Origin of the sequence: [Acidovorax] ebreus TPSY, from assembly GCF_000022305.1 — a bacterium.
GTDB lineage: Bacteria > Pseudomonadota > Gammaproteobacteria > Burkholderiales > Burkholderiaceae_C > Diaphorobacter > Diaphorobacter nitroreducens.
This window is the reverse complement of record NC_011992.1, coordinates 1-54,876: the sequence shown is the minus strand read 5'-3', so window position 1 is coordinate 54,876 and position 54,876 is coordinate 1. Positions and strand designations below refer to the sequence as shown.

The window sequence follows — 54,876 nt, the reverse complement described above, 5'->3', positions numbered from 1 at the left end:
GCACGCCCGGCACGGCGAACGCCAGACTCACGAGCCAGCGGCCCGGCGCCATCTCCGCGCGGGCCTTCGCGGCCACACGGGCCATGCTCTCGGGCCGCTGGAACACGTACACAAGGTCGTAACCGCCCCAGTCCGTGGCCCAGATATCGCCGCGCCGCACGCGCGCCCAGGGGCAGCGCAGCCGGCATAGCAGCGCCAAGGGTCCGCTCCACTCCAGCCCGTGCAGCCGCGCCTGCGGATAGGCCGCGCGCAGGGCCTTGAGGCCATCGCCCAGGCCACAGCCGGCGTCCAGCACGGGCGCACCCGCGGACAGCGGCACGGCGTCCTGCAGGCCGTGCAGCGCACCCGGCGGGGTGGGAAACAGCGGCGCATCACGCCAGGCGTTGAGCGGATACACCAGCAGCAGCAGCGCCAGCGGCAGCAGCCAGCCCCAGGCCGGTAGCGCCACCGCGCCGCCCAGTGCCGCCGACAAGGGAAAGCCCAGCGCGATCAGGCCGCGGCGCCACCAGCCCTGCGCCAGCAGGCTGCCCGCCACACCCACGGCGCAGGCCAGCCCGAGCGCCGCCAGCGGGGCCACGCTGCCACGCAAGCCCGCGAACAGCAGCCACGCCGCCGCCCACACCAGCACCGCCGGCAGCGGCCAGGGCAGGACGATGCGCCGCGGCGGCGGCGCGTGCAGATGATGGAGTCGGCGGGGCCGGCGCGGCATGGGCACGGGCCGCAACGATGCGGCGTCAGCCGCCCCGCAGGCGCTCGATGAGGCCGTTGAGCGCCTCCAGCGAGCCAAACTGGATGGCCAGCTCGCCCATCTCCTCAACCCGGCTGCCGCGCTTGACGCGCTTCTTGACGCGCACCTCGACCTCGGCCATGAGCAGGTCGGACAACTCTTCCTCCACGCGCTTGAGGTCGCGCGACTTGTCCTTCTTGGGCTTTTGCGGCGTGAGGGCGAACTCCGCACCCAGCTTCTTGACGAGGCTCTCGGCCTCGCGCACCGACAGCTTCTTCGCCGCGATCTGGTTGCCCGCGGTGATCTGCGCCGCGCGCTCCAGCGACAGCAACGCGCGCGCGTGGCCCATGTCGATGTCGCCGGCCATGAGCATGGTCTGCACCGGCTCGGCCAGGTTCAAAAGGCGCAGCAGGTTGCTCGCCGCGCTGCGCGAGCGCCCCACGGCCTGCGCCGCCAGTTCGTGGGTGAGGCCGAACTCGCGGATCAGGCGCTGCAGGCCCTGGGCCTCTTCCAGCGGGTTGAGGTCTTCGCGCTGGATGTTCTCGATGAGCGCCATGGCCGCGGCCGCCTCGTTGGGCACGTCGCGCACCAGCACCGGCACCTCGGCCAGGCCCGCCAGGCGTGAGGCGCGAAAGCGGCGCTCGCCCGCGATGATTTCGTACAACGGCCCACTGGCGCTGAGGGCACCCATCGCTGCCGAAGCCCCCTGCGATGCACGCTCCTGGCGGCGCTGTTGCGCCTGTTCGTCGTCAAGGCGACGCACAAGGATCGGCTGCATGATGCCCTGGGCCTTGATGGATTCGGCCAGTTCGTACAGCGCGCCCTCGTCCATGCGCGTGCGCGGCTGGTAGATGCCGGGCACGAGACGGTCCAGGGCCAGCGTGCTCACCGGCCCGTCTGCCGCACCCGCTGCGTTGGCGCCGGCGGGCGCCTTGTCGGCCACCTTGGGGCCCAGCAGTGCTTCCAGGCCGCGTCCCAGGCCCTTGGGTTTCTTGGTGACCATGTGTCTTCAGTCCTTGTTCATCAATGCGCGCAGCAGTGCGTGCCCTTCGGGCCATTCGCCCAGGTCGGAATCGGCGTTGATATGGCCGCGGGGCCCGCAGTCCACGAAGCGTGCGCCCCACGCACCGGCCAGCGTCTGCGCACGCTCAAAGCTGCAGTAGGGATCGTCCTGGCTGCCCACCAGCACGGCCGGAAAGGGCAGCACCTGGCGTGCGATGGGCGCCCAGCCGGGGATCTGCGCGGCCAGGTCGGGCCGCTCCACATCGCCCGGCGCCACCAGCAGCGCACCGCGCACCTTGTGCGCGTAGCGGGTGTGCGCCGCCCACCACGCGGTGAGGATGCACCCCAGGCTGTGCGCGGCCAGCACCACCTCGCCCGGCGCATCGGCCACGACCTCTTCCAGCCGCGCGGACCAGTCGCCGCGCAACGGACGCATCCAGTCGTGCTGCTGCACGCGCTGGTAGCCATGCAGCCGCTCCCACTCGGTTTGCCAGTGGCCGGGGCCGGAGTTCTGCCAGCCGGGCAGGAGGAGGATCTGCGAGGGGTTCATGCGGCGTTACTATTATTTATATAGCTTATAGCGCTTATCCAATAAGCCTTGGAGGCTATTTTGACCGGTAAGACCTTGGCCAGGCATCACATGCGCTTCACGCGCTCCACCATCTCGCGCGCGAACTCCACGAAAGCCTGGCTGCCCTTGGCCGCGGGATCGAACACCACGCCGGGCAAACCGTAGCTGGGCGCCTCGGCCAGGCGCACGTTGCGCGGGATCACGGTGTCGAACACCTTGTCGCCGAAGTGGTCCTTGAGCTGCTCGCTCACCTGGCTTTGCAGCGTGATGCGCGGGTCGAACATCACGCGCAGCAGGCCGATGATCTGCAGGTCGGGGTTCAGGTTGGCATGCACCTGCTTGATGGTGTTCACCAGATCGGTCAGGCCCTCCAGCGCGAAGTACTCGCACTGCATCGGCACGATGACGCCGTGGGCGCTGCACAGGCCGTTCAGGGTGAGCATGGACAGGGAGGGCGGGCAGTCGATGAGCACGAAATCGTAGTCGGAGTCCACCGCCGCCAGGGCGGCTTTCAGGCGGCGTTCGCGCTGCTCCAGCGGCACCAGTTCCACCTCTGCCCCGGCGAGTTCGCGGTTGGCGCCCAGCACGCGGTAGCCGCACTGCTCCGACAGCACGGCGGCCTCCGGCACCGAGGCCGACTCCAGCAGCACGTCGTACACCGACAGCTCCAGCGCGCGCTTGTCCACGCCCGAGCCCATGGTGGCATTGCCCTGCGGGTCCAGGTCCACGAGCAGCACGCGCTGGCCGATCTTGGCCAGGCCCGCGGCCAGATTGACGGAAGTGGTGGTCTTGCCGACCCCACCCTTTTGGTTGGCAATGCAGAAGATCTTGGCCATGCGGGGCAATTCGCGATTACTTGGAAATGGCCAGCTTGACGCCGAAGCCGATGAGGAACACGCCCGCCGTTTTCTCCAACACGCGCGCCACCGTGGGGTTGGCGCGCATGCGCTCGGCCAGGAAGTGCGTGAGCAGCACCACAACCAGGCTGTACAGGAAGGTGAGCGTGGCGATGGTGGCGGCCATGGCGGCGAAGGTGACCAACCCGCGGTGCGTGGCCGGGTTCACGAACAGCGGGAAGAAGGCCATGTAGAACACGATGGCCTTGGGGTTGAGCAGCGTGATGACCGCCCCCTGGCGGAAGTAGTGGCGCGGCGCGATGTTCAGCACCGGCGCATCCCCCGGCTTGGCGGTGAGCATCTTGTAGCCCATCCAGCCCAGGTAGACGGCGCCTAGCCATTGCACGGCATGGAATGCCGCCGGATACGCGGCCAGCAGGCCCGCCACGCCGGCCACCGCCATCCACATGAGCACCTGGTCGGCGGCGATCACGCCCATGCAGGCGGCCATGCCGGCGCGCACACCGCCCTTGCCGGTGGAAGTGATGAGCGCCAGATTGCCCGGCCCCGGGATGGCGAGGAACAACACGATGGCGGCGACGAATGCGCCGTAGTCTGCAATGCCGAACATGGGAGCGCCTTGCGAAGCGGGAGGGGGCTTGAGTTTACGCGACGGGGCGCAGCCAGAGGATGCAGCGTTCGGCCTGCAGGCCCGGCACAGTGAGTTGTTCCACGTGAAACACGCTTACGTCCGCCGGTAGCGCGGCAATCTCGTCGTGCGGGTGCTTTCCCTTCATGGCCAGCCACACGCCGTGCGGTGCCAGCGCCTGGCGCGACCAGGCGGTGAAGTCCGCCAGCGCGGCAAAGGCGCGGCAACTGACCACATCGAACGGACCGGCCAGCGTTTCCACGCGCGCATGGATGCCATGTAGGTTGGACAGACCGAGGGTGCCCGCCGCCTGCTGGATGAATGCTGCTTTCTTGGCTACGGTGTCCACGCAACTCACATCCACTTCCGGGCAACAAATGGCGAACACCACGCCAGGCAGTCCCCCGCCTGATCCCACATCCAGCAGCCGCGCGCCCAGGTGGATTGCACCGCCCTGCCCCCTCCGCGCGACATGGCGGCGCAGCGGCGGGACGGCAGCCAGGCTGTCCAGCAGGTGGTGCGTGAGCATTTCCTGCGGATCGCGCACCGCCGTGAGGTTGTAGACCTTGTTCCACTTTTGCAGCAGCGCCAGGAAGTCCAATAGCTGTGTGATTTGCGCTTCCGACAGATCCAACCCCAAGGCGTTGGCGCCCTCACGCAAGGCGTGCTCAAGGCTTGTGTTCGACACCACGCTCATGCGACCGTCTCCACCCCATCCGCCGGCTGCGGGGCAAACCCCTTGAAACCGCCCTTCTTCAAGTGGACCATCAGCAGCGAGATCGCCGCCGGTGTCACCCCGGAAATACGCGACGCCTGGCCCAACGTCTCCGGCCGGTGCTTCTGCAGTTTTTGCCGCACCTCAATCGACAAGGCCGCCACTTGCATGTAGTCCAGATCTTCGGGCAGGCGCAGCTTTTCGAAGTGCGCGGCGCGCTGCACCTCGTCCCGTTGGCGCTCGATATAGCCCGCGTACTTGGCGGCAATCTCGACCTGCTCGATCACGGGCGCACTCAGCTCGCCCAACGTTTCACGTGAAACAGCCTCGCTCGCATACTTGCCGCCATCCATGGTCGTCAGTGCGTCATACCCCACGTCCGGACGGCGCAACAGGTCGAAGAGGTTGTATTCATGTTCGATGGCTTTACCCAGCACGCGCTCGGCCTCCACCGTGGGCAGGTTGCGCGGGTTCACCCATGTCGATTTCAAACGCTCTGTTTCACGTGAAACCGCATCGCGCTTGCGGCTGAAAGCGTCCCAGCGCGCATCGTCCACCAAACCCATGCGACGCCCCGCATCGGTCAGGCGCATGTCGGCGTTGTCCTCGCGCAGCTGCAGGCGGAACTCGGCGCGGCTGGTGAACATGCGGTAGGGCTCGGTCACGCCCTTGGTGATCAGATCGTCCACCAACACGCCCAGATAGGCCTCGTCGCGCGCGGGCACCCAGGCACGCTCCCCTCGGCATTGCAGCGCGGCGTTGATACCGGCGAACAGGCCCTGCGCCGCCGCCTCCTCGTACCCTGTGGTGCCATTGATTTGGCCCGCGAAGAACAGGCCCTGGATCTGCCGCGTCTCGAAACTGCTCTTGAGCGAACGCGGGTCGAAGTAGTCGTACTCGATGGCGTAGCCCGGCCGCAGAATGTGCGCGTTCTCCAGGCCGCGCATCGAGCGCACCAGGTCGTACTGGATATCGAACGGCAGGCTGGTGCTGATGCCGTTGGGGTAGAACTCGTGCGTGGTCAGCCCTTCCGGCTCCAGAAAGATCTGATGGCTTTCCTTGTCGGCAAAGCGGTTGATCTTGTCCTCCACGCTGGGGCAGTAGCGCGGGCCCACGCCCTCGATCTTGCCGGTGAACATGGGACTGCGGTCAAAGCCGCTGCGGATGATCTCGTGCGTGCGCGCGTTGGTGTGCGTGATCCAGCAGGGCACCTGGCGCGGGTGCATGGCCGCATTGCCCATGAAGCTGAACACAGGCACAGCACCCTCGTTCACACCGCCGGGCATGCCGTCGCCGGGCTGCTCCTCACACTGGCTGAAGTCGATGCTGCGCCCGTCGATGCGCGGCGGCGTGCCGGTCTTCAAGCGTCCCTGGGGCAACTGCAGCTCCTTCAGGCGTGCCGACAGGCTTACGGCCGGAGGATCCCCCGCGCGGCCGGCCGCGTAGTTGTTCAGACCCACATGGATCTTGCCGTCCAAGAAGGTGCCCGCCGTCAGCACCACCGCGCGACTGCGAAAGCGGATGCCCACCTGCGTGACGGCGCCCACCACGCGGTCGCCCTCCACCATCAGGTCGTCCACCGCCTGCTGGAACAACCACAGGTTGGGTTGGTTCTCCAGCATGCGGCGGATGGCCGCCTTGTAGAGGATGCGGTCGGCCTGCGCACGCGTGGCGCGCACGGCCGGGCCCTTGCTGCTGTTGAGGATGCGGAACTGGATGCCCGCCTCATCGGTCGCCAGCGCCATGGCGCCGCCCAGCGCGTCCACCTCCTTCACCAGGTGGCCCTTGCCAATGCCGCCGATGCTGGGGTTGCAACTCATCTGCCCCAGCGTCTCGATGTTGTGCGTGAGCAGCAGCGTGCGGCTGCCCATGCGCGCGGCGGCCAGCGCGGCCTCGGTGCCGGCATGGCCTCCGCCAACGACGATGACATCGAAATCCTGGGGGTACAACATGGTGGGGTGCTCCGGGCCCGCTGCGGCCCTGTCAAACGGTGAACAAGCCCGGCTTTCACGGCGCCGGTACCGCCCCCACCCTCGCGCCTGCGCTGCCGGCCCGGCGGGGAACCCGTGATTTTCCCATCTTTGCCACCCGGATGCGCGGCGGGGTTTGTTTCACGTGAAACCGCGCAGGAAAAGTGTGCCCAGCCTGTGCTCCAATCCCGCGCATGAAGTTCCTCGTGTTCGCGGGCAGCACCCGCACCCAATCATTCAACCGCCGCCTGGCCGCCGTGGCCGCACACATGGCGCGCGACGCCGGCGCCGAGGTCACGCTGCTGGAGCTGGCCGACTTCGACATCCCCCTCTACAACGCCGACCTGGAGACCGCGGGCACCCCGGCCGACGTGATCCGGCTGAAGGAAGTGCTGGACGCCCACCCCGCCTGGGTGATCTGTTCGCCCGAGTACAACGGCAGCTACACCGGCCTGCTCAAGAACACCATCGACTGGGCCTCCAGCCCCGTGGCCGGACACGCGGAATGGAGTGACGGCACACGCCCGTTCGCGGGCAAGGTGGTGGGCATGCTCAGCGCGTCCAACGGCGCACTGGGCGGCCTTCGGTCGCAAAGCCACCTGGCGCCGCTGCTGCTCAACCTGGAATGCTGGCTGGCGCCGCGCCACTTCGCGCTGCCGCGCGCGGCCAGTGCCTTCGACGCCCAGGGCCAGCTGGTCGACGCAAGCCAAGCCGCCCACGTGCGCGGCGTGGTGGAGCAGGTCCTGTGGGCTGCCGGGCGGCTGCACGGCACCGCGTGACAGAAGCAAAAACCGGTATCAGCGCATATCCAACAAGCGCTGACAGCTATGAATTAAATAGCGCCATGGATTGCCGCCCCGGCTGCGGCGCCTGCTGCACGGCGCCGTCGATCTCCTCGCCCATTCCCGGCATGCCGCACGGCAAGCCGGCCGGCATGCGCTGCGTGCAACTGGACGACGACGCACGCTGCCGCATCTTCGGCCGGCCCGAGCGCCCCGCGGTGTGTGCCTCACTGCGGCCCAGCCCCGCCATGTGCGGCGACAGCCGCGCGCACGCGATGCGCTGGCTGGCGTTGATGGAACAGGCCACGCAGCCGTCCACGCCCCGCTGAGGCCGCCTTGCCCCCAGGCGCAGCGCCGCGGGGAAACGCCCCCACAAAGGCCTTGGCATGGCAGACCCGCGCAGGTCGGCATAGCATGCGCTGCGGAGATTTTCTTCATCACTCCCTTGAAAGGACAAGACCGCATGAAGCTCTACTACTCCCCTGGCGCCTGCTCGCTCTCCCCGCACATCGTGCTGCACGAAACCGGCTTGGCCCACACCTCGGTGCTGGCCAGCACCAAGAGCCACAAGCTGCAGGACGGCACCGACTACTACACCATCAACCCCCTGGGCTACGTGCCGGTGCTGGAGCTGGACGACGGCACGCGCCTGCGCGAAGGCCCCGCCATCGTGCAGTACCTGGCCGACCAGGCGCCGCACAAGAACCTCGCCCCCGCCAACGGCACGCTGGCGCGCTACCGCCTGCAGGAGTGGCTGACCTTCATCGGCACCGAGATCCACAAGGGCTTCACCCCCCTGTTCAAGCCCACCACCCCCGCAGACTACAAGCCCCTGGTGCATGAGCAACTGCTCAGCCGCCTCAAGTGGGTGGACGGCGAACTGGCCCACAAGCCCTACCTCATGGGCGAGCACTTCAGCGTGGCCGACGCCTACTTGTTCACGGTGACCAACTGGGCCCCCGCCGTGAACCTGGACATTTCCGCACTGAAGAACCTGGCGGCCTACCGCGAACGCATCGCCGCCCGCCCCGCCGTGCAGGCCGCCATGAAGGCCGAGGGCCTGCTCAAGTAAGGCCCACATGGCCGCGCCCGGCATCTGCGGGGCGCGGCTTGTGCGCGCCGGCGCCTCACCGCAAAAATCCCCCACGCGCCGCACGCCCGGCGCCATCCAGGGCCGCCAGCCGGCCCCACCGCCGTACCCCTCCCTGTTTGACGTAGCACAGAACCCGTGGTTCTGCAGCGCCTGGGTGTACTGCACGCCTTGAGCGATACCGGTAACCTTTGATGCGTTCCGCACCTCCCGCGGTTCGCTTTGCAAGAAGGTACTGAAGTCGCATGCCCACTCTGTTCGATCCCATCCAGGCCGGTGACCTGCACCTGGCCAACCGTATCGCCATGGCGCCGCTGACGCGCAACCGCTCGCCCCGGGCCGTGCCGCGCGACATCACCGCCACCTACTACGCCCAGCGCGCCAGCGCCGGCCTGCTGATCACCGAGGGCACGGCCATCACCCACCAGGGCCAGGGCTATTCCGACGTGCCGGGCCTGTATGGCACCGAGCAGCTGGACGGCTGGAAGCGCGTTACCCAGGCCGTGCATGCACGTGGCGGCAAGATCGTCACCCAGCTGTGGCACGTGGGGCGCGTGTCGCACACTGCCCTGCAGCCGGAGGGCGGCGCACCCGTGGCGCCGTCGGCCGTGCGCGCGCAATCGCAGACCTACTTGGTGGACGCGGCCAGCGGCCAGGGCCAGTTCGTGCCCACGTCCGAGCCCCGCGCGCTGGCGGCCGAGGAACTGCCGGACATCGTGCATGCCTTCGCCGCCGCCGCGCGCAACGCGGTGCAGACGGCGGGCTTTGACGGCGTGGAGATCCACGGCGCCAACGGCTACCTGCTGGACCAGTTCCTCAAGGACGGCGCCAACCAGCGCAAGGACGACTACGGCGGCGGCATCGCCAACCGCGTGCGCCTGATGGTGGAGGTGACGCGCGCCGTGGTGGACGCCATCGGCGGGGGCCGCGTGGGCATTCGTCTCTCGCCCGTCACGCCCGCCAACGACATCCACGACAGCGACCCGCAGCCGCTGTTTGAACACCTGGCGCGCGAGTTGGCGCCGCTGGGCCTGGCCTTCATCCACGTGATCGAGGGCGCCACCGGCGGCCCGCGCGAGGTGGAGGGCCGCCCCTTCGACTACGCCGCGTTCAAGAACGCCTACCGCAGCGCGGGCGGGCGCGGCGCCTGGATGGTGAACAACGGCTACGACCGCGACATGGCCCAGGAGGCGCTGGCCAGCGGCCGCGCCGACATCGTGGCCTTTGGCCGCGCGTTCATCTCCAACCCCGACCTGGTGGAGCGCCTGCGGCGGGGCGCCCCGCTCAACGCCTGGGACCAAACCACGTTCTACGGCGGCGGCGAGCACGGCTACATCGACTACCCCGCGCTGGAGCAGGCCCCGGCCTGACGCAGGCGGCCCGCCAAGCATCACGCCCGGCGCCGGGCGTGATGCTTCATGGTTGGATATAAAAAAAGGCTCCAGCGCTGATGGGCAAAGCGCTGGCAGCTATCAAAACAAAAGCGGGTACACCCATGGACCCGCGGGCAGCAGGGAGACATGCATGGAGACACCGGCCGTCCTCGTCCTGGGCGCCGTCGTGGCGGGCTTCGTGCAAGGCCTGTCGGGCTTTGCGTTCAGCATGGTGGCCATGTCGTTCTGGGTCTGGGTGCTGGAGCCACACCTGGCGGCGGCGCTGGCGGTGTTCGGCTCGCTCACCGGCCAGGTGCTGGCTGCGGTGACCATGCGCCGCGGCTTCAATGCCGCCCTGCTGTGGCCGTTCATTCTGGGCGGTCTGGTGGGCGTGCCCGTGGGCGCCAGCCTGCTGCCCCACCTGAACGCCCACTGGTTCAAAGCCCTGCTGGGCACGCTGCTGGTGTGCTGGTGCCCCGCCATGCTGATGGCGCGCAGCCTGCCGCGGGTGCGTTGGGGCGGGCGCACGGCCGACGCCGTGGTGGGCCTGTGCGGCGGCGTGATGGGCGGCATTGGCGGCTTCACGGGCGTGCTGCCCACGCTGTGGTGCACGCTGCGCGGCCTGCCCAAGGACACCCAGCGCGCCGTGGTGCAGAACTTCAACCTGGCGATGCTGGCCGTGGCCATGGCCACCTATCTGGCCAAGGGTCTGGTCACGCGCGACATGCTGCCCGCCTTCGGCATCGTGGCTACGGCCGTGCTGGTGCCGGTGCTCCTGGGTACGCGGCTGTATATCGGCATCAGCGAGGTCCGCTTTCGCCAGATCGTGCTGGGCCTGCTCACGGTGTCGGGCGGTGCGCTGCTGGTGGCATCCGTGCCGCGCCTGCTGGCACCGGCATAAAAATCGGCTCCAACTCCCGCCCATTAAGCGCTAGCAGCTATTTATTAAATAGCAATCTGCCAACTTCCTTGCGCGCCATCACAGGCCGCACAACCAAGGGGCAAAAAAAACGCACCCGAAGGTGCGCAAGGAGGGTTTGTTGAAAACTGGCGGCGGCGCCCGGCCGCCGCGTGCGTCATGCAGCGCTCAAGCGGCGCTCAGGCGCGGCGTGTCGCCGCCCCGCAGCGCGGGGGCCGGCGCGCCGCTGCGCGTGAAGGCCGCGGGCGCGTGGCCGTCGTCGGCCAACTGGAACTGGCTCACCACCTGCGACAGGCGGGCGGCCTGCTCGCGCAGCGACTCGGCCGCCGCGGCGGACTCTTCCACCAGCGCGGCGTTCTGCTGCGTCATGCGGTCGATCTCGCCCACGGAGGCGTTGACCTCGCCGATGCCGCCCGCCTGCTCGGAGGCGGCGGAGTTGATCTCGCCAATGATGTCGGTCACGCGCTGCACGCTGGACACGATCTCCTGCATGGCCTTGCCGGCATCTTCCACGTGGCGCACGCCGCCGTCCACGGCCGTCACGCTGGAGCTGATCAGGCCCTTGATCTCGCTGGCTGCGGCCGCGCTGCGCTGCGCCAGGCTGCGCACCTCGCCCGCCACCACTGCAAAGCCGCGGCCCTGCTCGCCCGCGCGCGCCGCTTCCACGGCCGCGTTCAGCGCGAGGATGTTGGTCTGGAAGGCGATGGAGTCGATCAGGCCGATGATGTCGCCGATCTTGCGGCTGGAGGAGGAGATCTCGTGCATGCTGTTCACCGCCTGCTGCACCACCTGGCCACCGCGCGTGGCGATGCCCGAGGCCGAGGTGACGAGCTGGTTGGCCACCTGCGAGGACGACGCCGTCTGCTGCACCGTGGCGGTGAGCTGCGAGAGCGCGGCCACGGCTTCCTGTGCGTTGCTGGCGGTCTGCTCGGTGCGGCTGGACAGGTCCTGGTTGCCGGTGGCGATCTCCTGGCTGGCCGTGGCGATGTTGCTGCTCGCGTCGCGCACCTGCGCCACCATCGCGCCCAGGCCGGTTTGCATGTCCAGCAGCGCGCGCTGCAGGTCGGCCGCCTCGTCACGGCCTTCCACGTGGATGCGCTGAGACAGGTCGCCCCCGGCGATCGCCTGTGCCATCGCGCGGGCCACTTCCAGCGGGCGGCAGATGGACACCATGTTCAGCAGCGTGAGCGGCACCACCACCACCACAGTGATCAGCACCGCCAGGGCGAACAGCCACTTGGTCTGGTCGGTGACGCGGTCCTGGTGCGCAATGGCGCTGTCCACCTCGGCGGCCAGGCGCTTGTCCAGCGCGGCCACCTTCTCGGTGGCGATGTTGAACTGCTCCACCGCCTTGCCGCTCATGCGGTTGGCGATCGTGGCGGTGTCGTAGCCGCCGGCCTCCAGCTGGCGTGCCACGTGCGCAAACTGCTCGCGGTAGGCCACCAGGTGCTTGGCGACGTCCTTCGCCTCGGCCAGGTCCTCGCCCTGCCAGATCTGGCCCAGCGTGGCCGTGACCTTGCCCGCACGGTCCAGCGACGCCAGCCACCGGTCGTGCGCGGCGCGCACCGACTCGGGGCGCTCGTAGTGGATGATCATGTCCTTCTCATGCTGGCGGATCTCACCCATCTCGCTGCGCAGCTGGCCCATCAGCTTCACCGCGGCATGGGGCTGGCTGACGAAGTCCTGGGCCAGCCCGTGGATGCGGAACATGCCCAGCATGCCGGCACCGCCCAGCAGGCCCAACAGGCCCAGTACCACGCCAATGGCGCCGATCATTCGCAGGCGGATCGTGAAGAGCCGCATGAGCGCGTAAATATTCATCACCGTTTCCTTGTCGTGTGCAGCCCCCGGCGGGCCACCCTCCCATGATGTGCGTCACGCAATCCGTCACCCTGTCAGGCAATGGCTTGCGCGTGACTTACGAACGAAGCCGCGCGCCAATATGCAACAAAACGTTGCAGTTTGCCAGAGAAATAAGAATCCTTTTGTCTCGTTTATCCCGCAATCACCCCCGCCAACGCTTGAGCAACAACGCATTCGTCATCACGCTGACCGAACTCAGCGCCATCGCGGCCCCCGCGACCACGGGACTCAGGTAGCCCAGCGCCGCCAGCGGAATACCGGCCACGTTGTATGCAAAGGCCCAAAACAGGTTCTGGCGGATCTTGGCCACCGTGCGCCGCGAGATGTCCAGCGCCGCCGCCACCAGCTGCGGGTCGCCGCGCATCAACGTGATGCCCGCCGCGTGCATGGCCACGTCGGTACCGTTGCCCATGGCCATCCCCACATCGGCCGCGGCCAGCGCGGGCGCGTCGTTCACGCCGTCGCCCACCATGGCCACGACATGGCCTTGCGCCTTCAGCGCGTTCACCGCCGCCGCCTTGTCGCCGGGCAGCACCTCGGCCATCACTTCGCCGGCCTCCGGCTGCAGGCCCAGGCGGCGGGCCATGGCCTCGGCCGCGCCGCGGTTGTCGCCAGAGATCATCACGCAGCGCACGCCCTGGGTGCGCAGGTGCGCCAGTGCCTCGCGTGCGCCGGGCTTGGGCTCGTCGCCAAAGGCCAGCAGCGCGCGCAAGACATAGTGCGCCCCCGCGCTCGGCACTATCGTGTCCTCGCTGCCCCCCAAGGGAGCGCTCGCGGCTTCGGGCGGCCGTGCGCCGCTCGGATCCTGCGCGACCCGCTCGGCCACCGCGGACACGGTGGCGCCTTCGGCCTGCAGCGTGGCCGCACGATCGGCCAGCGGGCCCAGGTCCACGCCCAGCTCCTGCATCCAGCGCAGGCTGCCGACCAGGTAACTCCGTGCTGCCACCTCGCCCTCGGTGCCGCGGCCGGGCACGGCGCGCACTCCGTCGGGCGCAGGAGCAGGCAGGCCACGCTCCTGGGCGGCGCTCACCACGGCGCGTGCGAGCGGGTGCTCACTGCCGCTCTGCACCGCGGCCACAGCCGACAGCAGTGCCGCCTCATCCACCCCTGGTTCCACGTGAAACGCCGTCAGGCGCGGGCGGCCCACGGTCAGCGTACCGGTCTTGTCAAAGGCCACGGTCTGCACGCGGTGGGCGGTTTCCAGCGCCTCGGCATCCTTGATGAGGATGCCGTGCCTGGCCGCCACGCCGGTGCCCGCCATGATGGCCGCCGGCGTGGCCAGTCCCAGCGCACAGGGGCAAGCGATGACCAGCACCGCCACTGCATGGATCAGCGCGGCCTCCACGCCCGCGCCCGTCCACAGCCAGCCCAGCAGCGTGACGATGGCAATCGCCAGCACCACCGGCACGAAGACCGCCGACACCTTGTCCACCAGCCGCTGGATGGGCGCCTTGGCCGCCTGCGCATCCTCCACCAGGCGGATGATGCGCGCGAGCACCGTCTCGCTTCCCACGGCCGTCACCTGCATCACGATGCGCCCATCGCCATTGATCGAGCCGCCGGTGAGCGCCCCGCCTTCCGGGCCATCGGCGCTGCGCGCCACGGGCAGCGGCTCGCCGGTCAGCATGGATTCGTCCACCTGCGTGTGCCCTTCCACCACCGTGCCGTCCACGGGGATGCGCTCGCCCGGGCGCACCACCAGCCGGTCACCGGCCATCACCTCGGCAATCGGCACGTCCACCTCGCCGTCCCGGCCCAGCAGGTGGGCCACCTCGGGGCGCAGCGCGTGCAGCGCGCGGATGGCGGCCGTGGTCTGGCGCTTGGCGCGCGCTTCCAGCCACTTGCCCAGCAGCACCAGCGTGATCACCACGGCCGATGCCTCGAAGTACAGGTGCGGCGTGTGCCCTGCGCCATGGGTGGATTCGGCCGTGGCCCACAGCCACAGCGACAGGCCGTAGCCCGCGCTGGTGCCGATGGCCACCAGCAGGTCCATGTTGCCCGTGAGCGCCTTGGCGGCATGCCAGCCCGCCTTGTAAAAGCGCGCGCCCAGAATGAACTGCACCGGTGTGGCCAGGATGAACTGCACCCACGCCGGCAGCATCCAGTGCAAGCCGAACAGATCGCCCAGCATGGGCAGCACCAGCGGCGCCGACAGCAGCAACCCCACGGCCACCGGCGTGAAGCCTGCCCAGGGCGACTGCGCGCCCTCCTCACCCGCTTCCTGCTCCTCCACGCTGCGTGGCTCGTAGCCGGCATTGCGCACGGCGCGGCGTGCCAGCGCCTCCATGCCTCCGCCGCTGGCGGCGTCGAACACGATGTGCGCGCGCTCGGTCGCCAGGTTCACCGTGGCGTCCTGCACGCCCGGCACCTTGCGCAGCGCACGTTCCACCCGGCCCACGCAGCTCGCGCAGGTCATGCCGGCAATGCCCAGGTCCAGCGTGCCCGCGGGGGCGTCGCCCGTTGCGGCAGGGGAAAGGGAAGCAGAAGTCATGAAAGCCACCTTGGAATCGATACAGGGCGCACCTTAAACCTTGACATGCTGGCAAGGTCAAGCGGCAGGCCGCGCGTGTCCCCGCTTGACTTTGACACCATGTCAGGCTTCATGATGCAGCTGTCGGCCACCCGCTGGCCCGCAACCCATCCACCGCCCTTTGATCGAGAGGACCATCATGCAATACACATTTCAAGTCCAGGGAATGACCTGCGGCCACTGCGAACGTGCCGTGGTGCACGCGGTGCGCCAGGTCGACACCGACGCACTCGTGAAGGTGGACCTGGCCACCGGCCAGGTCATCGTGGAGAGCGACAAGTCGCGCGAGGCGTTGGCCAACGCCATCCAGGAAGAAGGCTACAAGGTCGCCGCATGAGCACCGCGCCGCGGCGCCTCGCCCACCGCGTGCCCCGCGCCGTCGCTGGGCACGCGGCCGCGCTGGACTGGCCCGTGGCCATCGGCACCGCCGCCGAGCGCGCAGGCGTCTCGGCGCGCATGCTGCGCCACTACGAATCACTGGGCCTGCTGACCGGCGTGGCGCGCACCGACAGCGGCTACCGCCAGTACACCGAGGCCGATGTGCACACCCTGCGCTTCATCCGCCGCGCGCGCGACCTGGGCTTCTCGATGGAGGAGATCGCCACCCTGCTCGGCCTGTGGCAGGACAAGCAGCGCGCCAGCAGCCAGGTCAAACGCATCGCCCAGGCGCACATCGACAACCTGAGCGAGCGCATCGCCGCCATGCAGGCCATGCAGCGCAGCCTGCAGGCGCTGGTGCACTGCTGCCACGGGGACGACCGGCCGGACTGCCCGATCCTGGACGATCTGGCCATGGCCGGCATCCCGAATAGCGGCGCCGCCGACGTCGCTATTTAATTCATAGCTTCCAGCGCTTGTAGACAGGGCGGTGGAGGCCTAAAACACCCCAAACCAACCCGCCGGCCGGGCCACAATGGCCGCCTTGACACACCCTGCGGGAGGCATGCCATGGCACACCCTTTCAAGGTGGGCGACCACGTCAGCTGGAACTCCGAGGCCGGCCGCGTCAGCGGGCGCATCACCGCCGTCCACACCCGCGCGCTGCAGTGGAAGGGCTACACCCACCACGCCTGCGCCGAAGAGCCGCAGTACGAGATCCAGAGCGACAAGACCGACCATGTCGCGCTGCACAAGGGCAGCGCGCTGCACCGCCTGGCCCGCTGAGCGGCACACGCAATGGCCGCGCCGCCGCTCTACACCATCGGGCACTCCACGCTGACGGTGCAGGACTTCATCGCGCTGCTGCAGCGCGAAGGCGTGACACGGGTGATCGACGTGCGCGCCATCCCGCGCTCGCTGCGCCAGCCGCAATTCCACGAGGACCGGCTGCCCGGCGCGCTGGCCGCACAGGGCATCGCCTACACCCACATGCCGGCGCTGGGCGGGCGCCGCCCCCTGCAGCGCGGCGTGCCGCCCACCACCAACGGCTACTGGGACAACCGCAGCTTCCACAACTACGCCGACTACGCGCTGCAGCCCGCCTTTCGCGCCGCGCTGGCCGCGCTGCGCACGGCCGCGGCACGCGAGCCCTGCGCCATCATGTGCGCCGAGGCCGTGTGGTGGCGCTGCCACCGCCGCATCATCACCGACCACGTGCTGGCCGCCGGCGGCGCGGTGCGCCACATCCTGGGCGCGCGCACCGAGAGTGCGACACTCACCCCGGCCGCGCAGGTCCACCCGGACGGTACGGTCACCTATCCACCTCCAACCACCGTATCTGCCCCATGACCCACCGCGAAGTCTTCGTCGTCAGCACCGCCCGCACCGCCATCGGCACCTTCGGCGGCAGCCTGAAGGACGTGCCCAACACCCAGCTCGCCACCACCGCCGTGAAGGCCGCCATCGCGCGCGCCGGCATCGCGCCCGACGCCGTGGGCCATGTGGTGATGGGCAACGTGATCCCCACCGACACCAAGGACGCGTACCTGAGCCGCGTGGCGGCGATTGACGCCGGCTGCCCCATCGAGACGCCCGCCTTCAACGTCAACCGGCTGTGCGGCTCGGGCCTGCAGGCCATCATCAGCGCGGCGCAGGCCATTGGCTATGGCGACTGCGACGTGGCCGTGGGCGGTGGCTCGGAATCCATGAGCCGCGGCCCCTACTTCGACCAGGGCGCGCGCTGGGGCCAGCGCATGGGCGACAGCAAGAGCATCGACTACATGCTCGGCATCCTGCACGACCCCTGGCAGAAGATGCACATGGGCATCACCGCCGAGAACGTGGCCGAGCGCTACCAAATTTCGCGCGAGATGCAAGACCAACTCGCCCTGGCCAGCCAGCAGCGCGCCGCCGCCGCCATCGCCGCCGGCTACTTCAAGGAACAGATCGTTCCCGTGGAAATCGCCACGCGCAAGGGCACCGTGCTGTTCCAGGAAGACGAACATGTGCGCGCCGCCACCACGCTGGACGTGCTGGCCGGCATGAAGCCCGCGTTCAAGAAGGAAGGCGGCACGGTCACGGCCGGCAACGCCTCGGGCATCAACGACGGCGCGGCTGCCGTGGTGCTGGTGGCGGGCGACCGCCTGCAGGCGCTGAACGTGAAGCCCTTGGCGCGCCTGGTGGGCTATGCGCACGCCGGCGTGGACCCTGCCTACATGGGCATCGGCCCCGTGCCCGCCACGCAAAAGGTGCTGCAGCGCACCGGCCTGAAGGTGCAGGACATGGATGTGATCGAAGCCAACGAGGCCTTCGCCGCCCAGGCCTGCGCCGTGGTGCAGGAGCTGGGCCTGGACCCCGCCAAGGTCAACCCCAACGGCTCGGGCATTTCGCTGGGCCACCCCGTGGGTGCCACGGGCGCCATCATCACCACCAAGGCGATTGCCGAGCTGCACCGCACGGGCGGGCGCTACGCGCTAGTGACCATGTGCATCGGCGGCGGCCAAGGCATCGCGGCCATCTTCGAGCGGGTTTGAGTCGTTCAGGCCTTCAGCGCTTGTCCATCAAACGTTGCTAGCTCCTGATTGAGTAGCAACTAAACGATCCCGCACCTTCCTCACGGCCGATTAGAACGCCGCCTGCAGCTCTTGGGTGGATCCGACCCTAGGGCTGCATACCCGATTCCCGCGCTTTTCTGAACCGACGCGCGCAGGCTGCGCATCCACGGCAGTACGTCGGACATCATGAGGGGAAGGGTAGCGCGGCCACTACCGGGCCGATGAACCAGCGGGCACCCACCCACCAGCCACCCGGCGGGACCGGGTGGCTTTTTTTATGCCGCGGCTTCCGGCTTGTAGAACACCTCCACGCTGCCCTTGAGGGTGATGAGCAGCGGGCGGCCCTTGCGGTCCAGTGTCTTGCCGGCGGGCACCTTGATCCAGCCCTCGCTCACGCAGTACTCCTCCACGTCGACACGCTCCTTGCCGTTGAAGCGGATGCCGATGTCCGCCGCCTGCTGGAACACGGCCGCCACATGGTGCGGGCTGCGCGGGTCGATGGCCAGGCGGTCGGGCAAGGGGAGCAGGGCGGAGTCGGTCACAGGGAAAGGTCTCGGAAAGCAGTAAAGGGCCTGCATTGTCCCGCAATCCCGGGGCGGCTGTGGCCTGTATCGCGGTGCCACGGCTCCATCGCTCCTGAAAAAGGAGCTGCTAACGATGTGTCAGCCTTCGCTTGCGCCGTTTTTGTTCGGCAGTCTTCCCCGGAAGGGCGCCTTGTGGATAAGTCTGCGGAGCGTTCTGGCACAACTGGCCAGTTATGCACAGGTGCGGGGCGCATCTGGGGCTTGTCCCCATTTGCGGTACAGCAGGCGCGTGCGGCCGTCCCCATGCTTTGGCGCAGCGCAAGTGCTTGATCTGTCAAACAAAAATCGGCTTGCCCACAGGCCGGGCCGCCCTCTACTACTACGACTATTCTTTATAAGAACTACAAAGAACAACCCGTGGCAAACCGCAGCGCCGCACAAAACCCCTTTCTTGGCCCCGGATTGAGGAGGCTTCGGCGTAAAAAAAGCGCCTTGTCAGGCGCTTTTTGGGGAAAGAGGGAAGGTTGCGATCAGCGCAGCAGCGTGTAGCCCACACCGATCGCGGCCAGCAGCCCCACGGCATCGGCCACCAGCGCGCAGGCCAGTGCGTGGCGTGTGTGCTTCACGCCCACGCTGCCGAAGTACACGGCCAGCACGTAGAAGGTGGTCTCGGTGGAGCCCTGCACGATGGCGGCCAGGCGCCCCACGAAGGAATTCACACCGTGCGTCTGCAGCACGTCGATCATCAAACCCCGGGCGCCGGCGCCCGAGAGCACCTTCATCAGCCCCACGGGCAGGGCCGGCAGGAAGTCGGTGTTCCACCCCAGCGCCGCCACCCCCGCGCCGATGGCCGCCAGCAGCGCATCCATGCAGCCCGCGGCGCGGAACACGCCGATGGCCGCCAGGATGGCCACCAGGTACGGAATGATCTGCACCGCCACGCCAAAGCCCTCCTTGGCGCCGTCGATGAAGGCGTCGTACACGTTCACGCGGCGCCAGGCCCCAGCCAGCAGGAACAGCGCCACCACCCCCAGGATCACGCCCGCGCCCGTGGCTCCCGCAATCTGGGCGGCTTGCTCTGCGGGCAGTTGCGCCAGGCCCGCCACCGCCGCCGCCAGCACGCCGCCCACGGCCAGCAAAGGCAGCAGCAGGCGCGCGCGCCAGATCGGCAGGCGCTGAAAGAGCGCCACCGCCAGCACACCCGCCAGCAGCGAGGCGAAGGTGACCAGCAGCGTGGGCAGGAAGATGTCGGCGGCGTTGAAGCCCGCGCCCAGGCCCTGCTTCAGCGCCACGCTCTGGCGGATGGCGATGACGGACGTGGGGATCAGCGTCAGCCCCGCCGTATTCATCACCACGAACATGATCTGCGCGTTGCTGGCCGCGCCCGCCGGTTCGCGGTTGAGCGTCTGCAGTTCCTGCATGGCCTTGAGGCCCAGCGGCGTGGCCGCGTTGTCCAGCCCCAGCAGGTTGGCGCTGATGTTCATGGTCATCGCGCCCTGGGCGGGGTGGCCGGCGGGCACGGCGGGAAACAGCCGCGTGAGCAGCGGCCCGGCCAGGCGCGCCAGCAGCTCGACCATGCCCGCGCGCTCGCCCACGCGCATCAGGCCCAGCCACAGCGCCATGATGCCGGCCAGGCCCAGCGAGATCTCGAAGCCCGCGCGTGCGCCGTCGAACAGCGCCGTCAGCAGGGCCTGGAAGATGCCCGCTTCGCCCAGCAACCAGCGCACCACGGCGGTGGCGAACGCCACGATGAAAAACCCCGTCCAGACCCAGTTGAGTGCCATGGAACTCGATGGTAGCGGCTGGCCCCGTCCGTGCGCCGTGGCAGACTGCACCCCATGCCGCCCCCCACCCTGCTCGTTGCCGACGACCACCCGCTGTTCCGCGCGGCGCTGATCCAGGTGCTGCACGAGCGCTTTGCGCCGCTGCAGACGCTGGAGGCCGCCAGCGCTGCCACGCTGGGCCAGGCGCTGCAGGACCACCCCGAGGTGGAGCTGGTGCTGCTGGACCTGGCCATGCCCGGCGCGCGGGGCTTCTCGGCCCTGCTGCACGTGCGCGGGGAGTACCCGCAGGTGCCGGTGGTGGTGATCTCGTCGAACGACCACCCGCGCGTGATCCGCCGTGCGCAGCAGTTCGGCGCGGCGGGGTTCATCCCCAAGTCGGCCCCGGCCGAGGACATGGGCGCGGCCATTCGGGCCGTGCTGGACGGCGGCAGCTGGTTCCCGCCCATGGCGGCCGAGCGCTCCGAGGCCGACGCCGCGCTGGCCGCCAAGCTCGCGCAGCTCACGCCGCAGCAGTTCCGCGTGCTGCTGTGCCTGGCCGATGGCCTGCTCAACAAGCAGATCGCGCACGAGTTGGGCCTGGCCGAGAACACCGTCAAGGTGCACGTGACGGCCATCCTGAAAAAGCTGGAGTGCTACAGCCGCACCCAGGCCGCGGTGCTGGTGAAGAGCCTGGAGACGGAGCCAGAAGCCGCGCCCTGAGCGCAGTACCCTGCCGGCACAAGTTTCAAGCCCAATCGGCCTCTAGCGCTTGTCTGACAAGCGCAAGCAGCTACTGTTTCCGTAGCATCATCTGGCTGATGAGCGCGCGCAGTGCGGACGGGCGCACGGGCTTGAGCAGGTAGCCCCAGCCGCGCTCGGCCGCCTGGCGGCGCAGGGTGCTGCTGCGCTCGGCCGTCACCAGCACCACCGAGGGTGCCTGGCCCCACACGGTGCACAGCCGGTCGTACAGGTCGGGGCCGTGGAAGGGCCCCATGCGCACGTCCAGCAGCACCAGCTGTGGCGCGTTGCCGGGCGCGGCCAAGTCCAGGGCCGACTGCGGGCCGCCCGCCAAAGGCACTTCGCAGCCCCAGCGGCGCAGCAGCGCGCCGGTGGCCTCGCAACTGGGCGCGTCGTCATCGATGTACCAGGCCGTGGTGCCCTGCAGGGGCTGGTCGCCCTCGGGAGGGGCGGCTGCGCCCGCGGCGGCGGGGCGGGGTGCGGCGGCGGCATCGGCCAGCGGCACGCACACCCAGAACACGCTGCCGCGCCCCAGTTCCGAGCGCAGGCCGATCTCGTGCCCCAGCAGCTTGCCCAGGCGCTCGACGATGGCCAGCCCCAGGCCCGCACCACGGTCGCCGTCCTGGCTGTGGCCCTCGCCCAGGCGGCGGAACTCCTCGAAGATCTCGCGCTGCAGGCTCTCGGGAATGCCGGGGCCCTGGTCGTGCACCTCGATGCGCAGGTACCGGCCGCGGCGCCTGCAGCCGATCAGCACGCGCCCGCGGGGCGTGTAGCGGATGGCGTTGGACACCAGGTTCTGCAGGATGCGCCGCAGCAGCGCCTCGTCGCTGCGTACCGCGTAGCGCGTGCCCACGGTGCGCAGGCGCAGGCCCCGGCTGGCGGCGATGATGCCGAAGTTGTGCTGCATCACCTGCAGCAGCGGGCCGAGCGCGAAGTCGCGCACATGCACCTCCAACTGGCCCGATTCCATGCGCGAGATGTCCAGCAGGCTGTTGAGGATGCCGTCCTGCGCGGCCAGCGCGCCGTCGATGCTGTCGGCCACCTGGCGTCCGGCGGCGTCGTGCAGGTGGCCGCGCAGCAGCGAGGCGAACATGCGCGCGGCATTCAGCGGCTGCAGCAGGTCGTGCACCGCGGCGGCCACAAAGCGGGTCTTGTAGCGGTTGGCGGCCTCGGCCTCGCGCCGGGCGGCGTCCAGATCGCGCGTGCGTTCGGCAATGCGCAGCTCCAGCGCGTCGGCCAGCGAGCGCAGCTCGCGCGCGGCGTTCTTGTAGCTGGTGATGTCGGCGTAGCTGGTCACGAAGCCGCCGTCGGGCAGCGGGTTGCCGCGGATCTCCAGCACCGTGCCGTCGCTCTTGGCGCTCTCATGCAGGTGGGGCTTGCCGCTGCGCAGGTGCTGCAGGCGCCGCTGGATGGCGTCCTCGGTGGGCGTGGCGCCCAGCAGGCCGCGGCGCGCGTTGTGGCGGATCAGCGCCTCCACCGGCGTGCCCACGCGCATCAGCTCGGGCGGAAAGCGAAACAGCTCCACGTAACGCGAGTTCCACGCCACCAGGTTCAGGTCGCGGTCGATGACCACCACGCCCTGCGGCAGGTGCTGCAGGCTGCGCGACAGGCCGGTGTCGGCCTCGCGCGCGGCCTGCACGATGCCGTCCTGCGCGGTGCGCAGCTCCTGGGCATGCTGGCGCAGCACGGTCTCCAGCTCCTGGCGGCTGCGCTGGCGCAGCAGGGCCAGGCGCTGCCGCTGGCGCACGAACAGCACCAGCAGTGCCAGCGCCAGCCACAGGCCCGCGGCCGCGCCGGCCGCCCAGCGGCGGGCCTCGATGGCGCTGTCCGCGTGGTGCAGCAGGTGCAGTTGCCAGCCGGCGCCCGCCAGCTCCTGCGTGTGCCACAGCAGTGGGCCGGGCAAGGGGGGCTCCTGCGCACGTGCCAGCACCGTGCCTTCGTCCACCCGCCGCTCCACCTGCAGGCCCAGCGGCGCGAGCGGTTGGCCGGTGTACTGGCGCGTGGCTTCCAGCTCCTGGCGCGCCTGGGGCGTGAGGGGTGCCAGCAGCCGGTAGCGCCAGGCGTCGCGGCTGGCGAGGAAGACCACGCCGTGCGCGTCCGAGGCCAGCACCACGTCGGGGCTCTGGCGCCATTCGCGCTCCAGCTCGGTCAGCAGGATCTTGATGGCCACCAGGCCCAGCGTCTGCCCGTCATCACCGCGGATCGCCGTGGACAGGAAGTAGCCCGCCTCCCCCGTGGTCAGGCCGATGCCGTAGAACCGCCCGTGGCCCTGCGCCAGCGCCTGCTGCACATAGGGGCGGAAGTGGTAGTCCTCTCCCACGTTGTTGGGGGTGTCGCGCCAGTTGCTGGCGGCGATGGCGCGGCCCTGCAGGTTGATGAGCGTGAGCGTGGACGAATGGCTGGCGCCGTTGGCCTGCTCCAGCTTGCGGTTGAGCGCGTCCACCTCGGCGGGCGTGAGCGGGTGGGTCAGCGCGTCCCTCAGCTGCGCGTCCAGCGCCAGCACCTCCGGCAGGGTGCGAAAGCGGTCGATGCGCTGCTCCAGCGCCTGGCCGTACAGCGTGAGCTGGCGCCGCACCCCCTGGCTTTCGTCGTGCAGCGCACGGCGCTGCGCGTACTGGCTGGCCAGCAGCATGCACACGGCCATGCCCGCCAGCACGAACAGTGCGACAAGCGCGGTGATCAGCGGGCGGCGGCGGCGTAGCGGCATGGGCGGAGTGTCTCTGGGTTTGGTGTCCGTGGGCGGGACGGGCGCGGCGTCTAATACCAATAGGTTATCGGCGCGGCGGCGATGCAGGGGTACAACCGCGGACTTCCAAAGATGCGCGGCATTGCACGGCCCTGGCGCGTCTTTTTTTCGACCTCCGGAGACACGCCGCATGCATGCCATTTCCTCTGCCGCCCCCGCCCCGTCGGTGCGGCTTCCGTTCTATCGCCAACTGTATTTCCAGGTGGTGTTCGCCATCATCATCGGCGTGCTGCTGGGCCACTTCCAGCCGGAGTACGGCGCGGCGATGAAGCCGTTCGGCGATGCCTTCATCAAGCTCATCAAGATGATCATCGCGCCGGTGATCTTCCTGACCATCGTCACCGGCATCGCCAGCATGAGCCACCTGAGCGCCGTGGGCCGCGTGTTCGGCAAGGCCATGGCGTACTTCCTCACCTTCTCCACGCTGGCGCTGGTGGTGGGCCTGGTGGTGGCCAACGTGATGCAGCCCGGCACCGGCATGCACATCAACGTGGCCGAGCTGGACCAGACCGCCGTCAAGGGCTACGTGAGCAAGTCGCACGAGATGACTCTCACCGGCTTCGCGCTGGACATCATTCCCAAGACGCTGATCAGCCCATTCGTGGGCGACAACATCCTGCAGGTGCTGCTGGTGGCCGTGCTGTTCGGCGTGTCGCTGGCCATGGTGGGCGACGCCGGCAAGCCCATCCTGGACTTTCTGGACGGCCTGACCAAGCCCGTGTTCAAGCTGGTGAACATCGTCATGAAGGCCGCGCCCATCGGCGCCTTCGGCGCCATGGCGTTCACCATCGGCAAGTTCGGTCTGGGCTCGCTGGTGAACCTGGCCGAGCTGGTGCTCACCTTCTACATCACCTCGGCCGTGTTCGTGCTGGTGGTGCTGGGCGCGGTGGCACGGGCCTGCGGCTTCTCGGTGCTCAAGCTGATCCGCTACCTGAAGGCCGAGCTGCTGCTGGTGCTGGGCACCTCCTCGTCCGAGTCCGCCCTGCCCTCGCTGATGGAAAAGATGGAGAAGGCCGGCTGCAGCAAATCCGTGGTGGGCCTGGTGGTGCCCACGGGCTACTCGTTCAACCTGGACGGCACCAACATCTACATGACGCTGGCCGCGCTGTTCATCGCGCAGGCCACCGACACGCACCTCACGCTGGGCCACCAGATCGCGCTGCTGCTGGTGGCGATGCTGTCGTCCAAGGGCGCGGCCGGCGTGACCGGCGCGGGTTTCATCACCCTGGCCGCCACCCTGGCCGTGGTGCCCGAGGTGCCGGTGGCCGGCATGGCGCTGATCCTGGGCGTGGACCGCTTCATGAGCGAGTGCCGCTCGCTCACCAACTTCATCGGCAACGCCGTGGCCACGGTGGTGGTGTCGCGCTGGGAAAACGCGCTGGATGCCGACCGCCTGCACCGCGTGCTGGATGGTGAGGCCGAGTTCCTGCCCGAGCCCGAACGGGCGGTGGAACCCGTCGTGCTGGCCCGCCACCGGGCCTGATCCGGCAGCGGCCTTCAAGCCAGGCCCCAAAGCCCATGCACCGGCAACGGCGCGTGGGCTTTTTTTTCGTCAGAACGGCGCGTCGTCGTCGGGGCCGCTGGCCGCGGCATGCAAGGCCCCGGCGGTTGGTGCGGGGGCGGCAGCAGCGCCCCCCAGGCTCGTGCGCCCCTCGCCGCCCAGCGCCGCGATCAGGTCGGGAATCAACTGCGACAGCTCGCCCGTGGCGATCGCCACGTCGGCATCGAAGCCGCCCTCGTCCTGCGCCTGGCCCTCGAACACCGTGTCCAGGAACGCCACCTTCTTGAGCTGCAGCCCCTCGGTCAGCACGAAGCTCACGCGGTCGTCCCAGCTCATGGCGAGCTTGGTGGGCAGCTTGCCCGCCTCGATGTGGCCCTGCACTTCCTCGATGTCCAGCGGGTGGCGGGCATAGCGCACCACGGCCTTGGTCTCGTCGGGCGCCTTCAGCTCGCACTCGCGGTCGATGGAAAAGCCCGCCGGCGGCTCCTGCTCCTTGAGCCACAGCGCCATCGCCGCCTGAGGGCTGGTCTGCGTGTCCAGCAGCGCCAGCGACAGGCCGGGCAGGTGCTCCACCAGCAGGCTCACCACCTCGTCGGCACGGCCTTGGGCGCCCGTGTCCAGCACCAGCAAGTGCGCCTGTGGGTCGATCCACACCCAGGTGCCGCCCTGCTTGGTGAAGGCCATGGGCAGCAGGTCCAGCTTGGCCTCTTCCTTGAGCTCCTTGGTTTCCTTCTTGCCGGGCTTGCGGCCGGTCTGCTGCTCGATCTGCGCGGCCTTTTCCTTCACCTTGCGCGCCAGCACGGTGGCCGGGAGCATCTTGGCTTCCCATTGGAAGCGCAGCATCCAGTGGCCGCCCACGCTCTCGGCCAGCAGCCCATGGGCCTCGCCGCGCGGGGGCACCCAGCCGCTGGACTTTTCCTGCGTGGCGCCGCACTCCTGGAAGGGCGCCTTGGCCAGCGCTTCCTCCAGCTGGGTCAGCTCCACCTGCCACTCGGGGGCAATGCGGTACACGATCATGTTCTTGAACACGGGGAGATTCCTTTTGAAATGCCGGCCCCGCGCCAGGGCTGCACGACGGGCGGGGCGGTGAATGGTCCTGATTTGATAGCTGCCAGCGCTTATTGGATAAGCGCTGGAGGCACTTTTGGCATAAAACGACTGTAGCCGGCATGGTGGCGCATGCCGGGTGAATAGCAGAACTTTACACAGGCGCAGAATTCGCTCACGGGCGCGTTACACACGCGGCGCACACTGCTTTGCAAGCGCAGGGTGCAGTGTCCCCCATTCGGGTGGACCACCAGGCGCCCATCACTTCCTGTGTGAAGCAAGAAAGGAAACACCATGGCCCGTTTCAAGATCACCCAGCGCCTGGCTGCCACTGCCGTGGCGGCCGCTGTGCTCGCCGGCATGGCTGTGCCCACCCTGGCGCAACCCGGCCCCGGCCCAGCCGCCACCGAGCAAGGCGCATCCCAGGCGCAGCAGCGTCCGCGCCAGCGCGCCCTGACGCCCGAGCAGCGCGAGCAGTACTTGGCCCAGCGCGCCGAGGCATTCAAGCGCAAGCTGCAGCTCACGCCCGAGCAGGAGCCCGCATGGAACAGCTTCCTGCAGTCCATGAAGCCCGACGCCGACGCACGCAAGGCGCGGCTGGATTGGCAGGGCATGGACCAACTCACCACGCCCGAGCGCATCGACCGCATGCGCGCGCTGCGCTCCCAGCGCGCGGCCGAGATGGACCGCCGCGGCGACGCCGTCAAGGCCTTCTATGGCACGCTGACGCCGGCGCAGCAAAAGACCTTCGACGCCGAAGGCAAGCGCATGTACCGCCACTGGGGCGGCGACCACCCCATGGGCAAGCGCTGGGGCAAGGACGGTGCGCGGGGCGACTTCCGCGGTGACGGTCGCGGCATGCGCCACCAAGGCCCTGGCCCGGGCGCAGGCGCTGCTCCCGGCGCGCCGCTGACGCCGCAGTAAGCAGGCCCATGGCCGGGTGCGCATCCGCTGCGCCCGGCCGCGGGCTGCGGCTCCGGCCTACAGGGCGGCTGGGCAGTGGGGGGCTACAGTGGTTACATATTCAGGTAACAACAACACCTCGCAACCATGCCTACCATCGCTCGCCGAAGCGCCTTTTTCCGGCGCACCGCCCTTCTCTCCCCGGCGCCTTTTCTCGCGGCCGCCGCCGCGTGCCTCACGGCCCCACCGGCCCTGGCGCAGCCGTCAGAGGACCGGGCCTACGCCCCTTCGGTCTACGTGCAGGGCGAATGGGCGCGGCGCCAGACGGATGCCATCACCATCGGCGCCACCCTGCCCTGGGGCACCTGGCGCCGCCCGCTGTGGGGCGGCGAGCTGCGCGGCCATTGGGATGTTTCACTGAGCCGCTGGTCCTTTGACGGCATCGGCGGGCACAACAGCGCCGTGGTGGTGGGCGTGGCGCCCACGCTGCGCCTGCGCCCCGACGAAGGCCGTTCCCTCTGGTTCTGGGAGGCCGGCATCGGCGCCACCGTGGCCAGCCACCGCTACCGCGTGCAGGACCATGAGTTCAGCACCCGCTTCAACTTTGCCTCGCACCTGGGCCTGGGGCGCAATTTCGGCGCACAGCGCCAGCATGAGCTGATGTTGAGCGTGCAGCACGTGTCCAACGCCGGCATCAAGAGCCCCAACCCCGGGGAGAACTTCCTGCAACTGCGCTACGCGTTGCACTTCTGAGCGGCCTGTGGACAAGCCTGGGGATGCGGCGCTGGTCATCTGCGCCTTGTCCACAGCACCCGTCCCGCCGGCGCAGTTGTACCCATTTCAGGCCGGACTTGACCCGGTACCGGGACACAGACTTTGCAGTAGCGCAAGTACGCGCCGCCATTCAGAAAAAGCGGCTTGTCCACAAAATGGCGCGGGCTCTACTACTACCACTATGAAGTAATAGACACATTCATGAATAACCGGGGCGATGGCCGCGTGGGTCAGGCCGTCGGCCGGTGTGCTTCATTATTGATAGCTGTCAGCGCTTGCCCATCAAGCGCCAGCAGCCATTTTTCCTACAAGCCGGGTTATTTGGCCAAGCCAAGCTTTTCGATGATGACCTTTTCGGTCTTCATGGTGTCCAGCGCGTACTGCTTGTAGGTGGCGCTGTCCATGTAGTAGGTGTCCATGTCGAACTTCGCCAGGGACTCCTTGTAGTTGGGCATCTCCATGGCCTTCTTGAAGGCGTCGTGCAGCACCTGGGCGATCTTCGGGTCTGTGCCCTTGGGCACCACCAGGCCGAACGGCGAGGTCTGCACCAGGTTGATGCCCACTTCCTTGAGCGTGGGCACGTTGGGGAAGCGGGCCGAGCGCTTGTCCCCCCAGACCGACAGCACGCGCAGCTTGCCCTGCTCCACGTACGGCGCCCAGCCGGGCGTGTCGGCAATCGACATTACATGCCCGCCCAGCACGGCCTGCAGCGACTCGGAGTTGCCCTTGTAGGGGATGTGGTTCAGCGTCACGCCGGCCTGTAGGGCGATGTTCTCCATCGTCAGGTGCAACGTGGTCAGCGCACCGGGCGTGCCGTAGTTCAGCTTGCCGGGGTTGTCCTTGGCGTAGGCGATGTAGTCCTGCATGGACTTGATGGGCGAGTCCGCGGGCACCACCAGGCCGAAGGCGTAGCCCGCCAGGCCGATCACGTATTGCAGGTCGGTGGCCGGGTTCCAGTTGATCTTCTGCGTGTAGGGCAGGCGGAACACCGGCAGCGGCACCTGTGCGAGCGTGTAGCCGTCGGCCGGGGTGCTCTGCATCATCTGCGCGGGCAGCACGCCGCCGGCGCCGGGCTTGTTCTCGATGATCACGGGCTGGCCCAGGATCTTGGAGGCGTTCTCCGCCAGCACGCGGAATGGCACATCGGTCGAGCCGCCGGCGGTGAAGCCGATCAGCACCTTGATCGGGCGGCTGGGAAAGCGCTCGGGTTGCGCCAGCGCGGGGCCGGCCACGCAGCCGGCGGCCAGCAGCAGGGACAGGGTGCGGCGGTTGAGCAAAGCATGGGTCATGGAGGGAGTCCTTGGGTCAATGGCCTCCGGCGCTGCGATCAACCCGCTGTGCAGGCCGTGTGCTGTGGAGGCCTTCAGGTAGCGTGGTTTCTCTGTGCGAAATTCATGGAGGCACGGGAGAAGTGGCGTGATTTCAGTATCCCCCTGATGAAAAACCCTTCTCGCTAGGGAAATCCATGAGTCGGTGCAGAAAAGTTGCGATGAAATAATTCCGCTAAGAGAAATTTACCTGGAGAGTGGGAATGGCGCGCACACGGAACATCGACTTCGACGAAGGCGCTGACAGCCGGCGCTTCGTGACCGCGCTGGCCCGGGGGCTGGACGTGCTGGCGTGCTTCCAGGTGGACGAAAAATGGCTCACCAATGCCGAGATCGCCGCGCGCACCGGCCTGCCCAAGCCAACGGTGGTGCGCCTGGCCTACACGCTGTGCGTGCTGGGCTACCTGCGCCATTCGCGCGACAGCGGCAAGTACGCGCTGGGCGACAGCCTGGCGGCACTGGGCATCACCATGGTGTCCAACCTGCGGCTGCGGCGCATTGCACGGCCCTACATGCAGGACTTCGCGGACCGCTACGACATCTCGGTATCGCTGGGCATCCGCAACGGGCTGTCGGTGCTGTACGTGGAGAACTGCCGCTCGGGCACGCCGCTGTCGCTGGGGCTGGACCTGGGGGCGCGCCTTCCGGTGGCGGAGACGGCCATGGGCCACGCCTTGCTGGCCGTGATGGAGCCGCGCGAGCGCGAGCGGCTGCTGGCCGAGATCCGCCAGGCCGAGGGCGAGCGCTGGCCGCAGTTGCGCCAGGCCATCGAGACCGGGTGTGCCCACTGGCGGGCGCGTGGCTTCACGGTGGTGGTGCGCGACTGGCAGACGGACATCGCGGGCGTGGGCGCCGCCATCCGCCAGCCCGACGGCCGCGTGATCAGCTTCAACGCGGGCGGCTCGGCCAGCAAGTTCCCGCGCGCGCTGCTGGAGCAGGAGATCGGCCCGCAGTTCGCGCGCATGGTCAAGGGGCTGGAGCCGTTCGTGCGCAGCGAGGAAGCGTAAGCTATCGATTAAATAGCTGTTAGCGCTTGCTGGACAAGCGTTACAGGCCAATTGGGCTTAAAGAGGCGGCGTGCGGGCTGCGGCGATGTGGTCGTGCAGCAGTTGCTCCAGCAGATCCAGCGGCAGCGGCCGGCTGAAGAAGTAACCCTGGTACACCGCGCAGCCTGCGTGCGCCAGCCAGTCGCGCTGCGCGCTGGTCTCCACGCCCTCGGCGATCACCTCCAGGCCCAGGCTGGCGGCCAGGCCGATGATGGTGCGCACGATGGCCGCGTCGTTGGGGTCCGTGAGCAGGTCGCGCACGAAGCTCTGGTCGATCTTGAGCTGCCCGAGCGGCATGCGCTTGAGGTAGGCCAGTGACGAGTAGCCGGTGCCGAAGTCGTCCAGCGAAAAGCCCACGCCCAGCGCGCGCAGCGCCGCCATGGTGGCAATGGTGGCGGCCAAGTCTTCCACCAGCAGGCTCTCGGTCAGCTCCAGCTTGAGCTGGGCGGCCGGCGCGCCGGTGGCGGCCAGCACGCCCGCCACGTCGTCCACGAAACCCGCATCGCGGAACTGGCGCGAGCTCACGTTCACTGCCATGGTCAGCGGCGCCAGCGCCGGCACCCGCTGCCAATCGGCCAGCACCGAGCACGCCGTGTGCAGCACCCAGTGCCCCAGCGGCAGCACCAGGCCGGTCTCCTCGGCCAGCGGAATGAACCGCCCGGGCGACACCATGCCGCGCCGCGGGTGCGCCCAGCGCAGCAACGCCTCCACGCCCACGATCGCGCCCCGCGCATTGATCTGCGGCTGGTAGTGCAGCAGAAACTCTTTCTGCGCCAGCGCGTTGCGAAGATCCGCCTCGAGCGAGGCACGCTCGGCCACGGCATGCTGCATGCTCGGGTTGAAAAAGCGCAGCGTGTTGCGTCCCGCGGTCTTGGCCTGGTACATCGCCAGGTCGGCCTGCTTGAGCAGTTCGCCCACCGTGGTGGGCGCGTGGTTGAACAGTGCGATGCCGATGCTGGGCGTGCTGCGGTACTGGTACCCGGTGAGCGCATAGGGGGCGCTGAGCACGGCGAGGATCTTCTCGCCCACGGCGCCCGCCTGCTCCGCCAGCGTGTCGCTGTGCGCACTGAGCTGCTCCACCAGCACCACGAATTCGTCGCCACCCAGGCGCGCCACCGTGTCTGCGCTGCGCACGCAGGTGTTCAGCCGCTGCGCCACGATCTGCAGCAGCTCGTCCCCCTGGTCATGGCCCAGCGTGTCGTTGAGGGTCTTGAAGTTGTCCAGGTCGATGAACAGCAGCGCCCCGCCCTGCTCCAGGCGCTGCGCCTTGGCCAGGGCCTGGTCCACGCGGTCCAGCAGCTGCACGCGGTTGGGCAGGTGGGTGAGCGGGTCGAAGAAGGCCAGGCGCTGGATCTCGCGCTCCTGGTGCTTGCGCGTGCCGATGTCGGCGTTGATCGCGAGGACCGACTCGGGCTCGCCACGGTCGTTGCGCACCAGCGTCCAGCGGCCTTCGGCTTCCAGGGTGCGGCCCGCGCGGTCGCACTGCAGGATCTCGCCGCTCCACACGCCGTGCTGCATCACGTGCTGGGTGGCGCGCAGGAAGTCCTCCGGGTTCTGATACAGCAGCGTGGCGATGGAGCGGCCGAGGACCTCCTCGCGGGACCAGCCGTACATGCGCTCTGCGCCCTCGTTCCAGAACGTGATGCGGTGCTCCAGGTCGCGCACGATGATGGCGTCGCGCGCCTTGTCCAGCAGCGATGCTTGCTGGCGGATGCGCTGGTCGTCCGTCTGGCGCTGCAGTTCCGCGGCCGCGCGCGCGGCGAAGATCTGCAGCGTGTTGCTGACGAAGCGGCTGCGCTCCAGCGCCTGGCGGAACACCACGAAGATCATGCCGATGGGCGTGCCGTCGCTGGCCGTGAGCTGCTGGCCCACGTAGCTGCGCGCGCCGGTGCGCGCGAGCACCGGCGCGCGCGGGAACCGCTCGCGCGCACGGTCGCGGATGACCAGCGAGCGCTGGGTCAGCAGCCGCTCGCTCGGCGTGCCTTCCAGTACATATTCGGCATTGGGCTGGGTCACGCCATCGACCACGTGCGACAGCGCCACCGCCCGCCGCGCCTGCCCGGGGGCGGCCGGCAGGAAGCGGCCCACGCAGGCCACCTGGGCGCCCAGCGCCTCGGCCATGTGCTGCGCCAGATGGTCGAAGAACGCCGCGCCCACGCCGGCCGAGACGGCGGTGGCCACCTTGACCAACGTGGCCTGCAGGCGCTGCTGCTCCGCGCGGGCACGCAGGTTCTCGATGCCGAACGCGAGGTCGGCGGCCATGGCCTCCAGCAACTGCGTCTCCTGCACCCCCAGGTGCAGCACCTCGGGCGCATACAGGTACAGCAGGCCGAAGGTGCGCTCGGCGTTGCGCAGCGGCAGGCACACCACGGCGTGAAAGCCCAGCTGGGCCATGCGGTCCGCCAGGTGACTGAAAGCCGGGCTGTGGTGCACGTCGTGCACGATCACCGTGCGGCCGCTGCGCACGCACACGCCTGCCGGGCCGTTGCCGCCCGGCTCCTGCACCGACCAGCTCAGGTGCAGGTGTTCGGTGTAGTCATGGGCTTGGGCGACGCCCGCGTGCGCCACGGGCTCGATGCGCCTGTGCGCATCGTCGCGTGCCATGCCCACCCAGCCCATGCGGTAGCCGCCGATCTCCACGGCCACGCCGTGCAGTAGATCGGACTCGCTGGTGGCACGCACCAGTGTCTCGCTGCAAGCGCCGCGCATGCGCTTGGCCCGGTTGACGCGCGCCAGCTCGTCCTCGATACGGCAGCGCTCGGTCACGTCGCTGGCCAGCATCTGCCACGCCGGGCGCCCGCCGAAATCCGTGTCGCCCACGACGACTTCCACGTCCAGGGCGGCGCCGTCCTTGCGTGCGTGGCGCCACAGCCGTGGTGCGGACGCGGGAGACCCGGGTGCATGGGCCTCGCGGCGCAGCATGTCGAGTGCGCAGGTGGCCGCGTCCTGGTTCTCCGCGGACCAGAGCGCGCGCAACTCCATGCCCAGCAGCTCCTGCTCCGCATGGCCGTAGTGGCGGACCATGGCGTGGTTCACCGCCAGCAGACGCAGGCTGTCGCGGTCGCAGACCCACATGGGCTGCGGATGTTCGGCAAAGAGCGTGCGGTACTGCTGCTCGGACGCACGCAGCTGCGCGTCCACGCGCCGCAACTGCAACATGGCGCCCAGCGACTCGGCCAGGATGCGCAGGTGCAGCAGATGCTGCGCATCCAGCGCTGCGCCCTGGGGCACCCTCACCTGGAGCAGGCCCGCGAGCAGCGCGCCGCTGCCCAGCGGCATGCTGACCCGCCGGTGGGGAGGCTGCGCACTTCCCACATCCTGCGCGGGGGCGCCCGTGGCTGCCTGTAGGCCCGCGCGTGCGGCTTGCTCCATGCCCTGCCAGGATGCGCAGGCGTCCAGCGGCACGCGGGTGCCGATCGCCGGCAGGGGCGGCGCACCCACGCTGGCGCGCACGGCCAGCGCATCGTTTTCGCGCAACGCGATCATTGCCCCGACCGCGCCCGTGATCGCGCAGGCGGCTTGGGCGGCCTGCGCCAGGACGTGCTCCAGGGGCAGCTGCAGGTCTGTGATCAGTTGCTGGAGCTGCAGCAGGAGTGCATGCGCCGCTGCCTCGTCGTGCGCCTGAACCGCTGCGGCCGGGCCTCCTGCCTCGGCCGGGTGGGCTGACGGGGTTCCAGTGGAATCGCTGATAGGCATGGCGCGCTGCGTGTCATGCCCACGCGCGGCCGGGATGGCGCTGCGGGGAGGAGCGAGAGGCGGCCCGGGCCATGGCGCGCGTCAGGAGCCGCCCAGGCTGGCGCCGGCCAAGGGGCTCGGCGGTGGCGCGGCGGGGTGTTGGAAGAACATGGCGGACGCTTCTGGCCCAAAAGGCGGGCGGATGTGACTGATGGTACATGGGCGCCCTCCTTCTTTTCTGCCGCGACGGCGCCGGAGCGTGTCAGCCGCGCGTGCGGCGTTCGCGCACGGCCGCAGCCAACTGGTGCAGTACCGGCACGGTCTGTGCGAAGCTGATGCAAGCGTCGGTGACCGACACGCCGGGTGTGAGCGGCTGGCCGTCCACGATGTCCTGGCGGCCCTCCTGCAGGTGGCTCTCGATCATCACGCCGGTGATGCGTGCATCGCCCGCGGCGATCTGCTGGGCCACGTCCTGCGCCACGTCGATCTGGCGGCGGTGCTGCTTGCTGCTGTTGGCATGCGACAGGTCGATCATCACCTGCGGGCGCTGGCCGGCCTTCCCCAGCATCTCGCAGGCGGCCTGCACGTCGGCCGCGCCGTAGTTCGGGGCCTTGCCGCCGCGCAGGATCACATGGCAGTCGTGGTTGCCGCGCGTCTCGAAGATCGCCGCCTGCCCCATCTTGGTCATACCCATGAAGGCATGCGGTGCCTGCGCGGCCTGGATGGCGTCGGCCGCCACCTTCACGCCGCCATCCGTGCCGTTCTTGAAGCCCACGGGGCAGGACAGGCCGCTGGCCAGTTGCCGGTGGCTCTGGCTTTCGGTGGTGCGCGCGCCGATGGCGCCCCAGCTCACCAGGTCGCTGATGAACTGCGGCGACAGCAGGTCCAGGAACTCTGTGCCCACGGGCAGGCCCAGCGCCAGCACGTCCAGCAGCAATGCGCGGGCGCGCTCCAGGCCTTCGTTGATGGCGAAGCTGCCGTCCAGGTGCGGGTCGTTGATGTAGCCCTTCCAGCCCACGGTGGTGCGGGGCTTCTCGAAATACACGCGCATCACGATGAGCAGGTCCTGCGCCAACGCATCCGCCTGCTCCTTCAACAGGCGCGCGTACTCCATGGCCTGGTCATGGTCGTGGATGGAGCACGGCCCCACCACGACGATGAGGCGGTCGTCCTGCCCGTGCAGCACGCGCGAGATGGCCACGCGGCTGCTTTCCACCAGCGTCTGCGCCGCCTCGGGCGCGGGCTGCCATTCCTGCAGCAGCGCGGGCGTGATGAGCGGGCGCACGGCTTTGATGCGCAGGTCGTCGATGCGCGTGGTGTCGTGGGTGGTGAGCGGGGATGCGAGGCGTTCGGTCAGGGTCATGGTGCCCCGATTGTCGCGCTACCCGCGTGAGCGCCTGTCCGGGGAGTTCGGCGCCCTGCCCCGGCGGCAGGTGGCGGTGAAGGAAGGTAACACCGCCTGTGGCCGCCGCAAGTGGCGCCGTGGAAGTTCAGGGGCGCCGGAAGCTCGCGAACTGTTGCGACCAGTAGCGCGACTTCAGGTGGTCCAGGCGCACCGTGCCGCCGCTGGACGGCGCATGTACGAAGCGCCCCTCTCCCACATAAATGCCGGCATGCGTGGGCCGGCCGCGGCCGAACACCACCAGGTCGCCCGTGCGCAGCTCGTCCGCGTCGATGGATTGGCCGAAGCCGCTCAACTGGGCCACCGTGCGCGGCGGGGCCACGCCCGCGCGGCTGGTGTACACGTAGCCGATGAGGCCGCTGCAGTCAAAGCCGCTGTCGGGCGTATTGCCACCGTAGCGGTAGGGCGTGCCCACCAGTCCCAGGGCATGGATGGCGATGTCGCTCGACTGCTCGGGCGACAGGCGGGAATAGGCGGCGTTGCGCGAGGCAGAGGTGGGCGGCGTGGTGCCGCAGCCCACCACCAGCAGGCTGGCCGCGAGCGTCAGGACGGGAAGGGCAAAGGCGCGCATGGGGGTCAAGCGTAGCAGCCGCGGCGCGATGGCGCAGCCAACACCCCACGCCCGAACGCGCTTTCTCCTACTTTTGCAACGTTTTTTGGGGTCATTTTTTTGCACTTTTCTCCCGGCGCCTCGTCGTGGGTGCACGCGCGAAGGGTGCAGGGCGCGATTGCAGCGACTGAGCCGCGCAGTACAAAAATTTGTACTAGTACAAACAATACAATGTGTGCATGCCATCGTTGTCTGTAGAAGGAAGCAATGCCAAAGACATTGCGGCAAGCCTTGAATATGCCATGCGCCGCGGTGCTCTGCCAAGCGGCGCTGCCCTGCCCTCGGTGCGCCATCTGGCCGCAGAACTGGGGGTGAATCCCAACACCGTCGCCGCCGCCTATGCGCGGTTGCGCAGCGCGGGCCGCGTGGTCACTGCGGGGCGCCGCGGCACCCGCGTAGAGGGCGAGCCGCCCCGCCCTGCCCCTTCGTTCGCTCCGCCCGAGGGCCTGCGCGACCTGGCCTGCGGCCAGCCCGATCCTGCGCTGCTGCCGCGTCCCCGCGGCGCGGCCTGGGCCGCCGCGCTGGGGCAGCCGGCAGCGGTGCCGCATGCGCCGCAAGCGGTTGCGGAGGCGCTGCTGTCGCAGGCACGCCCCTGGCTGGAGAGCCAGGGCCTGCCTGGCGATGCCGTGGGGGTCTTCTCGGGTGCGCTGGATGCGATCGAGCGCGCCCTGCGCCAGCATGCGCGCCCCGGCGACCGCGTGGCGGTGGAAGACCCGGGCTGGCCACCGCTGCTGGCGCTGCTGCACAGCCTGCGCCTGCAGCCCGTACCCCTGGCCGTGGACGCGCAGGGGCTGTGCGTGCCGGCAGCGGGCGTGTTGGCGCAGTGCTGCGCCGTGGTGGTCACGCCGCGCGCGCACAACCCCACGGGCGTGGCCCTGGGTGCGGCCCGCTGGAAGGCGCTGCGCCGCCGATTGCGGGCCCATCCGCACACGCTGCTGATCCTGGATGACCATTGGGGCCTGCTGAGCCACGCCCCCCTGGCGATGGCCGGGGCCCTGCCGCCGCTGTGGCTGCATGTGCTAAGTGTGAGCAAGGCGTTGGGCGCAGACTGCCGCGTGGCCCTGGCCGCGGGCACGCCGGCGCTGGTGCAGGGCATGTGCGCACACCAGGCGCTTGGGCCGCGCTGGGTCAGCCACTGGTTGCAGGGGCTGGTGGCGCAGCTGTGGCGGCAGGCGGCGCAGGGGCGTGCGCGGGGCTCATGGCGCCATGCCGCGGCCCAGTACGCGGCCCGCCGCGCGGCGCTGGCGGACGCGCTGCGCGGCCACGGGGTGGCGGCGCCCTGGCTGGAAGGCGAGGGCCTGCACGCCTGGGTGCCCGTGCCCGACGAGGCCGCCGCGGTGCAGGCCCTGGCGGCCGCGGGCTGGGCGGTGCAGGCGGGCGCGCCGCTGCGGCTGCACAGCGGGCCGGGTGTGCGCATCAGCCTGGGCGCCGTGGGCGTGCGCGATATGGGCCGGCTGGCGCGCGACCTGGCAGGGGCGCTGCGGCCTGCGGTGCGGGCGGTGTTTTAACGAACGCGAGCGCGCCGCGAATACGGCAGCGCTCCCGTGCTGCACGCCGCCCGTGGGGGGAATGTTGTCAAAGTCCGCTTCTTGAAATCTCGCTTCTTGCGGAGGGAGGCGGTCCTTGGAACTGCCGCCACGTGGTCTGTGGTTGGCCTCTTTGCGGGCGACGAGCTAAGGGTTAAGGGCTACCTGTGGCGGGGCACGCCGCGGCTTGCGGCGCCCGCTCTCCGCTCCAGCAACGCGCGCTGGCAAGACAGACGCTCCTCGCGCAAAGTGCCCCCGCGCGGGTTGGGCGCGCCGTCAGTCCAGCGACAGCTCGCGGTGCTCGCCCAGCGGCTTGGGCTGCTCGCCGGTCAACGCGGCGGTGGCCAGTTGGTAGAGCTGGGAGAGCTTGCTGTCCTTCACGTCCCAGTATTCCGCATGCTCGATGCGGACGGCCAGCAGCACCAGATTGGGGTCTGTGGGACCGTCGGGGAACCAGGCCTTGGCCAGCGGCGTCCACAGTGCTTCCTTGCGCGCGGGGTCCTCGATGAAACCGGCCGTGCCCGACAGCGACACGTAGCAGTCTTCGCCCGGGTCGGCGTAGCTCAAATGCACCTGGCTGTCGGCCTGCAGGCGGCTGTGCAACTCGCTGCCGCGCGGGATGAAGAAGAACAGCTGGGACTGCGCATCGATGTCCTTGTTCAGCGTGGTCAGCGGGTGGGCATGCAGCCGGCCGTCGGCTGCGCGGTGGGCGAGCATGGCAAAGCGGATGTCCTTGATGCGGTTCCACAGCGTGGCGTGGGGGGAATCGTCGGGCATGGACATGGGAGAACCTCCGTGGGATGTAGGTGGACGCCACGGCGCGGTGCGTCACGCACGCGCCGGGACGGGCATGCAACGCACTGTAGGGTGCGCTCGGGGTGCGCGGCGTCGGCCCCGGTCACGCCTGGATGTGCGCGCAATCCGACGCGCGGTATGAATGGGAGAAGGATGAAAAATGCCCTGCCGCGCCCGCGGCAACGGCGCGGGCAGCTACCCCATTTGCAACGCCGTTGGCGGCTGTTCGGCTGGCGCGGCCTGGCGGTGGCGCTGCAGCAGCTTGCCGATGGCAGGGCGTGCGCAGCGCTGCAACTGCATCAGCAGCGCGTGGTCCGGCCAGGCCAGGCCGAAGCGTTGGCACAGGTCACGCTGCATACAGGCCAGCAGCGCGGCGGCCATTTCCGCATCGGCCAGCGCGCGGTGGGCGCGCCCGGCGCGCGGCAGGCCGAGGTGGTCCGTGAGGCGGCCCAGGCTGTGGCTGGGCGCATCGGGGTACACGCGGCGCGACAGCAGCACGGTGCAGGCGAACGGATGGGGCGCGGCGAGCCCGGCGTGCTGCATTTCCGCCTGCCAGAACTTGCGGTCGAATGCGGCGTTGTGGGCCACCATGGGCGCGTCGCCCACGAAGCGCGCGGCCTCGCGCATCACTGCGGCGGCATCGGGGGCGGCCTCCACCATGGCATTCGTGATGCCGGTGAGTTGCGTGATGAAGGGCGGAATCCGCACGCCCGTGCGCATCAGGCTCTGGTAGCGGTCCACCACGCGGCCGCCTTCCATGAGCACGATGGCCACCTCGGTGGCGCGTGCACCCTGGGCAGGCATCATGCCGGTGGTTTCGAAATCGATGACGGCGATGGGGGCGGACGGCATGCGGGACGGCAGGAAACCGGCCCCGCGCACCCCGTGCGATAGGCACGGGCCACCGGCACCGGTGCGTAATCGTAGTCGCCACGCACGAAGCGCCGCCGCCCCCAAAAGTGTGGGGTGTGGGGCCAAGCAGGCACCTGAAGGCCGGGCTCAGCCCGCGCCGCCCTGGTTCTTGCTGCCGCGGCGCGACTGCGCCTGGTTGCCGCTGCCCACCTGGTCCGTGCGGTCGCTGCGGCTGTCGGGCGTGCGACGCGCCTGGTTCAGGGCCGTGGGGGGCTGGTGCCCCTGCTGGTTGTGGTCGTTGGCCACCTTGTCGGTGGCGCCAGAGTTGTCGTTGGTGCGCTTCATGGCGGGCCTTTCAGAGATCGGTCCAGTCCACTCTAGGCAGCACGGCAGAGCGCGGGCGTCGGCGATGGGCCTGCCCGCCTGTGGGACGCGGCCCGACAGGCGATGCGGGAAGGGGTTAATGGTCCAATCGGGCTCCAGCGCTTATCCAGCAAGCGCCACCAGCTATATCCATAGGAGCAATCGGTCACCCTGCGGCCCGGCGCGCCAGCGTGAACGGCGGCAAGCCCTGCAGCAGCCGCTGGCCGTAGCCGGTGCGCACCAGGCGCTTGTCGTAGCAATACACGTGGGCGCGGTCTTCCTCGGTGCGGATGGCGCGACCCACCCACTGTGCCAGGCGGATGGCGGTGGCCGGCACCACCAGTTCGCTGAACGGGTCGCGCCCGGCCCCGCGCAGCCATTCGGCGCGGGCCTCGCCCACGGGGTCGTCGGGCGGGGCGAAGGGCAGCTTGGTGATGAAGAGCGATTCGCACAGCCTGCCGGGCAGGTCCAGCCCCTCGCCGAAGGATTGCATGCCGAAGATGATGGACGGCAGGCCCTCGGCCACGCGCTCGCGGTGGCGGGCCAGCAGCTGTGGGCGGGGCAGGGTGTTTTGCACCAGCACGGCGCTGCGCATGGCGGTGGGCAGCATGTCCACGGCCTGGCGCATTTGCTCGCGCGAGGTGAACAGCACCAGCGCGCCGGCCTCGACCAGGGCCAGGTCGGACAGCAGCGCGTCCACCATCTCGGCGGTGAAGGCCTGCGCATCGCGCGGCTCGGCGCGGGTCTCGGTGGCCACCAGCGTGCCCTGCAGCGCGTAGTCGAACGGGCTGGGCACGGCCAGCGTGGTCACGGCTTCGTCGCCGAACAGGCCCGATTCGCGCAGGAAGAAGTCGAACTGCCCGCAACTGGTGAGCGTGGCCGAGGTCAGCACCGCGCCGCGCACGGCGGACCACAGGTGGTTGCGCAACGTATTGCCCGGCAGCACGGGGCTGGCATGCGCGCGCACGACGATGAAGTCGCCCTCGACCTCCAGCGTGAACCACTTGGCGGCCGGCACCGCGCCCTCGGGCGCGTCCTGCAGCAGCAACTGGGCGGCCGCGTGCACGGCCTCCAGCCGCGGCGCCAGCACGCCGATCTGCGCATACAGCTGCGATAGGCGCCGCGCCTCGTCCGGCTTGTCGCGCATTTCGCTGCGCAGGGCCTTGGAAATGGCGCGCAGGGCGTTCAGGAAGCCCTCGGCGTGGTGCGCGGCCTGGCTGAAGGGCTCCACCAACGCTTCGGGCAGCACACCGCCGGCCACGCGGGCGCGCGTGGGCAGGCTGGATGCGAACTGGCGGCGCCCCGGCACGGGCGCACGCAGTTGCTCGCCATACACGTCCATCACCAGGCGCGCGGCATCCTGCAGCGCGGCGCGCAGGCGCGCGGCGTGGTTGGGAATGTCGGCAATTTCCTCGACCTCCACCAGCTGGCCGATGCGCAGCGCGCGGCTGGCCAGGCGGTCGATCCAGGTCAGGCGCGAGAGGTCGGCCTCGCAGGCGAACTGGTCGAGCGCGGTGGCGGGCAGGTGGTGGGCCTCGTCGATCACCAGCAGGCAGTTGTCCAGCTCGGGCAGCAGACGCGCGCCCAGGGACGACAGCAGCAGGTCGTGGTTGGCCACGATGACCTGCGCGGCCACGAGCTGCTTGCGCCGCTCGTAGTAGGTGCACTGGTTGAACACCGGGCAGTGCTTGCCGGTGCAGGAACTGGCCTCGGCCGCCACGGGACTCCAGGCCTCGGGCTCGGGCGGCGTAGCGAGCGTGTCGCGGTCGCCGTCCCATTCGCTGGTCGCCAGCGCGTCGGCCATGCTGGCGTAGAACTTCATGCGCGCCTCGGACTCGTGGCGCGGGCGCTTGCCGCGCTGCTCGGCCTCCTCGTCGGCGAACAGGTCGTCGTCGGGCAGGTCGCCGTCACCGCCCGGGCCGGCCGCGCCGCCGCCGGCCAGGCGCTCCAGCTTGAGCTTGCACACATAGCGCCCGCGTCCCTTGGCCAGCGCGAACTGGAAGGGTAGCTCCATGCGTGCGGCCAGGGCCGGCAGGTCCTTGTGCACCAGTTGCTCCTGCAGCGCCACGGTGGCGGTGGAGATCAGCACCCGCGTACCGCGCGCCAGCGCCATCGCGATCGCGGGCACGCTGTAGGCCAGCGACTTGCCCACGCCCGTGCCGGCCTGCACCACGGCAATCGCGCGCTGGGGCAGGGCATCGTCGTCCTCCAGCTTGCCCAGCTGCGCCTGGCTGAAGGTCTGGGCCACCTGCTCGGCCATGCGCCGCTGGCCCTCGCGCACGCGAAAGCCGGCCGTGGACTGGACCACCGCCTCGAACGATTGCAGGGCCTGGGCGGCCCACTCTGTGGAAGACATGGAAGGGGAGATCAGGCGCGGGGCCGGCTTTGCGGGGCGTGCCACTGTAAATGCATCCAGGCATGTTAGCCGAAGCGGGCTGGGCACTGCTGAGGGCCGGCTATACACCCCTGGCCGGGCACCCAGGCAATGCCTGGTCGCCCGTACGCCCAATGCTGATGCCGTCGTCCGCCCCCGGCCTACGCGGAACCGGACGGGGTCTGCCTAGCATGGGGCGATCTGCCTTGCAGGCAAACGAGAGGTTCCCCATGCCATCCCATCGCGATACCCCGTCCCCTTCCAATGCCCCGGGCGCCGCGCCGCCGTCGCCGGGCGAGCACACCGATGTCCACGAACAGGGCGTGGACCTGCAGACCCCGCCCCAGCAGGAACGCGCCGCCGCCACCCCCGCCGCGCCCAAGCTGCCGCACGAGCGGGACCAGTCCGTCACCATGACCGGCGGCGAGCGCCATCCCGAGGTCGAGCAGGCCCACCGCGACGTGGAACGCGGCCTGCAAGACACTGACCGTGGACCGCCCGCCGACCGTACCTATCGCAAGCTCAAGGACTCGGAATAGCTATTAAAAACGTAGCTGGTAGCGCTTGCTGGTAAAGCGCTAGCACCTGTTTTTATTGTTCATCCGTGAGGGCGCTGCACAGCTCCACGCGCAGCCGCCGCACCTGCGCACCCGTGTACGCCTGCAAATGCGCCGTGGCCTCTGCGGCCAGCGCATCGGGCGTCGGCGCGGTGAGCAGCAGTAACTCGGGCGCTCCGCCCGGTGTGACGGGTGCCGCCCACGTGCGGCGCCGCACCCTGACGCCCTCGCGCGCCAGCGCCCGTAGCACTGCCGTTTCGCACAGGGCCGCACCGGGCAGCAGGCGCAGCAGGTGCGGCGTCTTCACTGGGGCCATCGGCAGTACGGCGGGGTCGTCGCCCGCGCGGCGGTGGGTGCCCAGTGTGGGCACGCCAGGGCCCGTGGGCGTCGGGGAAGAAACAGCCGGCAGGCGCGCCAGGTCGATCAGGTCCGCCAGCACGGCGCTCGCCGTGGGCTCGCCGCCGGCGCCCGCGCCGCTGAAAAAGGCGCTGCCGGCTGCGTCGCCGCGCACCAGCAGCCCGTTGGTCGCGCCGTCCAGCAGCGCCAGCGGGTGCCGCGCGGGCACCAGGGCCGGGTGCACGCGCAGCTGGATGGCCATGCGGCCCTCGCACTCCTGCTGCTCGGCCACGGCCAGCAGCTTGACGGCGTAGCCCAGATGCGCGGCGGCGGCCACGTCGCCCCGCTGCAGGTCGCGGATGCCCTCGACGTGCACGGCGTCCAGCCGCACCGGCATGCCGAACGCGTTGGCGGCCAGCAGCGCCAGCTTGTGCGCGGCGTCGGTGCCGTCCACGTCGAAGGCCGGATCGGCCTCGGCATAGCCCAGTGCCTGGGCTTCGGTGAGCGCGGCGGCAAAGCCGAGGCCCGCCGCCTGCATGCGCGTGAGGATGTAGTTGCTGGTGCCGTTGAGCACGCCTGCCAGCGCGGTGATGCGGTTGGCCGCCAGCCCTTCGCGCAGCGCCTTGATCACGGGTACGCTGCCGGCCACGGCCGCTTCGTAGGCCAGCACCCGGCCATGGCGCGCGGCAGTCTGCGCCAGCGCCTCGCCGTGCGTGGCCAGCAGGGCCTTGTTGGCGGTCACCACATGCTTGCCATGCGCCAGCGCGGCCTGCACCCAGTCGCGTGCGGCGCCGGTGCCGCCGGCCAGCTCCAGCACCACGTCCACGCCGGGGTCGGCGGCCAGTTGCAGCGGGTCGGTCAGCAGGCGCACGCCGGGCGCGCCGTCCAGCGCCGTAGCGGCGCGCGCGGTGTTGCGCGCGGCGACCGCGACGATCTCGATGGCGCGCCCGGCGCGTGCGTTGATGAGGTCCCGGTTGCGCCGCAGCACCCGCCACACGCCGCTGCCCACGGTGCCGGTGCCGATCATGCCCACGCGCAGGGCAGGGGGCGGGGCCGGGGCGCGGCGCGCACTGGCGTGCACCTCGGGCGAGGGGCTGAACTGGGGTTCTACGAACATGTCTTTCTCCAAACACGGGCTGCAAAAGCCCACAAAAAAACCCAGCGGCCGGGGCTGGGTTTCGTTCGGAGGGGGAAGAAGACACCAGGGGGCCGCCGGTGCGGCCACCCTGCGCGTGCGCTAGGTCGCCGCGGTGGTCATGGTGGTAATCATTCGTGCGTTCACGCCCGATGCGCAGGCCCGCGCCGCGCCGGTGGCGGGGGTGCGTGGGTCAGAGCAAAGCAGTGTGAACAGCATGCGTGCAGTGTAGCGCAGGTGACGGTGCAGCGTTCTTTACTCTTGTTTTGATAGCTGCTAGCGCTTGATGGACAAGCGCTAGAGGCGGTTTTGGTTTGAATGCCTAGGGATAAGAATCAGCAGCCGACGGCCTGGCCGTCGCGCCGGTGGTCGGAGCCCGCGGCGTAGGCGAAGCCGGTGCCGGGCGTGGCCTCCAGCCGGCGGATGATCTGTGCGCTGCCGAATTCCAGGCTGCCGGGCGCGGCCACCTGCGGGTCGTGCCCCAGCGCGCGCAGGCCCTCGACCACGGCGGCGGGCACGGTGTGCTCCAGCGTCAGCGCGCCCGCGTCGTTGATGCGCCAGCGCGGCGCGTCGGAGCAGGCCTGGGGGTTCAGGCCCTCCACGGCCTCGCGCAGCACCATCTGCACATGGCCCTGGGCCTGCATGTTGCCGCCCATCACGCCAAAGGCCATGTGGGGCTGGCCGCCGCGCGTGACGAAGGCGGGAATGATGCTGTGCATGGGCCGCTTGCCGCCCGCCACCTGGTTGGGGTGGCCCGGCGTGGTGACGAAGCCCATGCCGCGGTTGTGCAGCGCGATGCCCGTGCCCGGCACCACCACGCCCGAGCCGAAGCCCTTGAAGTTGGACTGGATGAACGACACCATGCGCCCCTCGCTGTCGGCCGTGCACAGATACACCGTGCCGCCGCTGCCGGGCTGGCCGGCGGGGTACTGGCCGGCGCGCTGCGGGTCGATGAGCGCGGCGCGCTGGCGCAGGTAGGCCGGGTCCAGCAGCTGCGCGGAGGTGAGGCGCATGTGGTCCGGGTCGGCCACGTGGGCGTACAGGTCGGCAAAGGCCACGCGCATGGCCTCGATCTCCAGGTGCATGCGCGCGGCCGAGCCCGCTGCGGTGCTGCGGTAGGGCAGATGTTCCAGCAGGCCCAGCGCCATCAGCGCGGCGATGCCCTGGCCGTTGGGCGGGATCTCATGCACCGTGCGGTCGCCAAAGGGCACGCTGATGGACTGCACCCATTCCACGGCGTGCGCGGCCAGGTCCTCCAGCGCCAGGCCTGCGCCGTGCTGGCGCGCGTAGTCGGCCATGGCCTGCGCCAGCCGGCCGCGGTAGAACGACGCGCCGCGCGTGCGGGCGATGTCCGCCAGCGTGTCCGCCTGGTCGGCAAAGCGCCAGATCTCGCCCGCCTGCGGCGCGCGCCCGCCGGGCGTGAAGGCCTCGAAGCCCGGCTGGCCCTTGAGGTCGATGGCCGCCTGCGCCCACTGGCGCGCGATCACCGGGCTGACGGGAAAGCCGTCGCGCGCGTGGCGGATGGCGTCGGCGAACAGGTCTTCGAAGGGCAGGGCGCCAAAGCGCTCGGACAGCGCCACCCAGCCCGCCACGCCGCCGGGCGTGGTCACCGTGTCCCAGCCGATGCGCGGCATTTGCGGCAAGTGGGCAAAGCGCTCGGCCGACCAGGCGCGCGGCGCGCGGCCCGAGGCGTTCAGGCCGTGCAGCGCGGCGCCGTCCCACACCAGCGCGAAGGCGTCGCCGCCAATCCCGTTCATCACCGGCTCCACCACCGTGAGCGTGATGGCCGCGGCCAGGGCCGCGTCGATCGCATTGCCGCCGCGCGCAAACGCCGCCGCGCCGGCCTGCGCGGCCAGCGGCTGGGAGGTGGAGACCACGTTGCGCGCCAGCACGGGCTGGCGGCCGGAGGGGTAGGGGAGTTGCCAAGTCATGGAAGCCGATCTGGAAGGGGAAGGAATGCCGGGTCGATTGTGCCGCCGTGAAGGCGCCGCCCTACTGCGTGGAGTTACGCACCATGCGGATCGCATCGAACGGGCAGCGCAGCGCACACAGCGCGCAGCCGGTGCAGCCCGGCGCGTCATGCAGCACCGAGCGTTTGGGGCCGAAGCGCTCCGGTCCCTGCATCTGCAGCGACAGCACATGCGGCGGGCACACGCCCACGCACCAGCCGCAGCCGGTGCAGCGCTGCGGGTCGATCGCGGGCAGGGCCTTGCGCGGGGCGGTCATCGGCGCAGCATGCCACGGCGGGCGCTACAGTGCGGGGCTTATGGCTGAATCCGCTGCTTCCATCACCCGCCACCTGCGCATCCACGGCCTGGTGCAGGGCGTGTACTACCGCAAATCCATGACCGAAGCCGCGCGCCGCCTGGGCGTGCAGGGCTGGGTGCGCAACCGCCAGGACGGCACCGTGGAAGCGCTGGCCAGCGGCGCCGCGCCGGCCGTGCAGGCGTTGATCGACTGGGCCCACGAGGGTCCGCCCGCCGCGCGGGTGGAGCGTGTGGAGGTGGCGCAGGCGCCCGCCTGCGACGCCCAAGGGTTTGAGCAGCGCGAGACGGTTTAAGCCAAATCGGCCTCTAGCGCTTATCCAGCAAGCGCTTGCAGCTATGAAAACAGGAGCTTGCCGGCGGCGGCCGTTCCGACTGGGCGTCAGGCGAGCTGCCGCAGCAATTCCAGCGCGCCGGCCGGTGCCCGCTCCTTGGCGCCGTTGATGAAGTACACGAATACGTCGCGCGGCCGCTCGCCGCCGGCCCAGGCGCGCACACCGGCGGCCCATTGCGCGATGGCCTCGGGCGTGTAGCCGGTGGGAATACCGGCCTGGCTGCGCATCAGCCGCAGGTAGGCAAAGTCGGCCTCGGGGTCGGCCATGGCGGGGAATTTCTCGGAGTCCGTGCACACCGGCACGCAGCCGTAGCGGCGTGCCAGGGCGATGAAGGCCGGCGTGGCAAAGCTCTCGTGCCGCACGTCCAGCGCATGGCGCAGGCGGCGCCCATCCACTTCGCGCGGCAGCAGCGCCAGGAAGGCCTCGAAGTCCGCTTCCTCGAACCGCTTGCTGGGCATGAACTGCCAGACGATGGGGCCGAGCTTGCCCTGCAACTGCGCAATGCCGCTGCCCACGAAGCGCGCGATCGCATCACCCGCCGTGGCCAACACCCGGCGGTGCGTCACCAGCCGGTGGGCCTTGAGCGAGAACATGAAGCCGTCGGGCGTTTCGTCGTGCCACTTGGCGAAGGTGGCGGGCCGGAAGGTGCTGTAGAACGTGCCGTTGACCTCGATGGCGGTGAGCTGGCGGCTGGCGTAATGCAGTTCCTTGGCCTGCGCCAGGCCCGGCGGGTAGAAGCTGCCGCGCCAGGGCGCGAAGGTCCAGCCGCTGATGCCGACGCGGATGTGCGGGCGGCCGGTGGCGGTGTCCACGGCAGCGCCGCTCACTGCACCAGGGTGGCGCTGAGCGTGATCTCCGGCACCGCGGCCAGCGCCTTGGACAAGGGGCAGTTGGCCTTGGCGTCGGCGGCCAGCTTCTGGAAGGTGGCCTCGTCCATACCCGGCACCTTGGCCTTCAGCGTGAGCGCGATGCGGTCGATGAGAAAACCCTCGCCCTGCTGGGTCAGACGCACGCTGGCCGTGGTGTCGACGCGCTCGGTGGCGAAGCCGGCCTTGTCCGCCGCGAACGAGAAGGCCATCGTGAAGCAGGCGGCATGCGCCGCGCCCAGGATTTCCTCGGGATTGGTGCCCTTGCGGTCGTCGCCAAAGCGGCTGGCAAAGCCATAGGGGTACTTCTGCAGCGCTTCGGTCTCGGTGCTGATCTGGCCCTGGCCGGCCTTGCCGCCGCCTTCCCAGTGAACGCTGGCCTTCTTCTCGGACATGGGAACCTCCACAGTGTGCAAAGACGCCCATGACACCACGCCGCGTGCGTGGCGCAGGTGGGCGGCCGCTGGCTTGCGGCGTGGGCCGCGTCCTACAGCGTGGTGGTCAGCCGCGGCGCTGCCGCTCGCGCGCGCCGTAGGCGCAGTAGCCGGGCTTGGGGCTTTTCTTCTGCGGATGCAGGCGGCAGGTCTCGGGCCGCTGCTCGTACACCGTGCACAGGCGCGTGGCGGCGTCCAGGAACTGGCAATCGCCATTGGCGCGCCGCGCCAGGGTGAAGAGGGTGTTCTTGTGGTTGAAGTGGTCGATCAGCCGCGCCTTCTGCAGCCGTTTGGCGATGTGGCGGGGCTCTTCATGCTCGGCCTCGAACGCGTCCACCAGGCCCAGGCGCACCAGGTCGGACAGCTGCACCTCCAGCGGCATGGTGCAGCAGTTGGCCGCGCAGCTCTCGCACAGGCCCGCGCGGTAGCGGGTCCAGGTGTCGACGCGGTCGACGTCGACGATGGCGATGGGGGATCTCATGGCGCGGGCGTGCAGGGCTGCGGGGCCAGCGGCCGGGCCTGCGCTGCCAGCGCATGCAGCTCGTCGCCCGTGAGACGGTAGCGGATCCATTCGCTCTGCGGGCGCGCGCCCAGGCTGTCGTACAGCGCGATGGAGGGTGTGTTCCAGTCCAGCACGCTCCACTCGAAGCGCCCGCAGTCGTGGTCCACGGCGATGCGGGCCAGTTGCCGCAGCAGCGCCATGCCTGCGCCCTTGCCGCGGTGCTCTGGCGAGACGTACAGGTCTTCCAGGTACAGGCCGTGGCGGCCCTGCCAGGTGGAGTAGTTGAAGAAGTACACCGCGAAGCCCACGGCGGTGCCGCCGGCCTCGCAGATCAGGCCGTGCACCTTGGGGTTGGCGCAGAACAGCGTGCGGTGCACGTGCGCGGGCGTGGCCAGCGCCTCATGCTCCGCTTTTTCATAGATCGCCAGTTCCCGCACGAAGTGCAAGATCAGATCGGTGTCGTCAATGGTGGCGGGGCGGATGGTCAAGACGGTCATAACTGCCAACGGCTTTGGTGCAGCAGAAGTTCATTAAAAACGCAATGGTGTGGAGGGCTGCAACCGGTGCATTGCTGCCGGTTGCTTTTTGATAGCCATGACCTGCCATGCAGCGGTGGTGTTCTTCACGGTAGACAATAACAACTCAAGCGCTGAAATTCCTCAAAAAATGATCGATTGGGTCCCTGTAGTCTTCATTACGTTCAAGGTGCTCGTCTTCGGCACGTGCATGTTCTTTGCCATCAAATGGCATTACGACCAGGGGAACAAAGGAACGGACAAGCGCGCGCTGCTGCGCACGAGTGGCAAGGTCGTTGCCGTTTTCATGGCGGCGCTCTTGGCGGTGTTGCTCTTCACCTTCGGCCTTTCCAAGATGCTCGGTATGGACTTGCGCCTTCCGTGACGGCAACGACTGGCACGGCAGCCGGGATTGCCTTGCGGGGTGATCGATAAAAACGTTTTGTCTCCAGCGATGAAAAAGCCATGGATGTTGGTCCATGGCTTTTTCTCACTGACGGCGCCCCAATCGTCGGGGGATGGGCCCTTTACAGCAACGATCAGACGTCGATGTTGCCCGCGCGCAGCGCATTGGTCTCGATGAAGTCGCGGCGGGGCTCAACCTCGTCGCCCATCAGCATGGTGAACACGCGATCGGCCTCGATGGCGTCGTCGATCTGCACGCGCAAGAGGCGGCGCACCTCGGGGTCCATGGTGGTTTCCCACAGCTGCTCGGGGTTCATCTCGCCCAGGCCCTTGTAGCGCTGGCGGCTGGTGGTGCGCTCGGCTTCGCTGATCAGCCAGGCCATGGCCTGGCGGAAGTCGCCCACCTTTTCCTCCTTGGCCTTCTCGCCCTCGCCACGCGTGACCTTGGCACCTTCCTGGATCAGCCCGCGGAAGCTCTCGGCGGCCTGGGCCAGGGCGGCGTAGTCGTCGCCGGCCACGAAGTCCTGTGTGATCAGGCTGCTCTTGATGTTGCCATGGTGGTGGCGGCTGATGCGCAGGATGGGCTTGTCGGTGCGCGGGTCGATCTCGCCCGCCACATCGGCGGGCACGCCGTTGGTGTTGAGCTCGCGCAGCTTGGCCTGCAGCTGCACGGCACTGGCCTCGGCGTCCTGCAGGGTGTCCAGGTTGAAGACCACGCCGTCGGCCACGGCGCGCAGCGCCTCCGCATCCATGAAGGCGGACAGGCGCGCGATCACCTGCTCGGCATGCTGGTGCGTGCGCGCCAGCTGGGCCAGATCGTCGCCGGCCAGCGTGCGGGGCTGGTCGCCGCTGGTGGTGATGCTGGCGTGGTTCAGCGCCACGCGCAGCAGGAAGGTGTCCAGCGCCGCGGCGTCTTTCAGGTACAGCTCTTCCTTGCCGTTCTTCACCTTGTACAGCGGCGGTTGGGCGATGTAGATGTGACCGCGCTCCACCAGCTCGGGCATCTGGCGGTAGAAGAAGGTCAACAGCAGCGTGCGGATGTGGGCGCCGTCCACGTCCGCGTCGGTCATGATGATGATGCGGTGGTAACGCAGCTTGGCCACGTCGAAGTCGTCAGCGCCGCTCTTGCCCGATTCCACGGCGGCCTTGCCGATGCCGGTGCCCAGGGCGGTGATGAGGGTGACGATTTCGTTGCTGGACAGCAGCTTCTCGTAGCGCGCCTTCTCCACGTTCAGGATCTTGCCGCGCAGCGGCAGGATGGCCTGGAACTTGCGGTCGCGCCCCTGCTTGGCGGAGCCGCCGGCGGAGTCGCCCTCGACGATGTAGATCTCGCACAGCGCCGGGTCTTTTTCCTGGCAGTCGGCCAGCTTGCCGGGCAGGCCCATGCCGTCCAGCACGCCTTTGCGGCGTGTCATCTCGCGTGCCTTGCGCGCGGCCTCGCGGGCGCGCGCGGCCTCGACGATCTTGCCGCAGAGGATCTTCGCGTCGTTCGGTTTTTCTTCCAGATAGTCGGTGAGCGCCTTGGCGACGATGTCCTCGACCGGCGCGCGCACTTCGGAGCTGACCAGCTTGTCCTTGGTCTGGCTGCTGAACTTGGGCTCGGGCACCTTCACGCTCAGGACGCAGCACAGGCCTTCGCGCATGTCGTCGCCGCTGACCTCGACCTTGGCCTTCTTGGCCAGCTCGTTCTGCTCGATGTACTTGCCGATCACGCGCGTCATCGCCGCGCGCAGGCCGGTCAGGTGGGTGCCGCCGTCACGCTGCGGGATGTTGTTGGTGAAACAGAGGACCTGCTCGTTGTAGCCGTCGTTCCACTGCATGGCCACTTCGACGCCAATCTCGGTGCCGGGGATGCCGCCGTAGGTCTCGGCCGGGCGCGCGCCCGTGGCGTGGAAGGCCGTGGGGTGCAGCACCTTCTTGGTGCCGTTGATGAATTCCACAAAGCCCTTGACGCCACCGGCACCCGAGAAGTCATCTTCCTTGCCGGTGCGCTCGTCGATCAGGCGGATGCGCACGCCGTTGTTCAGGAAGGACAGTTCGCGCAGGCGCTTGGCCAGGATCTCGTAATGGAAGTCGCTGTTCTCCTTGAAGATCTCGGTGTCGGGCAGAAAGCGCACCTCAGTGCCGCGCTTTTCCGAGGGGCCGATGACCTTCATGGGCGAGACCTCGAAGCCATCCACGATCTCGATGAGACGGTTCTGCACCACGCCCTTGGAGAACTCCAGCTGGTGCGTCTGCCCGTCGCGGCGCACGGTCAGGCGCAGCTTCTTGGACAGCGCGTTCACGCAGGACACGCCCACGCCGTGCAGGCCGCCCGAGACCTTGTAGCTGTTCTGGTTGAACTTGCCGCCGGCGTGCAGCTCGGTCAGGGCGATCTCGGCGGCCGAGCGCTTGGGCTCGTGCTTGTCGTCCATCTTCACGCCGGTGGGAATGCCGCGGCCGTTGTCCACCACGCTGATGGAGTTGTCGGTGTGGATGGTGACGACGATGTCGTCGCAGTGGCCGGCCAGGGCCTCGTCGATGGAGTTGTCCACCACCTCGAAGACCAGGTGGTGCAGGCCGGTGCCGTCGGACGTATCGCCGATGTACATGCCCGGACGCTTGCGCACGGCCTCCAGGCCCTCCAGGATCTGGATGGCGCCCTCGCCGTAGCCGTCGCTGCCGGCGACCGATGCGACGGGCTGCTCGGCCGGGGCGGAAATGGGCTGTTCGGGGGCGGGCTGCGATTGCTCTGCGGTCATGAAAGGGCTGCCTTCGGTCCAGGCGCACCGGCACGGCGTGCCGGCGGCCTTATAGGAATCAAATGTGCCGCTAGCGCCCGTCCATCAAGCGCTAACAGCTATCAAAATAATAGTATGTCAGATGCGCATGGGCATCACGACGTACTTGAAGTGCTCGTTGTCGGGGATGGTCATCAACGCGGAGCTGTTGCCATCGGCCAGGTCGACCTTCACCATGTCCTGGCCCATGTTGGCCAGGGCGTCGATGAGGTAGCTGACGTTGAAGCCGATCTCGATGGCGTCACCGCCGTAGTCGATGTCCAGCTCGTCCACCGCCTCTTCCTGCTCGGCGTTGTTCGACGCCACACGCAGCAGGCCGGGTTCGATGTTCAGGCGCACGCCCTTGAACTTGTCGCTGGTCATGATGGCCGTGCGCTGCAGGCTGGCCAGCAGCGGGGCGCGGCCCAGGGTCACGCTGTTGTGGTGGTTCTTGGGAATCACGCGGTTGTAGTCGGGGAACTTGCCCTCCACCAGCTTGGTGACGAACTCCATGCCGCCGAAGCTGAACTTGGCCTGGTTGTTGGCGAACTGCATCTCGATGGCGCCGTCGGCGTCCGACAGCAGACGCTGCAACTCCAGCACGGTCTTGCGCGGCAAGATGACCTCCTGCTTGGGCACTTCCACGTCCAGCTGCGCGCTGGCGAACGCCAGCCGGTGGCCGTCGGTGGCGACCAGCGAGAGCGTAGTGCCCTCGGCCACGAACAGGATGCCGTTCAGGTAGTAGCGGATGTCCTGCACTGCCATGGCGAACGACACCTGCCCCAGCAGGCTCTTCAGGACCTTCTGCGGCACGCTGAAGGCGGGGCCGAAGCTGGCGGCCTCCTGCACCAGCGGGAAGTCCTCGGCCGGCAGCGTCTGCAGTGTGAAGCGGCTCTTGCCGCCCTTCAGGATCAGCTTGGACTGGTTGGACTCCAGGCTCACCGTCTGGTCGGCGGGCATGGTCTTCAGGATGTCGATGAGCTTGCGTGCACCCACCGTGGTGGTGAAGTCGCCCGTGTCGCCGCCCAGCTCGGCCGTGGTGCGGATCTGGATCTCCAGGTCGCTGGTGGTGAGCTGGATGGCATTGCCCGTCTTGCGCAGCAGCACATTGGCCAGGATGGGCAGCGTGTGGCGGCGCTCGACGATGCCGGCAACCGATTGCAGAACGGCGAGAACCTTGTCTTGTGTGGCCTTCAGGACAATCATGTCGTCAACCTTTGGTGGTTTTTGGGGATAGGTGCGCAGACGGCGGCATGGGCAGTGCCCCCTCCCGGGCCGTCCAACGCGCCATTTTGCCCGCGAACGGGCGTGCTTTTGCGGGGGGCGGTCCTTTTCGCTCCATGGGGTGCGTCAACCCTTCAGCGTCTGCTCGAGCACGTGCAGCTGCTGGTTGAGTTCGGTGAGCTGCTGGCGTTCGGCGCCAATCTTGCGCACCGCGTGGAGCACCGTGGTGTGGTCGCGCCCGCCGAACAGCTCGCCGATCTCGGGCAGGCTCTTTTGCGTGAGCTCCTTGGCCAGGTACATGGCGATCTGCCGCGGGCGGGCGATGCTGGCTGGACGCTTCTTGCTGTACATGTCCGCGACCTTGATCTTGTAATAGTCGGCCACGGTCTTCTGGATGTTTTCCACCGAGATCTGCCGGTTCTGTATCGACAGCAGGTCGCGCAGCGCTTCGCGCGCGAGTTGGATGGAAACTTCCTTCTGGTTGAAGCGGCTGTAGGCCAGGATCTTGCGCAGCGCGCCTTCGAGTTCGCGCACGTTGGAGCGCACATTCTTGGCCACGAAGAAGGCCACCTCTTCGGGCATCTCCGACCCTTCAGCGCGCGCCTTGTTGATCAGGATGGCCACGCGCATTTCCAGCTCGGGCGGCTCGATCGCCACCGTCAGCCCAGAGTCGAAGCGCGAGACCAGCCGCTCGTGGATGTTGGCCAGACCCTTGGGATAGGTGTCCGAAGTCATCACGATGTGGCTCTTCTTGGCCAGCAGCGCCTCGAAGGCGTTGAAAAATTCTTCCTGCGTGCGGTCCTTGTTGGCAAAGAATTGCACGTCGTCGATCAACAGCAGGTCGAGCGAGTGGTAACGCTCCTTGAAGTCGTCGAAGGTACGGCGCTGGTATGACTTGACCACATCCGAGACGAACTGCTCCGCATGGATGTAGAGAACCTTGGCGTCGGGACGGTCCTGCAGCAGCTTGTTGCCCACGGCATGCACCAGGTGGGTCTTGCCCAAGCCCACGCCGCCATAGATGAACAGCGGGTTGTACAGGTGGCCGGGCGAGCCGGCCACGTGCATCGCCGCCGAGCGCGCCATGCGGTTGGCCGTGCCCTCCACCAACGTCTCGAAGGTCAACGCCGGGTTCAGGCGCGTGCGGAAGGCGCCGGCAGGCGCCTCGTCGGCCGTGGGGTGGGCGGACGGTGCATCGCCGGTGGCGGGGGTCTCTGGCGCCGTGGGACGGACGTAAGTCCTGACAACGGATTCCCGCTGAGCAAGCGCTAACTCCAGTGTGACCGGTTGGCCGTACAGACCTTCCAGCAGGGCCGAGATGCGGCCGGCATACTGTGCGCGGATCCAGTCGAGCTTGAAGCGGTTGGCCACCAGCAGGGTGACCTTGGAAAAATCGGGGGCGACCTGGGCCACCAGGGGCTTGATCCAGGTGTTGAACTGCTGTTCCGGGAGGTCCTGCGCCAGCTGTTCGGCGCAGGCCTGCCACAGACCCTGGCCGGCGCTGGCGCCGTCGCTGTCGTGGCTGGAGGAGTGAAGTCCCTCGTTCATTTCAGGTGATTCTTGTTGTGGATAGGAGGAACGGTACAAGGCCCGCGATTCTAGCTTGTCAAGGAGTTA

50 protein-coding genes (1 of these 50 only partly in view) are annotated in these 54,876 nt (G+C 69.0%); 19 read left to right on the top strand and 31 right to left on the bottom strand.

Features of this window, described 5'->3' with window-relative positions:
• The 7 genes from DTPSY_RS00255 to mnmG form a co-directional block, all read right to left on the bottom strand.
• On the bottom strand, positions 1–709 hold the 5' portion of the coding sequence (locus tag DTPSY_RS00255) for a class I SAM-dependent methyltransferase (RefSeq protein ID WP_012655167.1). Its footprint begins 89 nt before the window's first position; the window shows 709 of its 798 coding nt (coding positions 1–709); its start codon is at positions 707–709; its stop codon lies beyond the left edge, outside the window.
• 25 nt (positions 710–734) lie between these two features.
• Entirely contained in the window at positions 735–1,730 is a 996-nt protein-coding gene (locus DTPSY_RS00250; protein ID WP_012655166.1) for a ParB/RepB/Spo0J family partition protein, read from the bottom strand.
• A gap of 6 nt (positions 1,731–1,736) precedes the next feature.
• A complete protein-coding gene (locus DTPSY_RS00245) occupies positions 1,737–2,279 on the bottom strand; it encodes an RBBP9/YdeN family alpha/beta hydrolase (protein ID WP_012655165.1) in 543 nt (180 codons plus the stop codon).
• 86 nt (positions 2,280–2,365) lie between these two features.
• Positions 2,366–3,136, bottom strand: a complete 771-nt coding sequence (locus tag DTPSY_RS00240) for a ParA family protein (protein ID WP_012655164.1) — start codon at positions 3,134–3,136, stop codon at positions 2,366–2,368.
• Between the two features lie 16 nt (positions 3,137–3,152).
• Complete coding sequence (locus DTPSY_RS00235) at positions 3,153–3,767, bottom strand: LysE family transporter (RefSeq protein WP_011803500.1); 615 nt, start codon at positions 3,765–3,767, stop codon at positions 3,153–3,155.
• A 34-nt stretch (positions 3,768–3,801) separates the two neighbouring features.
• Entirely contained in the window at positions 3,802–4,482 is a 681-nt protein-coding gene (gene rsmG / locus DTPSY_RS00230; RefSeq protein ID WP_012655163.1) for a 16S rRNA (guanine(527)-N(7))-methyltransferase RsmG, read from the bottom strand.
• Positions 4,479–6,452: a tRNA uridine-5-carboxymethylaminomethyl(34) synthesis enzyme MnmG gene (mnmG, locus tag DTPSY_RS00225; RefSeq protein ID WP_012655162.1), complete on the bottom strand. Its 1,974-nt coding sequence runs from the start codon at positions 6,450–6,452 to the stop codon at positions 4,479–4,481. The genes rsmG and mnmG overlap by 4 nt, the downstream gene beginning before the upstream one ends.
• A gap of 212 nt (positions 6,453–6,664) precedes the next feature.
• On the opposite strand from mnmG, the gene DTPSY_RS00220 reads away from it, so the two are divergent.
• The 5 genes from DTPSY_RS00220 (at position 6,665) to DTPSY_RS00195 (ending at position 10,616) form a co-directional block, all read left to right on the top strand.
• Entirely contained in the window at positions 6,665–7,249 is a 585-nt protein-coding gene (locus tag DTPSY_RS00220) for an NADPH-dependent FMN reductase (RefSeq protein ID WP_012655161.1), read from the top strand.
• Positions 7,250–7,314: 65 nt separating this feature from the next.
• Positions 7,315–7,581 (top strand): YkgJ family cysteine cluster protein, encoded by a 267-nt coding sequence (locus tag DTPSY_RS00215; protein WP_012655160.1) that lies wholly within the window; start codon positions 7,315–7,317, stop codon positions 7,579–7,581.
• Positions 7,582–7,715: 134 nt separating this feature from the next.
• Positions 7,716–8,324 (top strand): glutathione transferase GstA, encoded by a 609-nt coding sequence (gene gstA, locus DTPSY_RS00210; RefSeq protein WP_012655159.1) that lies wholly within the window; start codon positions 7,716–7,718, stop codon positions 8,322–8,324.
• Between the two features lie 263 nt (positions 8,325–8,587).
• The gene (locus DTPSY_RS00200; protein WP_012655157.1) at positions 8,588–9,712 is read left to right on the top strand and encodes an alkene reductase; all 1,125 of its coding nucleotides are present in this window, start codon (positions 8,588–8,590) and stop codon (positions 9,710–9,712) included.
• Between the two features lie 154 nt (positions 9,713–9,866).
• Positions 9,867–10,616, top strand: coding sequence for a sulfite exporter TauE/SafE family protein (locus DTPSY_RS00195; protein ID WP_012655156.1), 750 nt, complete (start codon positions 9,867–9,869; stop codon positions 10,614–10,616).
• A 186-nt stretch (positions 10,617–10,802) separates the two neighbouring features.
• On the opposite strand, the gene DTPSY_RS00190 is transcribed toward DTPSY_RS00195, so the two are convergent.
• On the bottom strand, positions 10,803–12,455 hold the full coding sequence (locus tag DTPSY_RS00190; RefSeq protein ID WP_012655155.1) for a methyl-accepting chemotaxis protein: 1,653 nt from the start codon (positions 12,453–12,455) through the stop codon (positions 10,803–10,805).
• Positions 12,456–12,639: 184 nt separating this feature from the next.
• Positions 12,640–14,988, bottom strand: a complete 2,349-nt coding sequence (locus tag DTPSY_RS00185; RefSeq protein WP_012655154.1) for a heavy metal translocating P-type ATPase — start codon at positions 14,986–14,988, stop codon at positions 12,640–12,642.
• Positions 14,989–15,166: 178 nt separating this feature from the next.
• Between DTPSY_RS00185 and DTPSY_RS00180 the strand changes: the two genes are divergently transcribed.
• The 5 genes from DTPSY_RS00180 (at position 15,167) to DTPSY_RS00160 (ending at position 17,939) form a co-directional block, all read left to right on the top strand.
• Positions 15,167–15,364, top strand: coding sequence for a heavy-metal-associated domain-containing protein (locus DTPSY_RS00180; RefSeq protein ID WP_012655153.1), 198 nt, complete (start codon positions 15,167–15,169; stop codon positions 15,362–15,364).
• Positions 15,361–15,864, top strand: a complete 504-nt coding sequence (gene cueR / locus DTPSY_RS00175; protein WP_012655152.1) for a Cu(I)-responsive transcriptional regulator — start codon at positions 15,361–15,363, stop codon at positions 15,862–15,864. The genes DTPSY_RS00180 and cueR overlap by 4 nt, the downstream gene beginning before the upstream one ends.
• Positions 15,865–15,975: 111 nt before the next feature.
• Positions 15,976–16,191, top strand: coding sequence for a hypervirulence associated TUDOR domain-containing protein (locus DTPSY_RS00170; RefSeq protein WP_012655151.1), 216 nt, complete (start codon positions 15,976–15,978; stop codon positions 16,189–16,191).
• A gap of 12 nt (positions 16,192–16,203) precedes the next feature.
• Complete coding sequence (locus DTPSY_RS00165) at positions 16,204–16,755, top strand: DUF488 domain-containing protein (RefSeq protein WP_012655150.1); 552 nt, start codon at positions 16,204–16,206, stop codon at positions 16,753–16,755.
• The gene (locus DTPSY_RS00160) at positions 16,752–17,939 is read left to right on the top strand and encodes an acetyl-CoA C-acyltransferase family protein (protein ID WP_012655149.1); all 1,188 of its coding nucleotides are present in this window, start codon (positions 16,752–16,754) and stop codon (positions 17,937–17,939) included. The genes DTPSY_RS00165 and DTPSY_RS00160 overlap by 4 nt, the downstream gene beginning before the upstream one ends.
• A gap of 296 nt (positions 17,940–18,235) precedes the next feature.
• On the opposite strand, the gene DTPSY_RS00155 is transcribed toward DTPSY_RS00160, so the two are convergent.
• Both DTPSY_RS00155 and DTPSY_RS00150 read right to left on the bottom strand, forming a co-directional pair.
• Positions 18,236–18,538: a DUF3297 family protein gene (locus DTPSY_RS00155; protein ID WP_012655148.1), complete on the bottom strand. Its 303-nt coding sequence runs from the start codon at positions 18,536–18,538 to the stop codon at positions 18,236–18,238.
• A 476-nt stretch (positions 18,539–19,014) separates the two neighbouring features.
• Positions 19,015–20,268 (bottom strand): nucleoside recognition domain-containing protein, encoded by a 1,254-nt coding sequence (locus tag DTPSY_RS00150; protein ID WP_012655147.1) that lies wholly within the window; start codon positions 20,266–20,268, stop codon positions 19,015–19,017.
• A gap of 54 nt (positions 20,269–20,322) precedes the next feature.
• On the opposite strand from DTPSY_RS00150, the gene DTPSY_RS00145 reads away from it, so the two are divergent.
• Complete coding sequence (locus DTPSY_RS00145) at positions 20,323–20,967, top strand: LuxR C-terminal-related transcriptional regulator (protein WP_011803483.1); 645 nt, start codon at positions 20,323–20,325, stop codon at positions 20,965–20,967.
• Between the two features lie 70 nt (positions 20,968–21,037).
• On the opposite strand, the gene DTPSY_RS00140 is transcribed toward DTPSY_RS00145, so the two are convergent.
• Positions 21,038–23,692, bottom strand: a complete 2,655-nt coding sequence (locus DTPSY_RS00140) for a hybrid sensor histidine kinase/response regulator (protein ID WP_012655146.1) — start codon at positions 23,690–23,692, stop codon at positions 21,038–21,040.
• Positions 23,693–23,861: 169 nt separating this feature from the next.
• Here DTPSY_RS00140 and DTPSY_RS00135 point away from each other — a divergent pair, with 169 nt between their 5' ends.
• A complete protein-coding gene (locus DTPSY_RS00135) occupies positions 23,862–25,214 on the top strand; it encodes a dicarboxylate/amino acid:cation symporter (protein WP_012655145.1) in 1,353 nt (450 codons plus the stop codon).
• 69 nt (positions 25,215–25,283) lie between these two features.
• Here DTPSY_RS00135 and DTPSY_RS00130 read toward each other — a convergent pair whose 3' ends face one another.
• Positions 25,284–26,261, bottom strand: coding sequence for a recombination-associated protein RdgC (locus tag DTPSY_RS00130; RefSeq protein WP_012655144.1), 978 nt, complete (start codon positions 26,259–26,261; stop codon positions 25,284–25,286).
• Between the two features lie 312 nt (positions 26,262–26,573).
• Here DTPSY_RS00130 and DTPSY_RS00125 point away from each other — a divergent pair, with 312 nt between their 5' ends.
• On the top strand, positions 26,574–27,203 hold the full coding sequence (locus DTPSY_RS00125) for a Spy/CpxP family protein refolding chaperone (protein WP_012655143.1): 630 nt from the start codon (positions 26,574–26,576) through the stop codon (positions 27,201–27,203).
• Positions 27,204–27,329: 126 nt separating this feature from the next.
• A complete protein-coding gene (locus tag DTPSY_RS00120; RefSeq protein WP_012655142.1) occupies positions 27,330–27,935 on the top strand; it encodes an acyloxyacyl hydrolase in 606 nt (201 codons plus the stop codon).
• A gap of 338 nt (positions 27,936–28,273) precedes the next feature.
• Here the strand turns inward: DTPSY_RS00120 and DTPSY_RS00115 are convergent, their stop codons facing one another.
• Positions 28,274–29,245, bottom strand: coding sequence for a tripartite tricarboxylate transporter substrate-binding protein (locus tag DTPSY_RS00115; protein WP_012655141.1), 972 nt, complete (start codon positions 29,243–29,245; stop codon positions 28,274–28,276).
• A 242-nt stretch (positions 29,246–29,487) separates the two neighbouring features.
• Between DTPSY_RS00115 and DTPSY_RS00110 the strand changes: the two genes are divergently transcribed.
• Complete coding sequence (locus DTPSY_RS00110) at positions 29,488–30,291, top strand: IclR family transcriptional regulator (RefSeq protein WP_012655140.1); 804 nt, start codon at positions 29,488–29,490, stop codon at positions 30,289–30,291.
• A gap of 57 nt (positions 30,292–30,348) precedes the next feature.
• Here the strand turns inward: DTPSY_RS00110 and DTPSY_RS00105 are convergent, their stop codons facing one another.
• The 3 genes from DTPSY_RS00105 to DTPSY_RS00095 all read right to left on the bottom strand — a co-directional run bounded on the left by DTPSY_RS00105 (position 30,349) and on the right by DTPSY_RS00095 (position 35,978).
• Complete coding sequence (locus DTPSY_RS00105; RefSeq protein ID WP_012655139.1) at positions 30,349–34,026, bottom strand: bifunctional diguanylate cyclase/phosphodiesterase; 3,678 nt, start codon at positions 34,024–34,026, stop codon at positions 30,349–30,351.
• A gap of 241 nt (positions 34,027–34,267) precedes the next feature.
• Positions 34,268–35,368 carry a 3-deoxy-7-phosphoheptulonate synthase gene (locus tag DTPSY_RS00100; protein WP_012655138.1) on the bottom strand — a complete coding sequence of 367 codons (1,101 nt, stop codon included), beginning with the start codon at positions 35,366–35,368 and terminating at the stop codon, positions 34,268–34,270.
• A gap of 127 nt (positions 35,369–35,495) precedes the next feature.
• Entirely contained in the window at positions 35,496–35,978 is a 483-nt protein-coding gene (locus tag DTPSY_RS00095; protein ID WP_012655137.1) for a C40 family peptidase, read from the bottom strand.
• Positions 35,979–36,196: 218 nt separating this feature from the next.
• On the opposite strand from DTPSY_RS00095, the gene DTPSY_RS00090 reads away from it, so the two are divergent.
• Positions 36,197–37,525, top strand: a complete 1,329-nt coding sequence (locus tag DTPSY_RS00090; protein ID WP_012655136.1) for an aminotransferase class I/II-fold pyridoxal phosphate-dependent enzyme — start codon at positions 36,197–36,199, stop codon at positions 37,523–37,525.
• A gap of 294 nt (positions 37,526–37,819) precedes the next feature.
• Here DTPSY_RS00090 and DTPSY_RS00085 read toward each other — a convergent pair whose 3' ends face one another.
• From DTPSY_RS00085 to dinG, 4 genes are all read right to left on the bottom strand, one after another.
• Positions 37,820–38,326, bottom strand: a complete 507-nt coding sequence (locus tag DTPSY_RS00085) for a pyridoxamine 5'-phosphate oxidase family protein (RefSeq protein ID WP_011807235.1) — start codon at positions 38,324–38,326, stop codon at positions 37,820–37,822.
• A gap of 207 nt (positions 38,327–38,533) precedes the next feature.
• Positions 38,534–39,190, bottom strand: coding sequence for a 3'-5' exonuclease (locus DTPSY_RS00080; protein WP_012655135.1), 657 nt, complete (start codon positions 39,188–39,190; stop codon positions 38,534–38,536).
• Positions 39,191–39,337: 147 nt separating this feature from the next.
• The gene (locus DTPSY_RS00075; protein ID WP_011807233.1) at positions 39,338–39,535 is read right to left on the bottom strand and encodes a hypothetical protein; all 198 of its coding nucleotides are present in this window, start codon (positions 39,533–39,535) and stop codon (positions 39,338–39,340) included.
• 184 nt (positions 39,536–39,719) lie between these two features.
• On the bottom strand, positions 39,720–41,909 hold the full coding sequence (dinG, locus tag DTPSY_RS00070; protein ID WP_012655134.1) for an ATP-dependent DNA helicase DinG: 2,190 nt from the start codon (positions 41,907–41,909) through the stop codon (positions 39,720–39,722).
• A gap of 248 nt (positions 41,910–42,157) precedes the next feature.
• Between dinG and DTPSY_RS00065 the strand changes: the two genes are divergently transcribed.
• The gene (locus tag DTPSY_RS00065; RefSeq protein WP_012655133.1) at positions 42,158–42,466 is read left to right on the top strand and encodes a hypothetical protein; all 309 of its coding nucleotides are present in this window, start codon (positions 42,158–42,160) and stop codon (positions 42,464–42,466) included.
• A 52-nt stretch (positions 42,467–42,518) separates the two neighbouring features.
• On the opposite strand, the gene DTPSY_RS00060 is transcribed toward DTPSY_RS00065, so the two are convergent.
• The 3 genes from DTPSY_RS00060 to DTPSY_RS00050 form a co-directional block, all read right to left on the bottom strand.
• The gene (locus tag DTPSY_RS00060) at positions 42,519–43,937 is read right to left on the bottom strand and encodes a homoserine dehydrogenase (protein ID WP_012655132.1); all 1,419 of its coding nucleotides are present in this window, start codon (positions 43,935–43,937) and stop codon (positions 42,519–42,521) included.
• Positions 43,938–44,290: 353 nt separating this feature from the next.
• Positions 44,291–45,886 (bottom strand): gamma-glutamyltransferase family protein, encoded by a 1,596-nt coding sequence (locus tag DTPSY_RS00055; protein ID WP_012655131.1) that lies wholly within the window; start codon positions 45,884–45,886, stop codon positions 44,291–44,293.
• Between the two features lie 61 nt (positions 45,887–45,947).
• Positions 45,948–46,181 (bottom strand): ATP-binding protein, encoded by a 234-nt coding sequence (locus DTPSY_RS00050; protein ID WP_012655130.1) that lies wholly within the window; start codon positions 46,179–46,181, stop codon positions 45,948–45,950.
• A 40-nt stretch (positions 46,182–46,221) separates the two neighbouring features.
• Between DTPSY_RS00050 and DTPSY_RS00045 the strand changes: the two genes are divergently transcribed.
• Entirely contained in the window at positions 46,222–46,515 is a 294-nt protein-coding gene (locus DTPSY_RS00045; protein ID WP_012655129.1) for an acylphosphatase, read from the top strand.
• An 86-nt stretch (positions 46,516–46,601) separates the two neighbouring features.
• On the opposite strand, the gene DTPSY_RS00040 is transcribed toward DTPSY_RS00045, so the two are convergent.
• The 4 genes from DTPSY_RS00040 to DTPSY_RS00025 form a co-directional block, all read right to left on the bottom strand.
• Positions 46,602–47,366: a DUF72 domain-containing protein gene (locus DTPSY_RS00040; protein ID WP_012655128.1), complete on the bottom strand. Its 765-nt coding sequence runs from the start codon at positions 47,364–47,366 to the stop codon at positions 46,602–46,604.
• Positions 47,367–47,377: 11 nt separating this feature from the next.
• Positions 47,378–47,815 (bottom strand): OsmC family protein, encoded by a 438-nt coding sequence (locus tag DTPSY_RS00035; RefSeq protein ID WP_011807225.1) that lies wholly within the window; start codon positions 47,813–47,815, stop codon positions 47,378–47,380.
• A gap of 106 nt (positions 47,816–47,921) precedes the next feature.
• Entirely contained in the window at positions 47,922–48,335 is a 414-nt protein-coding gene (locus tag DTPSY_RS00030; RefSeq protein WP_012655127.1) for a YkgJ family cysteine cluster protein, read from the bottom strand.
• On the bottom strand, positions 48,332–48,853 hold the full coding sequence (locus tag DTPSY_RS00025; RefSeq protein WP_011807223.1) for a GNAT family N-acetyltransferase: 522 nt from the start codon (positions 48,851–48,853) through the stop codon (positions 48,332–48,334). The genes DTPSY_RS00030 and DTPSY_RS00025 overlap by 4 nt, the downstream gene beginning before the upstream one ends.
• Positions 48,854–49,022: 169 nt before the next feature.
• On the opposite strand from DTPSY_RS00025, the gene DTPSY_RS00020 reads away from it, so the two are divergent.
• Positions 49,023–49,256 carry a hypothetical protein gene (locus DTPSY_RS00020; RefSeq protein ID WP_012655126.1) on the top strand — a complete coding sequence of 78 codons (234 nt, stop codon included), beginning with the start codon at positions 49,023–49,025 and terminating at the stop codon, positions 49,254–49,256.
• Positions 49,257–49,410: 154 nt separating this feature from the next.
• Here DTPSY_RS00020 and gyrB read toward each other — a convergent pair whose 3' ends face one another.
• The 3 genes from gyrB to dnaA form a co-directional block, all read right to left on the bottom strand.
• Positions 49,411–52,017: a DNA topoisomerase (ATP-hydrolyzing) subunit B gene (gene gyrB, locus DTPSY_RS00015; RefSeq protein ID WP_012655125.1), complete on the bottom strand. Its 2,607-nt coding sequence runs from the start codon at positions 52,015–52,017 to the stop codon at positions 49,411–49,413.
• 117 nt (positions 52,018–52,134) lie between these two features.
• The gene (gene dnaN / locus DTPSY_RS00010) at positions 52,135–53,241 is read right to left on the bottom strand and encodes a DNA polymerase III subunit beta (RefSeq protein WP_012655124.1); all 1,107 of its coding nucleotides are present in this window, start codon (positions 53,239–53,241) and stop codon (positions 52,135–52,137) included.
• A gap of 144 nt (positions 53,242–53,385) precedes the next feature.
• A complete protein-coding gene (gene dnaA / locus DTPSY_RS00005; RefSeq protein ID WP_012655123.1) occupies positions 53,386–54,807 on the bottom strand; it encodes a chromosomal replication initiator protein DnaA in 1,422 nt (473 codons plus the stop codon).
• Positions 54,808–54,876 lie beyond the last annotated feature (69 nt).

Excerpts from the sequence above, each read along its gene's own strand:
- DTPSY_RS00050 (WP_012655130.1), bottom strand. The coding sequence starts at position 46,181 with ATGACCGCCCCGCGCAAGGCCCTGCCCGCGATCGACCCGCAGCGCTGC.
- gyrB (WP_012655125.1), bottom strand. The coding sequence starts at position 52,017 with ATGACCGCAGAGCAATCGCAGCCCGCCCCCGAACAGCCCATTTCCGCC.
- DTPSY_RS00065 (WP_012655133.1), top strand. The coding sequence starts at position 42,158 with ATGCCATCCCATCGCGATACCCCGTCCCCTTCCAATGCCCCGGGCGCC.
- DTPSY_RS00215 (WP_012655160.1), top strand. The coding sequence starts at position 7,315 with ATGGATTGCCGCCCCGGCTGCGGCGCCTGCTGCACGGCGCCGTCGATC.
- DTPSY_RS00235 (WP_011803500.1), bottom strand. The coding sequence starts at position 3,767 with ATGTTCGGCATTGCAGACTACGGCGCATTCGTCGCCGCCATCGTGTTG.
- DTPSY_RS00055 (WP_012655131.1), bottom strand. The coding sequence starts at position 45,886 with ATGACTTGGCAACTCCCCTACCCCTCCGGCCGCCAGCCCGTGCTGGCG.
- DTPSY_RS00160 (WP_012655149.1), top strand. The coding sequence starts at position 16,752 with ATGACCCACCGCGAAGTCTTCGTCGTCAGCACCGCCCGCACCGCCATC.
- DTPSY_RS00190 (WP_012655155.1), bottom strand. The coding sequence starts at position 12,455 with ATGAATATTTACGCGCTCATGCGGCTCTTCACGATCCGCCTGCGAATG.
- DTPSY_RS00115 (WP_012655141.1), bottom strand. The coding sequence starts at position 29,245 with ATGACCCATGCTTTGCTCAACCGCCGCACCCTGTCCCTGCTGCTGGCC.
- DTPSY_RS00100 (WP_012655138.1), bottom strand. The coding sequence starts at position 35,368 with ATGACCCTGACCGAACGCCTCGCATCCCCGCTCACCACCCACGACACC.
- DTPSY_RS00140 (WP_012655146.1), bottom strand. The coding sequence starts at position 23,692 with ATGCCGCTACGCCGCCGCCGCCCGCTGATCACCGCGCTTGTCGCACTG.
- DTPSY_RS00080 (WP_012655135.1), bottom strand. The coding sequence starts at position 39,190 with ATGCCGTCCGCCCCCATCGCCGTCATCGATTTCGAAACCACCGGCATG.
- DTPSY_RS00095 (WP_012655137.1), bottom strand. The coding sequence starts at position 35,978 with ATGCGCGCCTTTGCCCTTCCCGTCCTGACGCTCGCGGCCAGCCTGCTG.
- DTPSY_RS00135 (WP_012655145.1), top strand. The coding sequence starts at position 23,862 with ATGCATGCCATTTCCTCTGCCGCCCCCGCCCCGTCGGTGCGGCTTCCG.
- DTPSY_RS00105 (WP_012655139.1), bottom strand. The coding sequence starts at position 34,026 with ATGCCTATCAGCGATTCCACTGGAACCCCGTCAGCCCACCCGGCCGAG.
- DTPSY_RS00045 (WP_012655129.1), top strand. The coding sequence starts at position 46,222 with ATGGCTGAATCCGCTGCTTCCATCACCCGCCACCTGCGCATCCACGGC.
- cueR (WP_012655152.1), top strand. The coding sequence starts at position 15,361 with ATGAGCACCGCGCCGCGGCGCCTCGCCCACCGCGTGCCCCGCGCCGTC.
- DTPSY_RS00090 (WP_012655136.1), top strand. The coding sequence starts at position 36,197 with ATGCCATCGTTGTCTGTAGAAGGAAGCAATGCCAAAGACATTGCGGCA.
- DTPSY_RS00030 (WP_012655127.1), bottom strand. The coding sequence starts at position 48,335 with ATGAGATCCCCCATCGCCATCGTCGACGTCGACCGCGTCGACACCTGG.
- gstA (WP_012655159.1), top strand. The coding sequence starts at position 7,716 with ATGAAGCTCTACTACTCCCCTGGCGCCTGCTCGCTCTCCCCGCACATC.
- DTPSY_RS00150 (WP_012655147.1), bottom strand. The coding sequence starts at position 20,268 with ATGGCACTCAACTGGGTCTGGACGGGGTTTTTCATCGTGGCGTTCGCC.
- DTPSY_RS00120 (WP_012655142.1), top strand. The coding sequence starts at position 27,330 with ATGCCTACCATCGCTCGCCGAAGCGCCTTTTTCCGGCGCACCGCCCTT.
- DTPSY_RS00170 (WP_012655151.1), top strand. The coding sequence starts at position 15,976 with ATGGCACACCCTTTCAAGGTGGGCGACCACGTCAGCTGGAACTCCGAG.
- rsmG (WP_012655163.1), bottom strand. The coding sequence starts at position 4,482 with ATGAGCGTGGTGTCGAACACAAGCCTTGAGCACGCCTTGCGTGAGGGC.
- DTPSY_RS00200 (WP_012655157.1), top strand. The coding sequence starts at position 8,588 with ATGCCCACTCTGTTCGATCCCATCCAGGCCGGTGACCTGCACCTGGCC.
- DTPSY_RS00245 (WP_012655165.1), bottom strand. The coding sequence starts at position 2,279 with ATGAACCCCTCGCAGATCCTCCTCCTGCCCGGCTGGCAGAACTCCGGC.
- DTPSY_RS00195 (WP_012655156.1), top strand. The coding sequence starts at position 9,867 with ATGGAGACACCGGCCGTCCTCGTCCTGGGCGCCGTCGTGGCGGGCTTC.
- DTPSY_RS00250 (WP_012655166.1), bottom strand. The coding sequence starts at position 1,730 with ATGGTCACCAAGAAACCCAAGGGCCTGGGACGCGGCCTGGAAGCACTG.
- dnaA (WP_012655123.1), bottom strand. The coding sequence starts at position 54,807 with ATGAACGAGGGACTTCACTCCTCCAGCCACGACAGCGACGGCGCCAGC.
- DTPSY_RS00180 (WP_012655153.1), top strand. The coding sequence starts at position 15,167 with ATGCAATACACATTTCAAGTCCAGGGAATGACCTGCGGCCACTGCGAA.
- DTPSY_RS00185 (WP_012655154.1), bottom strand. The coding sequence starts at position 14,988 with ATGACTTCTGCTTCCCTTTCCCCTGCCGCAACGGGCGACGCCCCCGCG.
- dnaN (WP_012655124.1), bottom strand. The coding sequence starts at position 53,241 with ATGATTGTCCTGAAGGCCACACAAGACAAGGTTCTCGCCGTTCTGCAA.
- DTPSY_RS00075 (WP_011807233.1), bottom strand. The coding sequence starts at position 39,535 with ATGAAGCGCACCAACGACAACTCTGGCGCCACCGACAAGGTGGCCAAC.
- DTPSY_RS00060 (WP_012655132.1), bottom strand. The coding sequence starts at position 43,937 with ATGTTCGTAGAACCCCAGTTCAGCCCCTCGCCCGAGGTGCACGCCAGT.
- DTPSY_RS00110 (WP_012655140.1), top strand. The coding sequence starts at position 29,488 with ATGGCGCGCACACGGAACATCGACTTCGACGAAGGCGCTGACAGCCGG.
- DTPSY_RS00240 (WP_012655164.1), bottom strand. The coding sequence starts at position 3,136 with ATGGCCAAGATCTTCTGCATTGCCAACCAAAAGGGTGGGGTCGGCAAG.
- DTPSY_RS00035 (WP_011807225.1), bottom strand. The coding sequence starts at position 47,815 with ATGTCCGAGAAGAAGGCCAGCGTTCACTGGGAAGGCGGCGGCAAGGCC.
- DTPSY_RS00155 (WP_012655148.1), bottom strand. The coding sequence starts at position 18,538 with ATGCAGGCCCTTTACTGCTTTCCGAGACCTTTCCCTGTGACCGACTCC.
- DTPSY_RS00020 (WP_012655126.1), top strand. The coding sequence starts at position 49,023 with ATGATCGATTGGGTCCCTGTAGTCTTCATTACGTTCAAGGTGCTCGTC.
- DTPSY_RS00220 (WP_012655161.1), top strand. The coding sequence starts at position 6,665 with ATGAAGTTCCTCGTGTTCGCGGGCAGCACCCGCACCCAATCATTCAAC.
- DTPSY_RS00145 (WP_011803483.1), top strand. The coding sequence starts at position 20,323 with ATGCCGCCCCCCACCCTGCTCGTTGCCGACGACCACCCGCTGTTCCGC.
- mnmG (WP_012655162.1), bottom strand. The coding sequence starts at position 6,452 with ATGTTGTACCCCCAGGATTTCGATGTCATCGTCGTTGGCGGAGGCCAT.
- dinG (WP_012655134.1), bottom strand. The coding sequence starts at position 41,909 with ATGTCTTCCACAGAGTGGGCCGCCCAGGCCCTGCAATCGTTCGAGGCG.
- DTPSY_RS00165 (WP_012655150.1), top strand. The coding sequence starts at position 16,204 with ATGGCCGCGCCGCCGCTCTACACCATCGGGCACTCCACGCTGACGGTG.
- DTPSY_RS00025 (WP_011807223.1), bottom strand. The coding sequence starts at position 48,853 with ATGACCGTCTTGACCATCCGCCCCGCCACCATTGACGACACCGATCTG.
- DTPSY_RS00125 (WP_012655143.1), top strand. The coding sequence starts at position 26,574 with ATGGCCCGTTTCAAGATCACCCAGCGCCTGGCTGCCACTGCCGTGGCG.
- DTPSY_RS00085 (WP_011807235.1), bottom strand. The coding sequence starts at position 38,326 with ATGTCCATGCCCGACGATTCCCCCCACGCCACGCTGTGGAACCGCATC.